The 57,671-nt window shown below is 63.3% G+C and carries 51 protein-coding genes (2 of these 51 running past the window's edge); 42 read left to right on the top strand and 9 right to left on the bottom strand.

The genetic code is table 11. The features are described 5' to 3' along the window. The 5 genes in view from ACP7D4_RS12595 to ACP7D4_RS12575 are tightly spaced (at most 10 nt apart) and all read right to left on the bottom strand, a layout consistent with a single transcriptional unit that may run on beyond the window. Positions 1–700, bottom strand: partial view of a sulfite reductase subunit alpha gene (locus ACP7D4_RS12595; protein ID WP_426209385.1) — the 5' portion only. The gene continues 638 nt to the left of window position 1, outside the view; the window shows 700 of its 1,338 coding nt (coding positions 1–700); its start codon is at positions 698–700; the stop codon falls past the left edge of the window. Further along, a complete protein-coding gene (locus ACP7D4_RS12590; protein ID WP_426209383.1) occupies positions 697–1,713 on the bottom strand; it encodes an FAD:protein FMN transferase in 1,017 nt (338 codons plus the stop codon). Before ACP7D4_RS12590 ends, ACP7D4_RS12595 begins: the two co-directional genes overlap by 4 nt. An 8-nt stretch (positions 1,714–1,721) precedes the next feature. Further along, positions 1,722–2,555, bottom strand: a complete 834-nt coding sequence (locus ACP7D4_RS12585) for a DUF4198 domain-containing protein (protein ID WP_426209381.1) — start codon at positions 2,553–2,555, stop codon at positions 1,722–1,724. A 10-nt stretch (positions 2,556–2,565) separates the two neighbouring features. Beyond that, positions 2,566–3,081, bottom strand: a complete 516-nt coding sequence (locus tag ACP7D4_RS12580; RefSeq protein WP_426209379.1) for a DUF2271 domain-containing protein — start codon at positions 3,079–3,081, stop codon at positions 2,566–2,568. 8 nt (positions 3,082–3,089) lie between these two features. Further along, the gene (locus ACP7D4_RS12575; protein WP_426209377.1) at positions 3,090–3,704 is read right to left on the bottom strand and encodes a PepSY-associated TM helix domain-containing protein; all 615 of its coding nucleotides are present in this window, start codon (positions 3,702–3,704) and stop codon (positions 3,090–3,092) included. A 203-nt stretch (positions 3,705–3,907) separates the two neighbouring features. Here ACP7D4_RS12575 and ACP7D4_RS12570 point away from each other — a divergent pair, with 203 nt between their 5' ends. The 8 genes from ACP7D4_RS12570 (at position 3,908) to ACP7D4_RS12535 (ending at position 16,807) form a co-directional block, all read left to right on the top strand. Beyond that, positions 3,908–6,226 (top strand): catecholate siderophore receptor Fiu, encoded by a 2,319-nt coding sequence (locus ACP7D4_RS12570; protein WP_426209376.1) that lies wholly within the window; start codon positions 3,908–3,910, stop codon positions 6,224–6,226. 132 nt (positions 6,227–6,358) lie between these two features. After that, positions 6,359–8,614: a TonB-dependent receptor domain-containing protein gene (locus tag ACP7D4_RS12565; RefSeq protein ID WP_426209375.1), complete on the top strand. Its 2,256-nt coding sequence runs from the start codon at positions 6,359–6,361 to the stop codon at positions 8,612–8,614. A 276-nt stretch (positions 8,615–8,890) separates the two neighbouring features. After that, positions 8,891–11,746 (top strand): 2-oxoglutarate dehydrogenase E1 component, encoded by a 2,856-nt coding sequence (locus ACP7D4_RS12560; protein ID WP_426102440.1) that lies wholly within the window; start codon positions 8,891–8,893, stop codon positions 11,744–11,746. Positions 11,747–11,807: 61 nt separating this feature from the next. Further along, positions 11,808–13,061 carry a 2-oxoglutarate dehydrogenase complex dihydrolipoyllysine-residue succinyltransferase gene (gene odhB / locus ACP7D4_RS12555; protein WP_426209373.1) on the top strand — a complete coding sequence of 418 codons (1,254 nt, stop codon included), beginning with the start codon at positions 11,808–11,810 and terminating at the stop codon, positions 13,059–13,061. A 58-nt stretch (positions 13,062–13,119) separates the two neighbouring features. Continuing rightward, positions 13,120–13,449 (top strand): PspC domain-containing protein, encoded by a 330-nt coding sequence (locus tag ACP7D4_RS12550; protein WP_426102444.1) that lies wholly within the window; start codon positions 13,120–13,122, stop codon positions 13,447–13,449. 13 nt (positions 13,450–13,462) lie between these two features. Beyond that, positions 13,463–14,896, top strand: coding sequence for a dihydrolipoyl dehydrogenase (gene lpdA / locus ACP7D4_RS12545; RefSeq protein WP_426209372.1), 1,434 nt, complete (start codon positions 13,463–13,465; stop codon positions 14,894–14,896). Between the two features lie 141 nt (positions 14,897–15,037). Next, positions 15,038–16,135, top strand: a complete 1,098-nt coding sequence (zapE, locus tag ACP7D4_RS12540) for a cell division protein ZapE (protein ID WP_426102448.1) — start codon at positions 15,038–15,040, stop codon at positions 16,133–16,135. A 27-nt stretch (positions 16,136–16,162) separates the two neighbouring features. Then, complete coding sequence (locus ACP7D4_RS12535) at positions 16,163–16,807, top strand: hypothetical protein (protein ID WP_426209370.1); 645 nt, start codon at positions 16,163–16,165, stop codon at positions 16,805–16,807. A 223-nt stretch (positions 16,808–17,030) separates the two neighbouring features. Here the strand turns inward: ACP7D4_RS12535 and ACP7D4_RS12530 are convergent, their stop codons facing one another. Further along, positions 17,031–17,837, bottom strand: a complete 807-nt coding sequence (locus ACP7D4_RS12530; protein ID WP_426102452.1) for a PP2C family protein-serine/threonine phosphatase — start codon at positions 17,835–17,837, stop codon at positions 17,031–17,033. Between the two features lie 222 nt (positions 17,838–18,059). Here ACP7D4_RS12530 and ACP7D4_RS12525 point away from each other — a divergent pair, with 222 nt between their 5' ends. The 3 genes from ACP7D4_RS12525 to ACP7D4_RS12515 are packed head-to-tail and all read left to right on the top strand — an operon-like array spanning position 18,060 to position 22,170. After that, the gene (locus ACP7D4_RS12525; protein ID WP_073212909.1) at positions 18,060–18,260 is read left to right on the top strand and encodes a YdcH family protein; all 201 of its coding nucleotides are present in this window, start codon (positions 18,060–18,062) and stop codon (positions 18,258–18,260) included. Between the two features lie 29 nt (positions 18,261–18,289). After that, a complete protein-coding gene (locus ACP7D4_RS12520) occupies positions 18,290–20,356 on the top strand; it encodes an ATP-dependent DNA helicase (RefSeq protein ID WP_426209368.1) in 2,067 nt (688 codons plus the stop codon). A gap of 2 nt (positions 20,357–20,358) precedes the next feature. Beyond that, positions 20,359–22,170: a DUF885 domain-containing protein gene (locus ACP7D4_RS12515; protein ID WP_426209367.1), complete on the top strand. Its 1,812-nt coding sequence runs from the start codon at positions 20,359–20,361 to the stop codon at positions 22,168–22,170. Between the two features lie 120 nt (positions 22,171–22,290). Here the strand turns inward: ACP7D4_RS12515 and ACP7D4_RS12510 are convergent, their stop codons facing one another. Then, the gene (locus tag ACP7D4_RS12510; protein WP_426209365.1) at positions 22,291–23,271 is read right to left on the bottom strand and encodes an NADPH:quinone oxidoreductase family protein; all 981 of its coding nucleotides are present in this window, start codon (positions 23,269–23,271) and stop codon (positions 22,291–22,293) included. Positions 23,272–23,460: 189 nt separating this feature from the next. Here ACP7D4_RS12510 and ACP7D4_RS12505 point away from each other — a divergent pair, with 189 nt between their 5' ends. The 14 genes from ACP7D4_RS12505 (at position 23,461) to ACP7D4_RS12440 (ending at position 36,004) form a co-directional block, all read left to right on the top strand. Next, a complete protein-coding gene (locus ACP7D4_RS12505) occupies positions 23,461–24,069 on the top strand; it encodes a toll/interleukin-1 receptor domain-containing protein (RefSeq protein ID WP_426102458.1) in 609 nt (202 codons plus the stop codon). Positions 24,070–24,082: 13 nt separating this feature from the next. Further along, positions 24,083–26,515: a tetratricopeptide repeat protein gene (locus ACP7D4_RS12500; RefSeq protein ID WP_426209364.1), complete on the top strand. Its 2,433-nt coding sequence runs from the start codon at positions 24,083–24,085 to the stop codon at positions 26,513–26,515. A gap of 80 nt (positions 26,516–26,595) precedes the next feature. Further along, positions 26,596–27,333 (top strand): 5'/3'-nucleotidase SurE, encoded by a 738-nt coding sequence (surE, locus tag ACP7D4_RS12495; protein WP_426102462.1) that lies wholly within the window; start codon positions 26,596–26,598, stop codon positions 27,331–27,333. After that, a complete protein-coding gene (locus ACP7D4_RS12490) occupies positions 27,330–28,217 on the top strand; it encodes a protein-L-isoaspartate(D-aspartate) O-methyltransferase (protein WP_426102464.1) in 888 nt (295 codons plus the stop codon). The genes surE and ACP7D4_RS12490 overlap by 4 nt, the downstream gene beginning before the upstream one ends. 36 nt (positions 28,218–28,253) lie before the next feature. Next, positions 28,254–29,192 (top strand): peptidoglycan DD-metalloendopeptidase family protein, encoded by a 939-nt coding sequence (locus ACP7D4_RS12485; RefSeq protein WP_426209362.1) that lies wholly within the window; start codon positions 28,254–28,256, stop codon positions 29,190–29,192. Between the two features lie 40 nt (positions 29,193–29,232). Then, positions 29,233–30,246 (top strand): RNA polymerase sigma factor RpoS, encoded by a 1,014-nt coding sequence (gene rpoS / locus ACP7D4_RS12480; RefSeq protein ID WP_426102468.1) that lies wholly within the window; start codon positions 29,233–29,235, stop codon positions 30,244–30,246. An 89-nt stretch (positions 30,247–30,335) separates the two neighbouring features. Continuing rightward, positions 30,336–31,697 carry a 23S rRNA (uracil(1939)-C(5))-methyltransferase RlmD gene (gene rlmD / locus ACP7D4_RS12475; protein ID WP_426102470.1) on the top strand — a complete coding sequence of 454 codons (1,362 nt, stop codon included), beginning with the start codon at positions 30,336–30,338 and terminating at the stop codon, positions 31,695–31,697. 1 nt (position 31,698) lies between these two features. Continuing rightward, positions 31,699–32,493, top strand: coding sequence for a prolipoprotein diacylglyceryl transferase family protein (locus ACP7D4_RS12470; RefSeq protein ID WP_426209360.1), 795 nt, complete (start codon positions 31,699–31,701; stop codon positions 32,491–32,493). Positions 32,494–32,648: 155 nt separating this feature from the next. Continuing rightward, complete coding sequence (locus tag ACP7D4_RS12465) at positions 32,649–33,068, top strand: DoxX family protein (protein WP_426102474.1); 420 nt, start codon at positions 32,649–32,651, stop codon at positions 33,066–33,068. Positions 33,069–33,110: 42 nt separating this feature from the next. Next, positions 33,111–33,635 carry a GNAT family N-acetyltransferase gene (locus ACP7D4_RS12460; RefSeq protein ID WP_426102476.1) on the top strand — a complete coding sequence of 175 codons (525 nt, stop codon included), beginning with the start codon at positions 33,111–33,113 and terminating at the stop codon, positions 33,633–33,635. Further along, positions 33,635–34,660, top strand: a complete 1,026-nt coding sequence (locus ACP7D4_RS12455; protein ID WP_426209358.1) for a M28 family peptidase — start codon at positions 33,635–33,637, stop codon at positions 34,658–34,660. The genes ACP7D4_RS12460 and ACP7D4_RS12455 overlap by 1 nt, the downstream gene beginning before the upstream one ends. Positions 34,661–34,684: 24 nt before the next feature. Beyond that, positions 34,685–35,050, top strand: coding sequence for a hypothetical protein (locus tag ACP7D4_RS12450; protein WP_426102480.1), 366 nt, complete (start codon positions 34,685–34,687; stop codon positions 35,048–35,050). Positions 35,051–35,073: 23 nt separating this feature from the next. After that, positions 35,074–35,667 carry a DUF6151 family protein gene (locus ACP7D4_RS12445; protein ID WP_426209356.1) on the top strand — a complete coding sequence of 198 codons (594 nt, stop codon included), beginning with the start codon at positions 35,074–35,076 and terminating at the stop codon, positions 35,665–35,667. A 112-nt stretch (positions 35,668–35,779) separates the two neighbouring features. Then, complete coding sequence (locus ACP7D4_RS12440) at positions 35,780–36,004, top strand: hypothetical protein (protein ID WP_426209354.1); 225 nt, start codon at positions 35,780–35,782, stop codon at positions 36,002–36,004. Positions 36,005–36,103: 99 nt separating this feature from the next. Here the strand turns inward: ACP7D4_RS12440 and ACP7D4_RS12435 are convergent, their stop codons facing one another. Beyond that, on the bottom strand, positions 36,104–36,787 hold the full coding sequence (locus tag ACP7D4_RS12435; RefSeq protein WP_426209352.1) for a Bax inhibitor-1 family protein: 684 nt from the start codon (positions 36,785–36,787) through the stop codon (positions 36,104–36,106). A gap of 227 nt (positions 36,788–37,014) precedes the next feature. On the opposite strand from ACP7D4_RS12435, the gene ndk reads away from it, so the two are divergent. The 16 genes from ndk to ACP7D4_RS12355 all read left to right on the top strand — a co-directional run bounded on the left by ndk (position 37,015) and on the right by ACP7D4_RS12355 (position 53,554). Beyond that, positions 37,015–37,428 carry a nucleoside-diphosphate kinase gene (gene ndk / locus ACP7D4_RS12430; RefSeq protein WP_426102488.1) on the top strand — a complete coding sequence of 138 codons (414 nt, stop codon included), beginning with the start codon at positions 37,015–37,017 and terminating at the stop codon, positions 37,426–37,428. Positions 37,429–37,522: 94 nt separating this feature from the next. Continuing rightward, positions 37,523–38,692, top strand: a complete 1,170-nt coding sequence (gene rlmN / locus ACP7D4_RS12425) for a 23S rRNA (adenine(2503)-C(2))-methyltransferase RlmN (protein ID WP_426209350.1) — start codon at positions 37,523–37,525, stop codon at positions 38,690–38,692. Next, on the top strand, positions 38,689–39,507 hold the full coding sequence (pilW, locus tag ACP7D4_RS12420; protein WP_426209349.1) for a type IV pilus biogenesis/stability protein PilW: 819 nt from the start codon (positions 38,689–38,691) through the stop codon (positions 39,505–39,507). Before rlmN ends, pilW begins: the two co-directional genes overlap by 4 nt. A gap of 13 nt (positions 39,508–39,520) precedes the next feature. Beyond that, entirely contained in the window at positions 39,521–40,510 is a 990-nt protein-coding gene (locus ACP7D4_RS12415; RefSeq protein ID WP_426209347.1) for a RodZ domain-containing protein, read from the top strand. 13 nt (positions 40,511–40,523) lie between these two features. Continuing rightward, complete coding sequence (gene ispG / locus ACP7D4_RS12410) at positions 40,524–41,816, top strand: flavodoxin-dependent (E)-4-hydroxy-3-methylbut-2-enyl-diphosphate synthase (protein ID WP_426102495.1); 1,293 nt, start codon at positions 40,524–40,526, stop codon at positions 41,814–41,816. A gap of 110 nt (positions 41,817–41,926) precedes the next feature. Further along, the gene (gene hisS / locus ACP7D4_RS12405) at positions 41,927–43,273 is read left to right on the top strand and encodes a histidine--tRNA ligase (protein WP_426209345.1); all 1,347 of its coding nucleotides are present in this window, start codon (positions 41,927–41,929) and stop codon (positions 43,271–43,273) included. A 49-nt stretch (positions 43,274–43,322) separates the two neighbouring features. Beyond that, complete coding sequence (locus ACP7D4_RS12400; protein WP_426102497.1) at positions 43,323–43,991, top strand: YfgM family protein; 669 nt, start codon at positions 43,323–43,325, stop codon at positions 43,989–43,991. A gap of 67 nt (positions 43,992–44,058) precedes the next feature. Next, a complete protein-coding gene (gene bamB, locus ACP7D4_RS12395; RefSeq protein ID WP_426102499.1) occupies positions 44,059–45,213 on the top strand; it encodes an outer membrane protein assembly factor BamB in 1,155 nt (384 codons plus the stop codon). A 4-nt stretch (positions 45,214–45,217) separates the two neighbouring features. Continuing rightward, positions 45,218–46,561: a ribosome biogenesis GTPase Der gene (gene der, locus ACP7D4_RS12390; protein ID WP_426102501.1), complete on the top strand. Its 1,344-nt coding sequence runs from the start codon at positions 45,218–45,220 to the stop codon at positions 46,559–46,561. A 177-nt stretch (positions 46,562–46,738) separates the two neighbouring features. Further along, positions 46,739–46,975, top strand: a complete 237-nt coding sequence (gene hfq / locus ACP7D4_RS12385; protein ID WP_106756584.1) for an RNA chaperone Hfq — start codon at positions 46,739–46,741, stop codon at positions 46,973–46,975. A gap of 33 nt (positions 46,976–47,008) precedes the next feature. Beyond that, a complete protein-coding gene (hflX, locus tag ACP7D4_RS12380; protein ID WP_426209343.1) occupies positions 47,009–48,184 on the top strand; it encodes a GTPase HflX in 1,176 nt (391 codons plus the stop codon). After that, a complete protein-coding gene (gene hflK / locus ACP7D4_RS12375; protein WP_426102506.1) occupies positions 48,185–49,432 on the top strand; it encodes an FtsH protease activity modulator HflK in 1,248 nt (415 codons plus the stop codon). After that, positions 49,432–50,328, top strand: a complete 897-nt coding sequence (gene hflC / locus ACP7D4_RS12370) for a protease modulator HflC (protein ID WP_426102508.1) — start codon at positions 49,432–49,434, stop codon at positions 50,326–50,328. Before hflK ends, hflC begins: the two co-directional genes overlap by 1 nt. A 203-nt stretch (positions 50,329–50,531) precedes the next feature. Continuing rightward, entirely contained in the window at positions 50,532–51,686 is a 1,155-nt protein-coding gene (locus ACP7D4_RS12365; RefSeq protein ID WP_426102510.1) for an ATP phosphoribosyltransferase regulatory subunit, read from the top strand. Between the two features lie 5 nt (positions 51,687–51,691). Then, positions 51,692–53,005: an adenylosuccinate synthase gene (locus ACP7D4_RS12360; protein WP_426209342.1), complete on the top strand. Its 1,314-nt coding sequence runs from the start codon at positions 51,692–51,694 to the stop codon at positions 53,003–53,005. A gap of 9 nt (positions 53,006–53,014) precedes the next feature. Then, positions 53,015–53,554 carry a phosphoribosyltransferase gene (locus tag ACP7D4_RS12355; RefSeq protein ID WP_426209341.1) on the top strand — a complete coding sequence of 180 codons (540 nt, stop codon included), beginning with the start codon at positions 53,015–53,017 and terminating at the stop codon, positions 53,552–53,554. A gap of 302 nt (positions 53,555–53,856) precedes the next feature. On the opposite strand, the gene ACP7D4_RS12350 is transcribed toward ACP7D4_RS12355, so the two are convergent. Further along, the gene (locus ACP7D4_RS12350) at positions 53,857–56,961 is read right to left on the bottom strand and encodes a diguanylate cyclase domain-containing protein (protein WP_426209340.1); all 3,105 of its coding nucleotides are present in this window, start codon (positions 56,959–56,961) and stop codon (positions 53,857–53,859) included. A gap of 268 nt (positions 56,962–57,229) precedes the next feature. On the opposite strand from ACP7D4_RS12350, the gene ACP7D4_RS12345 reads away from it, so the two are divergent. Beyond that, positions 57,230–57,671 carry the 5' portion of a MarC family protein gene (locus ACP7D4_RS12345; protein ID WP_426102518.1) on the top strand. It continues 161 nt past the right edge of the window, so 442 of the gene's 603 nt are visible here — the first part of the coding sequence; the start codon lies at positions 57,230–57,232; its stop codon lies beyond the right edge, outside the window.

The raw sequence follows: 57,671 nt of genomic DNA, 5'->3' as shown, positions 1-57,671 counted from the left end.
CGCCCGCCTGCCAGGCCGGCAGCGCACCGTCCAGCGCTTGCAGCGACAGCAAGTACGCGGGTGCGCCCGCGCTGCCTGCGTTGAGCACCCGCCGCGCGGCGATGCGCCACTGTCCGTATTGCGGCGCGCTCCAGTCGGGCGCGTCGCTGGTGCCTGCCAGGTGGCTCAGGTGATGCTGCCAGGCTTGCAGCGCGGCCGGCGCCACGCGGTCCGCTTCGATCCGCGCGAACAGCGACCGGGCGCCGCGTGCGCCCAGCGCCGCGTCCATGCTACGGCCAAAGCCGCAGAAGTGCGCATAGCTGGTGTCGCCCAATGCCAGTACGCCGTAGTGCAGCCGCGACAAGTCTGCGGTGCTGCTTGCGAGCATGCGGGCAAAGCGCGCGCCGCTGTCGGGCGCATCGCCCTCGCCGTAGGTGCTGACGATGAACAGGATGCGTGGCGCGGCCAGCAGTTCGGTCTCGCCGATGTCGTCCATGCTCGCCACTTGCACGGTCAGGCCGCCAGTGGCCAGCGTGGCGCGCGTGCGCTCGGCCAAAAATTCGCAGGTGCCGGTCTGGCTTGCGTGCACCACCAGCCAGTCGGCCTGGCCTGCGGGGGCAGCGGCGCGTCGTTTTCCGCGCAAGGTCGCCACGCAGACACCCGCGTAGGCAAACAGCATGGCGCCAGCCAGGGCCCAGCGCGCCGGATCAATGTTGATCATTGCAGCATCGCCTTGAAGGCGGTGGTGCTCACTTCTTCCAGTCCGCTTGGTCCGCGCAGCAGGAAGCGTGCCGCCAGCCGGTGCTGTTCGGCGAAATGCATGCGGGCTTCCACGCCGAGCGCGGACAAAGCGGTGGACAAGGCGTCGGCCGCCATACAGGACTGGTGCAGCACGGTGACCGATGCGATGTTGTTCTCAATAGGGTAGCCGGTGCGCGGGTCGAGCGTGTGCGAGGCGCGGGCGCCGCGATGCTGGTAGTGGCGCCGGTAGTCGCCGGAAGTGGCCACCGCGAGCCCGTGCAAGGCGACCACGGTCGACGCCTGTTCGCCCGCGTCGGGCACGCCTTCGAGCGTGACCCACCACGGCTGGCCGTCCGGCTTCACGCCAGCGCCGCGCAGTTCGCCGCCCACTTCCACCAGATAGTGGTGCACGCCGCGCAGCTCGAGGCTGGCGGCCAGCTGGTCGACCGCATATCCTTTGGCTACCGATGACAGGTCGATCTGGACGCCGCCCGGCTGCAGCACGCGGCGCGCCGCAGCTTCAACTGCAAGGCGCGAACGGTCCTGGCGCGCCATGATGGCCGTGATTTCACTGTCGGACGGCGGGTGAAAATCGGGTTCGTCGTAGCGCCCGTGCGCGCCAAAGCCCCAGCAATTGACCAGCGCGCCGCTGCACGGATCGTAAGCGCCGCCGCTGGCGTCGGCCACCTCCAGCGCATAGCTGAGCACTTCGTAAAATGCGCACGGCAACTGGTGCCAGGAGCCGGCAGGCGCGCTGTTGAAGCGGCTCAGGTCCGAGTCGCTCTCCCAGTGGCTCATTTGCGCGACCACGATGTCGAGCTGGCGCTGCAGTTGTGCGGCGAGGGCGCCGACGTTGGCCGCCTGCTCGCCCGGCGCGAGCACGGCGCGCGCGCTCCACGAGGTGCCCATGGTGCTGCCGGCCGCGCCATACACGGCGCTGCCCAGCGCCATCTGGCCGGGCGAGAGCGATGTGGGAACGAGGACGCGGCGCACGGTGCTCTTTACTCCGGCAGGATTTCGAGCGTGGCAGCGTAGCTGAAGCGGCGCGTGTCGGCCGGTCCCGTCTCTGGCATGCCTTTTTCCATGGCCGGCGGGTAAGCGGCGTGCAGCCAGTACATGCCGGCCGCCGGCAGCTTGATCGAGCTCTCGCCCTTGGCATCGGTGACTAGGCGCTGCTCGCCGAGCACGCCGCGATAGCGCACGCCGCCTGGCGTGAAGCTGAAGGCAAAGTTGGGCAGCGGTTTGCCATCGAGCTGGAAGCGCCAGGTCGCCTTTTCGCCGCTGCGCATCTCGGTCGGGTGCGTGACGGGCACCATTTCCAGTCCCACGCCGGACGGCTTGAGCGCGCCGCTGCTGGCGCGGTTGGCGGTGACGAAAGTCTCCAGCCGGTTGTGCGAGCGCATCGTGCGCACTTCAGTTGCGCCAGCCGGAATGGCCTTGGCCAGTTCCGCTTCGGCGCCGCGGAAACGCTTGGTCTCCGTGCCGCCGGCTTCCTTGTAGCTGGCCATGACGGCACTCGTTACCAGGCTCACTTTATAGGTGCCGTTCTTGGTCAGCTTGAGGTCGAAGCTGCTGCGCTGCTTGCCCATCAGCGGCGTGGGAACGGGGGTTGCGGCGCCATCCGGATCGGTGACCATGGCCGCGTCGAGCTTGAGGGCCTGGTGGTCGATGTCGAACAAGCCTTCGGACACGGCGCCGTCAATCGTCACCCATGGCTCCTTGCCTTCGGCGTTGGTCTGCTGTGGCAGCAGCCATGGACGGTGCGCGCTGGCCTGCAGCGACAGTGTGGCCAGCGCGAGCGCCAGCAGGGTCTTGCCGAGGTATCGAATGGTCATGGCTGAGGCCTTAAGGGTTGATCTGAAGTGTGACAGCGCCCAGTTCTTCCTGGCCGCGCGCGGTGAGCGTTTGCTTGCCGGACAGCGGCAGCTTGAACGGCACGCGCACCAGTTCGCGCCCGCCCGCTTCGCGCGCCGCCTCGATGACCAGTTGGTAGTCGCCGGCGGGCAGCTTGTCGATCTGGTTGAGGGCAGGGCCAAAGCTCATTTTTTGCTCCCCCGTGGCGCGCGTGGCGCCGCTCACGCCGTCCATCGGCAGCGTCATGTCGCGCCCGCTCTTGCGCCAGAAGGTGCGCAAGTCCTTGACCCATTTGGCGCCGCCGTTTTCCTTCTTTTTAACGTCGTACAGCACGGCCAGGTTGGTCACGGCCGGCTTGCCGGCGCTTTCCAGCCACATGGCGACATACGGGCGGTGGTACTCGGCCACGTTCAGTTGCGGGATCTCGAACTTGACTGCCAGCTCGGCGCCGACGGCCCAGCTGCTTAGCATCGGAAGGCCCAAGGCCAGCGTGTGGTGTAGTTTCATAGGTCAGCTTAATGAGTAAATAGGAGGGCGAGCAGCACTGGCACCAGGATGCCAAGGCCGATCACAGGCCAGGTGGAGGGCCGGTTGGCCGCATGCAGTTTCATGATCAAAAATCCGGTGATGGCAAACACCAGGCAGGCAATGGCGAAGATGTCGATGAACCAGCTCCAGACGGCGCCGGTATTGCGCCCCTTGTGCAGGTCGTTCAGCCATGAGATGGCGCCGCGGTCGGTCTTTTCGTATTCGGCGGCGCCGTCGGCGGCGATGCGCAGCCAGGCGTCGCCGCCGGGACGCGGCAGCGGCACGTAGGCTTCGCCATCTTCCCATTCCGCAGGCACGCCGGCCACGTCGATGTTGAAGCTTTTCCTGGCCCATGCCGCCACGTCCGGGGGCAGCGCTTGTTTGGCCGCGCCGCCAGCCAACTGGGCAAGCAGCGTGGCGGGCAGGGCCGCCTTGCGATTGACAACCTGCGGCTTGGCCTCGATTTGCGAGGCGTGATTGAGCGTAAAGCCGGTGACGGCGAACATCAACAGTCCGAGCAGGCACAGCGCTGCACTAATCCAATGCCAGCGGTGCAGGTTCTTGAGCCAAACCGCGCGGCTGGCGCTGGGGACGGACGACATCGTGGCCTTTGAATCATGAGTGGATGCAAATGATAACTATTATCATTTGATGAGTCAACATGAAAGAATGTAAATTTCTGTTGCCAAATAGCGCTTGCCATCAGTAATAAGAATGATTATCATTCGCGTTCAATGATTTTTAGCCAGCCAAGCCGCGCAGCCCAGCCAGCCAGTTCCATCATCCGATTCGCTGGGAGAACACCTTGTCTTATATCCGCAACCGCAAGCACCTATCCGCACGCCCCTCGCTCGCCCCCTCGTCCTTGGCCTACTCCTTCATTGCGCTCGCCGCGCTTGGTGCTCCGCTGCTCGCCCAGGCCCAGGTCCATGCTCAAAGCGCCGGCGCCGAAACGCGGATGCCGGAAACCACCGTCACCGCCACTGCCGACGTACCTTACAAGGCTAACAAGGTATCCTCACCCAAGTTGACCCAGCCACTGCTCGACACGACCCAGACCATTTCGGTCATCAAGAAGGAACTGATTGCCGAGCAGGGCGCTTCGTCAATTGTCGATGCCTTGCGCAACACGCCCGGCATTACGCTGCAAATGGGCGAAAACGGCAACACCAGCGCCGGCGACACCTTCCAGATGCGCGGGTTTGCCACCCAGTCGTCGATTTTCGTCGACGGCGTGCGCGACCTCGGCGCCGTCACGCGCGACGCCTTCAATATTGAACAGATCGAAGTATCCAAAGGCCCCGCCGGAGCCGACATTGGCCGCGGCGCCGCGTCCGGCTATATCAACCTGGCCTCCAAGAACGCCCAGACGGACGACTTCAACACGGGTACCGCCAGCATCAACAGCGCCAGCAACAAGCGCATCACGGCCGATGTCAATCGGTCCCTCGGCGCGACCAGCGCACTGCGCTTGAACGTGATGGCGCAAGATGGCGGCGTCACGGGGCGCGACCATCTCAAGAACTCCGAGCTCGGCATTGCGCCTTCGCTGGCGCTGGGTCTGGGCACGCCCACCCGCGTGTCGCTGCAATCGCAGCACATCCGCCAGGACAAGCTGCCCGACGGCGGCATTCCCAGTATCGGCCTGAAGGGCTTTTATAACGGGGACGCAGCGGTACGCGCCGGCGCGCGCGTCGACTCGCACAATTTTTACGGCATTGACAGCGATTTTGAAAAGGTGCATGCCGATATGCTGACCGTGAAGGTTGAGCACGACCTGGCCGGTGGCAGCAAACTGTCGAACGTTTCCCGCTACGGCAAGTCCAACATTGATCGCATTCTGACCGGCATGAATGCCATTACCGCCACCGCCGGCAGCGCGCCGTCCACCTGGACCATCGCGCGAACGCGCCAGTCGGTACTGCAAGATAACGAGATCCTTGCCAATCAGACCAACCTGGTGACTGAATTCACGCTAGGCGGCGTGGCGCATACCGTTTCGAGCGGCCTTGAATTCATGTCGGAAAAGCAGAATGCGTTTGGGCGCAGCGGCCTTGGCATCGTCAACGGCAACAATACTGCCAATTTGTACAAGCCGGGCGTCAACGATGCCGTCACCGCGCTTGCGCCCGTACTCAATGGCGTCTACACGCGCGGCGCGACGACCACTGCGGCAGCGTACGCGTTCGACACCGTCAAGCTGAGCGAGAAGTTCCACCTCAACGGCGGCCTGCGGGTGGAGCACTACAACACCGAGGCCAATTCGGCCTCCCTGTCCACGGCCACCAGCCACCCGAGCCTGCCGGTGGGGACCGTCGTCGCTGCGCCTTATCTGAAAGATTCGGGCAAGCTGGTCAGCTGGAAGGCCGGCGCGCTGTACAAACCGGTGCCCGAAGGCAGCATCTATGCAGCGTTCGCCACGTCAAAAACACCGCCTGGCAGCAGCAACTTTGCGCTTAGTGCAAGCGCCGGCAATGTCAACGCGCCGAACATGGTTCCGCAAACCACGCGCAACGTTGAAATCGGCACCAAGTGGGACGTGTTGGGCAAGACGTTGGCCAAGACGCTGGCACTGACGGCGGCTGTCTATCGCACGGAAAACCTGAATGAAATCAGCTTGCTCGATGCGCCGACAAATACCTATTCGCAGCTGGGCAAGCGCCGCGTGCAGGGCCTGGAACTGGGCATGGTCGGGCAGTTCACCCGCAATTGGCAGGTCACGGCGGGCGTGGCGACAATGAAGAACAAGATCGTCGAAGGCACCACCGGCGCCAATGCAGCCGGCGCGCAGGTGCGCTGGTCGCCGGACGTCACCGCCACCGTCTGGTCGAGCTACAAGGTCAACGACAAGCTCACTGTCGGCGGTGGCGCCCGCTACGTGTCGGAGCAAAAGCGCTTGATCGACCCAACCCTGAATGCCGCGACGCAAAACGTGCCGCAGGTGGACGGTTACGCGGTGGCCGACGCGGTGCTGTCGTACAAGGTGAGCAAGCATGTCAGCTTGCAGCTCAATGTCTACAACCTGTTCGACAAGTTCTATGTCAATTCACTGAACAATGGCGGTTCGCGCTTCACGCTCGGCCCGAAGCGATTTTCACAATTGTCTGCCAGCATCGCATTCTGATAAGCTTGTGGTAGCGAGGGATTGGCTGCACCAATCCTTCCTTCATGCGACAGCGCCGTTTCCTTCAAAAATGGAGGCCCGGCGCTTTTTTTGGTTGCCGCCGTACGTACATTTTCTGCAAACTACGCTCTGATGAATCCAGCAATTCGCACCCCACTGATTTTTGCGGCGTTCGCCGCGCTGAGCGCCGGCACGGTGGCCAACGCGCAAACGCCGGCAGTGACCACGCCTGCGGCCAAGCCCGCCAAGCCAGCGGTGGCGCCCGTCGTCACGGTCGAGGGCGAGCGCCCGACCAATCGCATCGACCGCCAGGTCTACGACGTCAAGTCCGATGCCGCCACGACCAATAATTCTGCCGCCGATGCCTTGAGCAACGTGCCGTCCGTCACGGTGGACCCGGACGGCACGGTCAGCCTGCGCGGCAGCACCAATGTGCAGATTTTGGTCGATGGCAAGCCATCGGCCATGCTCCAGGGCGACAGCCGTGGCGCGGCCCTGAATGCCATGCCGTCGCAGGATATCGAATCGATCGAAGTGATCAACAATCCCGGCGCGCAATTTGGCAACGAAGGCGGCGGTGGGCCGATCCTTAACCTGGTCATGCGGCGCAACCGCACGCCGGGCGGCCTGGGCGTGCTCAACGCCAACGTTGGTCCTGACGGGCGCGCCAACACGGCGCTGTCGGGCAGCTATCAGCAAGGCAAGCTGGGCTTCCAGGGCGGCTTGCACTTTCGCCGCGACGGGCGCAATAGCGAGGGGGAATCGACGCGCGAGCGGACCGATCCGCGCAGCGGCCTGCTGACGTCCAGCAGCCAGCGATCAGAGTCGACCGGGCTGAATAATTCTGCCGGTTTCAATGCGGGCTTGACCTACAACCTGGACGCCAAGACCGTGCTGGGCGCGCAAGCGAGTCTGATGCGCCGGGACAACGACCAGCGCACCATGGATCACTACACCAGCACCTCAAACGGGCTCGCACCCCCACTCGACTACCAGCGCAGCGCTCAGCGCGGCGGCGACAGTGCAAACGCCAGCTGGGGCGTGCGACTGGAACGCAAGGGCAGTGTGCCCGGCGAAACTTTCAAAATGGATTTGCGCGTCTCCTCGTCGGACAACAGTGCCGACAGCGCGTTTCGCAATACCTACGCAACGAGCAGCCTGCCCGAGCGGCGCAGCCGCCAGAACAATGTTACCGGCAGCAAGGTCGCCGATTTCACGGGCGACTACGAGCGCCCGGTCGACAAGGGCATTGTCAAGCTGGGCTACAAACTGTCGGACATGCAGAACAGCTTTGGCACGCTGTATGCCGAAACCGACCCGGCGAGCGGCATGGAACGTTTCGTGGCCGCGCGCAGCAATGAATTCCGGGTCGACGAGACCAATCTGGCGCTGTACGGTTCGTACCAGCGGCGCCTGAACGAGCGCTGGGGCGTGCTCGGCGGCTTGCGCGTGGAGCATACGGCGGTCGACGTGCATCAGCTGACCAGCGCAATCGAGGCGAGCAACAGCTACACCAACTATATTCCCAGCATGTACGTGAGTTACAAGGCATCTGAGGATGGCAACTTGCGGCTGAGCTATTCGCACCGCATCCGCCGGCCCAACGGCAATGACTTGAACCCCTACGTGGTCTACCGGGACGAACTCAATGTGTCGGCCGGTAACCCTATGCTGCGTCCGTCGCAGTCCGATTCGCTGGAACTCGGCTACGAAACGCGCTTCGGCATTGTCGAAACCAGCCTGCGCGGCTACCTGCGCAAGGAGCGCGATTCCATCTCCGAGCGCAGCTACTTCATCAGCGACACCGTGCTGCTGACCACGCGCGACAATGCGGGCGAGAGCCGCGCCGGCGGCGTCGAGTTTTCATTGAGCGGCAAACTCAGTCCGACGCTGTCGTTCAATACCAGCGGCAACCTGGCGCGCGCCGAACAGCGCAGCTTCGACAGCACCGGCGCGGCGCTGGTGCGCCAGAGCAGCTCGCTGAGCGGGCGCGCACGGGTCAGTTATCAGCCCACACCCAAGGACCAGCTGCAGTTCAGCGTGAACGCGCAGGGCAAGACGCTGACCGGGCAGGGCTTTCGCGAGCCGTCCGCCACGGCCAACCTGAGCCTGCGCCACGCACTCACGCCGCGCCTGAACCTGGTCATGAACGTGACCGACCTGTTTGACTCGAACAAAATCTCGACCGTCATCGACACGCCGCTGCTGCGGGAAATCAGCGAGCGTCGCGTGGATGGCCGCTTGCTGTATGTGGGCTTGTCGTACCGTTTTGGCGGGGTGACGGGCGGCGCTGACCGCCAGCCGGGCGCGCGCCGCGAGGGCCGCCCGCGGCCTCCTGGCGCCGGCGAGGGGCGCGGCGAGCGCGGGCCGGAGCAGGGCGGCGAGTAGCACCTGCCCAGTCAACATTGGCAGTGCGATCACGAATGCTTGGTGATCGCCAACATGTGATCGCACGCGAGGAAAACATGATCGCTGACTTTTTTCACGATTGCTGATGTTGCGTTACAATGTCGTGCGCTATTCTCATGTGCTTTTCAAAGAATCTCGCAAGCAACAAAAGTCCTTCCCCACAACTTGATGTGCAATCCGCTAACCGGTCAGGCCGTGTCGCGGAAGGTTAGATTAACCCGCCAAACTCGCGAAGCGCGAAGAAAGGTGAGCAAGATGATGCAACAATACACTGCCAACTCCTATTTGTTCGGCGGTAATGCGCCCTACGTTGAAGAGTTGTATGAAGCCTACCTGGACAATCCAGGATCTGTGCCCGACAACTGGCGCGCGTACTTCGACTCCATGCAGAATGTCCCCGCTGTCGACGGCTCGAACAAGCCCGACGTCGTGCATTCGTCCGTCATTGCATCGTTCGCCGAGCGCGCCAAGGCCGGCCCGATCCGCGTCGTCACCGCCTCGACCGACCCGGACATGGGCCGCAAGCGCGTCGCCGTCACCCAGCTGATCGCCGCCTACCGCTACCTCGGTTCCCAGTGGGCCAACCTGGACCCGCTGCAGCGCCAGGAGCGCCCCACGATTCCTGAACTCGATCCATCGTTCTACGGCTTCAATGACGCCGACATGGACATCGTGTTCAACATCAGCAACACCTATTTCGGCCCCGAGACGTGCTCGCTGCGCGACCTGCTCAACATGCTGCGCGATACCTACTGCCGTTCGATCGGCGCCGAATTCATGTACATCGGCGACCCGGCAGAAAAACGCTGGCTGCAGGAAAAGCTCGAGTCGATCCGCTCCACGCCAAGTTTTACCGCTGAAAAGAAAACCCACATCCTCGACCGCCTGACCGCGGCCGAAGGCCTCGAGCGCTACCTGCACACCAAGTACGTGGGCGCCAAGCGCTTCTCGCTCGAAGGCTCCGAGTCGTTCATCGCCTCGATCGACGAAACCATCCAGCGCGCTGGCGAAAAAGGCGTGCAGGAGATCGTCATCGGCATGGCCCACCGCGGCCGCCTGAACGTATTGGTCAACACCCTGGGCAAGTCGCCGCAGGAACTGTTCGAAGAATTCGAAGGCAAGCACGGCGACGACCTGCCGTCGGGCGACGTCAAGTATCACCAAGGTTTTTCGTCCGATATCTCGACCGTCGGCGGTCCGGTTCACCTGTCGCTCGCGTTCAACCCGTCCCACCTCGAGATCGTCAACCCGGTGGTTGAAGGCTCGGTCAAGGCGCGCATGGAACGCCGCGGCGACAAGGAAGGCGCGCAAGTACTGCCGATCCTGGTCCACGGCGACGCTGCTTTCGCCGGCCAGGGCGTGGTCATGGAAACGCTGAACCTTGCGCAAACCCGCGGCTACGGCACGGGCGGCACGATGCACATCGTGATCAACAACCAGATCGGCTTTACCACGTCGGACCCGCGCGACGCGCGCTCCACGCTGTACTGCTCGGACGTGGTCAAGATGATCGAAGCGCCCGTGCTGCACGTGAACGGCGACGATCCTGAAGCGGTGGTACTGGCTACGCAAATTGCGCTCGACTACCGCATGCAGTTCAAGAAGGATGTTGTGGTCGACATCATCTGCTACCGCAAGCTCGGTCACAACGAGCAGGACACCCCGGCGCTGACGCAGCCGCTGATGTACAAGAAAATCGCCCAGCATCCGGGCACCCGCAAGCTGTATGCGGACAAGCTGGGCGCGCAGGGCACGCTGCCGCTGGACGCGGGCGACAAGATGGTGGCGGCCTTTCGCGACGCCATGGACGCCGGCAAGCACACGGTCGACCCGGTCATTTCCAATTTCAAGAACAAGTACGCGGTCGACTGGCTGCCGTTCCTGAACCGCAAGTGGACCGACTCGGCCGACACCGCCGTGCCGATGACGGAACTCAAACGCCTGGCCACCCGCATCACCACCGTGCCGGACGACTTTAAGGTCCACTCGCTGGTCGAAAAAGTGCTGGCTGACCGCGCCTCGATGGGCCGCGGCGAATTGAACCTGGACTGGGGCATGGGCGAGCACCTCGCCTACGCGTCGCTGGTGTCGTCCGGCTACGCGATCCGCCTGTCGGGCCAGGATGCCGGGCGCGGAACGTTCACCCACCGCCACGCCGTACTGCACGACCAGAACCGCGAGCGCTGGGATTCGGGCACCTATGTCCCGCTGTGCAATGTGTCGGAGTCGCAGGCGCCGTTCACGGTCATCGATTCGGTCCTGTCCGAAGAAGCCGTGCTGGCCTTTGAGTACGGCTACTCGACCGCCGAGCCAAACACGCTGACCATCTGGGAAGCGCAGTTCGGCGACTTTGCCAACGGCGCGCAAGTGGTCATCGACCAGTTCATCGCGTCGGGCGAAGTGAAATGGGGCCGCGCCTCGGGCCTGGTGATGATGCTGCCGCACGGTTACGAAGGCCAGGGTCCCGAGCACTCCTCCGCGCGTCCCGAGCGTTTCTTGCAGCTGTGCGCAGACAACAACATGCAAGTGGTGCAGCCGACCACGGGCGCACAGATCTTCCACCTGCTGCGCCGCCAGATGGTGCGCCAGTTCCGCAAGCCTTTGGTGATTTTGACGCCGAAGTCGCTGTTGCGTAACAAGGATGCCAGTTCGCCGCTGCAGGAATTGGCCAAGGGCGCGTTCCAGACCGTGATTGGCGAGATGGACGAGAAAATCGACGCCAAGAAGGTCAAGCGCGTGATCGCTTGCTCGGGCAAGGTCTATTACGACCTGGTCAACAGCCGCAAGACGCGTGGCGTTAGCGACGTTGCCATCATCCGTATCGAACAGTTGTATCCGTTCCCGCACAAGTCGTTCGCGGCAGAACTGAAGAAGTTCCCGAACTTCACCGAACTGGTATGGACGCAGGATGAACCGCAAAATCAGGGACCTTGGTTCCAGATCCAGCACAACATCTTTGAAAGTTTGGAATCGGGCCAGCGCCTGGCGTATGCGGGCCGTCCGGCTTCTGCGTCGCCTGCCGTCGGCTACGGCGACAAGCACAACGCGCAGCAGAAGGAATTGCTGGACACCGCGTTTTCGAAGCTCAAGGGTTTCATCCTCACCAAATAACTGATGCGCTCGCGCCTCGCCAGGAGCGGGGCGCCGCTAATAACAAGATACGGAGTTTTACATGGCACAAATCGAAGTCAAGGTCCCAGTGTTGTCTGAGTCGGTCGCTGAAGCGACCCTGCTTTCATGGCATAAAAAAGTCGGCGAGCCGGTCGCGCGCGACGAAAACCTGATCGACATCGAAACCGACAAGGTGGTCCTGGAACTGCCGGCGCCAAACGCCGGCGTGATCATCCAGATCCTCAAGACCGACGGCAGCACCGTCATGGCCGGCGAAGTGATCGCCATCATCGACACCGAAGGCACCGCCAAGGTCAGCCCGCTGGAAGTGTCGAGCGCGCCGGTGCAGGTGGAAGCGCCCGCCGCTGCCGCTGCAGCCCCGGCCGCAGGGACCAAGGGCGATATCGCCATGCCTGCCGCCGCCAAAATCCTGGCCGACAACAACATGACGACGTCGAACGTGACCGGCACCGGCAAAGACGGCCGCGTGACCAAGGGCGACGTGCTGGGCGCAGTGGCGGCTGGCGTGAAGCCTGCAGCGCCGGCGCCACTGGCCCCGGCCGCCGCCAAGCCTGCGCTGCAGCAGGTGGCCGCCCCAGCGATCAACTTTGGCGAGCGTCCGGAAGAGCGCGTGCCGATGAGCCGCCTGCGCGCCCGCATTGCCGAGCGCCTGGTAATGTCGCAGTCGACCAACGCGATTCTGACCACGTTCAATGAAGTGAACATGCAGCCGGTGATCGACCTGCGCAACAAGTACAAGGACAAGTTCGAGAAAGAGCACGGCGTCAAGCTGGGTTTCATGTCGTTCTTCGTCAAGGCCGCCGTCGCCGCGCTCAAGAAGTACCCGATCATCAATGCCTCGGTCGACGGCAACGACATTGTTTACCACGGCTACTTCGACATCGGTATCGCGGTTGGTTCGCCGCGCGGCCTGGTGGTGCCTATCTTGCGCAATGCCGACCAGATGTCGATCGCCGAAATCGAAAAGAAGATCGGTGAATTCGGCAACAAGGCCAAGGAAGGCAAGCTGACGCTGGAAGACCTGACCGGCGGCACGTTCTCGATCTCGAACGGCGGCACTTTCGGCTCCATGCTCTCGACGCCGATCATTAACCCGCCGCAGTCGGCCATCCTGGGCGTGCACGCGACCAAGGACCGCGCCGTGGTCGAAAACGGCCTGGTCGTGGTGCGTCCGATGAACTACCTGGCGATGTCGTACGACCACCGCATCATCGACGGGCGCGAAGCGGTCCTCGGCCTGGTGGCGATGAAGGAAACGCTGGAAGACCCGGCGCGTCTGCTGCTGGATCTGTAACCGGGAGGCGCGCTGCCTGCGGCGTGCCCTTGCTGATTTATGTGAATGAGGTGGCACCATGAATATCTCGGATGAAATCAAGCGTTTGCACGATCTGCACCAGGCCGGCGCGCTCAGCGCAGCCGAATACGAACAGGCCAAGGCCAAAGTACTGGCCTCCCAGGTCAACCTGGCCAAGCCATCGGCGGGCGACGACTTCGTCAGCGAAATAGCGCGCCTGCGCCGTTCGCGCAGCGACCGCACGCTTGGCGGCGTGTGCGGTGGCCTGGCGCGCGTCTCGGGCGTCGAGTCCTGGGTCTGGCGCCTGGTATTCGCGCTGTGCGTCATCTTTGCCGGTTTCGGCATCTTTATCTATCTGCTGATGTGGATATTCGTACCAGAAGAATAAAAGGAATACGTTCATGAGCACTCCAAAACAATTCGACGTCGTTGTCATCGGCGCCGGTCCGGGCGGTTATATCGCCGCCATTCGCGCAGCGCAGCTGGGCTTTTCGGTTGCCTGCATCGACGAATGGGCCAACGCCAAGGGCGGCCCTGCACCGGGCGGCACCTGCACCAACGTCGGTTGCATTCCATCGAAGGCGCTGCTGCAGTCGTCCGAGCATTTTGAGCATGCCGGCCATGCGTTCAAGGACCACGGCATCGACGTGGCCGGCTTGTCGCTGAACCTGCCGCAAATGTTGAAGCGCAAGGACGTGGTCGTCAAACAGAACAACGACGGTATCCTGTTCCTGCTCAAGAAAAACAAGGTCGCGTTTTTCCATGGTCGCGGCGCTTTCGGCGCGGCAGTGGAAGGCGGCTATACCATCAACGTTAGCGGTCCTACGACCGACACGCTGCAGACCAAGCACGTGATCGTGGCCACCGGCTCGAACGCGCGCGAATTGCCGGGCGCTCCGTTTGACGAAAAACTGATCCTGTCGAACACCGGCGCGCTGACGATCGAAGGCGTGCCGGCAAAGCTGGGCGTGATCGGCGCCGGCGTCATCGGCCTGGAAATGGGCAGTGTATGGCGCCGCCTGGGGGCGGAAGTGACGGTGCTCGAAGGGCTGCCTACGTTCCTGGGCGCGGTCGACGAGCAGATCGCCAAGGAAGCGTTCAAGCTGTTCACCAAGCAGGGCCTGGGCATCAACCTGGGCGTCAAGATCGGCAAGGTCACGCCCGGCAAGAAGGACGTTACCGTGGAATACACGGACGCCAAGGGCGAAGCCGTCAAAGCCGTTTTCGACAAGCTGATCATCTCGATCGGGCGCACGCCCAACACCAATGGCCTGAACGCCGAAGCCGTCGGGCTCAAGCTGGATGAGCGCGGCTTTATCGCCGTCGACGACGACTGCAAGACCAGCCTGGCGAACGTGTGGGCGGTGGGCGACGTGGTGCGCGGCCCGATGCTGGCGCACAAGGCCGAGGAAGAGGGCGTTGCCGTGGCCGAGCGTATCGCCGGCCAACATGGCCACACCAATTTCAATACCATTCCGTGGGTGATCTACACCTCGCCGGAAATCGCGTGGGTTGGCCAGACCGAGCAGCAGTTGAAGGCGTCCAGCGTGTCGTACAAGTCGGGCACCTTCCCGTTCATGGCGAACGGGCGCGCGCGGGCGCTGGGCGATACGTCCGGCATGGTCAAGTTTTTGGCCGATGCGACGACCGACGAAATTTTGGGCGTGCACATCATCGGGCCAATGGCTTCCGAGCTGATTTCGGAAGCGGTAGTGGCGATGGAGTTCCGCGCCTCGGCTGAAGATATCGCACGCATCTGCCACGCACACCCATCGTTGTCGGAAGCGACCAAGGAAGCGGCGCTGGCGATCGACAAGCGTTCGCTCAATTTCTAAGCGAAATACTTAGCACTACAATAGCAATTACATCGTCCTCGCGCAGGCGGGGACCCAAGGAACGGTTGGTCTGAGCAACCGTCCCCAGGGTCCCCGCGTGCGCGAGGACGAAGTTTTTGAGCCAACCGAGCCAGCAAGCAAATGAACGTCCAAGAGTTCTATCAACACGCGCTTTCCGAACGCGGTTTCACATCCGACGAAGCGCAGCAGCGCGCCGTCGACCGCCTGCAGCGCGCGTATGAAGAGTGGGTCCACTTCCGCGCGCAGCGCTCGTCCACCTTCAAGCGCCTGATCAACCGCCCGGACGTGCCGCGCGGGGTCTACCTGTGGGGCGGCGTCGGGCGCGGCAAGTCGTTTTTGATGGACAGCTTTTACTCCGTGGTACCGCTGGTGCGCAAAACACGCGTGCACTTCCACGAATTCATGCGCGACGTCCACCGCCAGCTCGACCATATGAAAGGCGTGGCCGATCCGCTCGACGATGTAGCCAAGAACATCGCCAAGAAATACCGCCTGATCTGCTTTGACGAGTTTCACGTCTCCGACATCGCCGACGCCATGATCCTGTACAACCTGCTCTCGGCGCTGTTCAGCCATGGCGTCTCGTTCATCATGACGTCCAACTACGATCCGGACCTGCTGTACCCGGAAGGGCTGCACCGCGACCGCATGCTGCCGACCATCGCGCTGCTCAAGGAAAAGCTCGACGTGATGAATGTCGACGCCGGCATCGACTACCGCAAGCGCGCGCTGGAACAGGTCGACAGCTACTACACGCCGCTTGGCGCTGCCGCCGATGCGGCCCTGCGCGCGGCGTACGCGAAAATCGCCGAGATTCATGACGAAAATCCGCTCTTGAAAATCGAAGGGCGCGAAATCCGCTGCCTGCGCCGCGCCGGCGGCATCATCTGGTTTGACTTCGCCACGCTGTGCGGTGGCCCGCGCTCGCAAAACGATTACCTGGAAATTGCGAGCCGCTTCCACACGGTGGTGCTCTCGGCGATACCGGCGATGTCGGCTGCGCAGTCGTCCGAGGCGCGCCGCTTTACGTGGCTGATCGACGTGTTCTACGACCACAAGGTCAAGCTCCTGATGTCGGCCCAGGTGCCGCCGGAAGCGCTGTACACCGAAGGTACGCTGTCGAACGAGTTTCACCGGACCGTCTCGCGTATCATTGAAATGCAGTCGCGCGAGTATATGGACGCGGAGCGCCGGGGCGCGGCCGAGGCGCTGGCCTGACCAGCAGACAAGCAAGAGGACACTATCATGATCACCGCATTTATCCGGCGCCTGGCGCTGCTTGCCGCCTTGGCCAGCCTTGGCGCCTGCACCACGGCACTGTTGCCCCCTGCCGTCGCACCGCTGGTAGCGCCTTCGGCGTCGGTGGCGCAGGCATCGCGCCGGCTCGACGAGGTGGCGCGCGAGCGCGCCGCCGCGGAGTCGGTGTTCGCGGCCAGCGAGCAGCTGTGCTATGCCAAGTTTTTTGTGAATAATTGCCTCGATGCGGTCAAGGAAAAGCGCCGCAGCCGGCTGGCGGTGCTGAGGGCCATTGAAGTCGAGGCCGAGCGCTACAAGCGCCAGGCTGCGGTCGATCAGCGCGACCGCGATGTGGCGCAGTCGGTCAAGGAGTTCGAGCAGGGCGAAGCGCGCATGGCGGCCCAGCCGGCGAGCGCGCCCCGCGTTGCTCCCGAGCGGACGGCGCCGGTGCCCAGGGCGATGCTCAAGGACCGCAGCGCCGAGCATGCGGCAAAGCAGGCCGAGCGCGTCGCGCAGCAACAGGCCGAAGCGCCGCAGCGCGCGGCGAACGCGAGGGCATTCGAGGAGCGGCGGTTAAAGGCGGAGCAGCGCAAGCGGGAGATTGAGGCGAAGCTTGCAGAGAAGGCGGCGAAAGCGGCAGCTGCGGCGAAATAGAACGCGGCAAAAAAGAATCAATGCAATGTACGCGATTCCCCGGCTGCACGAACATCGCGCTATGGCGTAACCGGAACCCCCAACATCATCGTCCTCGCGCACGCGGGGACCCATGGAACGCTCGCTCAGTTGAACCGTTCCATGGGTCCCCGCCTTTGCGAGGACGATGTGGCTCTGATGTGCTGTTGCACCTTGTGCGCCAGGCTCGCACGCGGGAATTCACTCAGACTGCGCGCCCCAGCTTTTGGACAGTGTAGTTTTTCACTTCCTTGGGCGGCTTGACGAACTTGACGATCGCCATTGTGCAATTGTCGCCCTTGCCCTGGGCCCGCTCGGTAGCCTTGTTGATCAACATTTCCGACGCCTGCCGCGGCGTGGTCTTGGTGGTGACCGCGCCCAGTTCGGTATCGGTGAAAAAATGCCACAAACCGTCGCTGCACAGCAAGAACGTGTCGCCGGCGACGATGTGTTCATGAAAACCAATCGTCGCGAAGGGTTCCTTGCGGCTGTTGCCCAGCACATTGACCAGCAATTTGGAGTGGCGGTGGTTCTTGGCTGCATCGGCCGGCAGCTTTTCGCTGCTGACCAGGTAGTCGATATAGTCGGCGTCGTTGGTGCGTACCAGGCACTGGCCCTTGACGAAACGGTACAGCCGCGAATCGCCCACATGCGCCCACACGGCGCGCCCGTCCGGCGTGATGATCAAACCCACGAAACTGCAATGCGACTCGACCTTGGTGGTAAACGCATTCATCTTGATGATCAAGTGCGTTTCGTGCACGATCTGGCGCAGCAGCTCGGCCAGCCGTTCAAGGGTGGGCGCGTCGCCCGGCTTGAATTCGTCAAACAACTGTTTGGCAGTGTGCAATACCTGTTCGGAGGCTGCCGATCCGCCCAGCACGCCGTCCGAGAGCACGGCCAGCACGTAGCCGGGCGCGCGCGCGCCGGTGAACAGGGCGGTGCGGTCGTTCTGCTGTGGGCGTCCGCCAATGTGCTGGGCGGTGCCGGCTTCTAACTTGTATTGGTTCATATCCGTAAGATGTGTCCTGGCTGCGTTACCATGTTGCTTTGTGGACTGGAGTTCAATCTATATTGGCTGCAACGTCGCCGTATATTAAACTATGCACCGGGCAGACTAAATGTTGCAAGCGGAAATCATTTTCCCGTGCACACTTTTTGTCACAAATTGTAATGCGCTTCCGGCTCCGCATCCATGCCGTCATCGAAATAAAACCGTACGGAATACCTTACCATGACAGATGTCCAAGAAATCCAGCGCCGCCTGATCGAACTCGACGTGGAACATCGCGACCTGGATGCTGTCATAGACATGCTGATTCTCGACGGGCACCACGACCAGTTGCAACTGCGCCGCCTCAAAAAGCGCAAGCTGCAGCTGAAAGACCATATCACCTTGTTGAAAATGCAATTGGTGCCGGATGTTCCGGCCTGACTCGTCTTCGCTTCACTACAAACGCCACCTTGACCGATCCTACTCCTGCGCCGGGCGCGCCGCCCTTGCCTGACGCCCCTGACGCCCCCGATGCCGCTGCCGACGCCGCCTTGCCGGCGCCGCCGGCCGGCAAATACGATGCCGACATCGACCGCCTGTTCAGCGCCGGCGGCCCGCTCGCGCCCGCCGTGGGCAGCTTTACGCCGCGCCGCTCGCAAACCGAAATGGCAAAAGCCATTGCCCAAGCCATCGCCGACCAGAAAACCCTGATCGCCGAAGCGGGCACCGGCACCGGCAAGACCTTCGCTTACCTGGTACCGGCACTGCTGTGGGGCGGCAAGACCATCGTCTCGACCGGCACCAAGAATTTGCAGGATCAGTTGTTTCTGCGCGACATACCGACCGTGCGCGCGGCGCTCAAGGCCCCGGTGTCGGTGGCGCTGCTCAAGGGCCGCTCCAACTACGTGTGCCATTACCATCTGGAACGCACGCTGCAAAACGGCCGCATGACCTCGCGCGAAGACGTGGGCAACCTGCGTGAAATTTCGCGCTTTATCAAGATGACCAATTCGGGCGACAAGGCCGAGCTGTCCAAGGTGCCCGAAAACGCGCTGATCTGGAACCTGGTCACGTCCACCCGCGACACCTGCATGGGCACCGAGTGCCAGTACTACCAGGATTGCTTCGTCATGAAGGCGCGCCGCGAAGCGCAGCAGGCCGACGTCGTGGTCGTCAACCACCACCTGTTTTTTGCCGACGTGGCGCTCAAGGATACCGGTGTGGCCGAGCTGCTGCCGTCGGCCAACACCATCATTTTCGACGAAGCGCACCAGTTGCCCGACACCGCCACGCTGTTCTTCGGCCAGACCGTGTCGACTTCGCAGATCCTGGAATTGTGCCGCGACGTGCTGGCCGAAGGCTTGGCGCATGCGCGCGGCGGGCCGGACTGGGCCAAGGTCGTCACCGTGCTCGAGAAAGCGGCGCGCGACCTGCGCTTGACCTTCCCGCAAGACATCATGCGCTTGTCGCTGGCCCAGATCATGCCGTCATCGGATTTTTTTCCGGCCCTGCAAACGCTTAAGGACAAGCTGGCCGAGATGATCGACGTGCTCGAAGAAAACGCGGCGCGCGCCGAAACCATCGAGCAGGTGCGGGTACGGGCGGTGGAACTGGCCGCCAGCCTGGACGGCTGGAAGCAGAGCGGCAAGGGCAAGCTGGTCGAGAACGACGAGGCCGTGCTGTGGGTGGAAGCGTTTTCGTCGTCGCTGCATTTGCACAAGACGCCGCTGTCGATCGCGCCCATCTTCACCAACCAGCGCGAAGGCACGCCGCGCAGCTGGATCTTTACCTCGGCCACGCTGGCGGTCAAAAACGACTTCAAGCATTTTTCCAACCAGATGGGGCTGGCCGGCGAGCCGGCGCAGACCTGGCCAAGTCCGTTCAACTATGAAGAGCAGGGTTTGCTGTACGTGCCCACCGGCCTGCCGGACCCGAACGCCTTCGGCTACACCGACGCCGTGGTCGACGCGGCGCTGCCGTGCATTGAAGCTGCCGGCGGGCGCACTTTTTTCCTGTGCACCACGATCCGCGCGGTCAAGCATGTGGCCGAGCGACTGCGCGATGAATTTTCCAAGCGGGGGCTTGATTATCCCTTGTTCGTACAAGGCGAGCGCGGGCGCACCGAGCTGCTCGACTCGTTCCGCAGGGCGGGCAACGCCGTGCTGGTGGGCAGCCAGAGTTTTTGGGAAGGCGTGGACGTGCGCGGCGACGCGCTCTCGCTCGTCATCATCGACAAGCTGCCGTTCGCGCCGCCCGACGACCCGGTGCTCGCCGCCCGCATCGAGGTAATGGAAAAGCAGGGCATGAACGGCTTCATGCACCACACCTTGCCCGAGACCATCATCAACCTGAAGCAGGGCGCCGGGCGCCTGATCCGCGACGAGACCGACCGCGGCGTGCTGATGATTTGCGACCCGCGCCTGATCACCAAGTCGTACGGCAAGCGGGTCTGGCAAAGCCTGCCCTCGTTCAAACGCACCCGCCTGGAAGCGGACGTGCTCGCGTTTTTCAAACCAGAAACCACGGCAGAGGATTGATCATGGCAGTGTTGAACAAATTGGTGCTGGCGGTGGCGCTCGGCGGCGCCTTCGCCGCTGCGGTTTCCCAAGCCGCATCCGGCGCCGAAATGGTCGCCGTCAAGGCGCAGCCCACGGCGGCCCAACGCCTGGCCGCGCTGGCCGTGCGCTATTACGACGAGATGGCGCGCTTCGAGCCGCTCAACGCCACCTTCTCGGGCGACAACCGCTTCGACGACCAGCTGCCGATGACGATCGACGCCGGCGTGCGTGCGCGCCAGTACGCGCTGCTGCACGATGTGCGCGACCAGCTCATGCGGATCGACCGCAGCAAGCTGTCGGCGCAAGACATGACGAGCTTCGACATGCTCGCTTTCACGGTCAATGAAGCGCTGCGCTTCGAGCCGTTCAAGGATCATCTGCTGCCGATGAACCAGATGGACAGCCTGCCGGTGATGCTGGCGAACCTTGGCGGTGGCGAAGGTTCGCAGCCCTTGACGAGCGTGGCGCAGTACCAGGCTTACCACAAGCGCATCGCCGCGCTGCCGCAGTGGATCGACACGGCCATTGCCAACATGCGCGAAGGGATGCAGGAAAATATCGTGCTGCCGCGCGCGCTGGTGCTGCCCATGCTCGCGCAGATCAAGGCGCTCGCCGGCGCCACGCCGGCCGCCAGCGACTTCAACGCGGCGCGCCGCCTGCCCGACACCTTTGACGCCGGTGAGAAAGCCGGCCTGAAGGGCGTTTTTCTCAATACCGTTTCCGGCCAGGTGCTGCCGTCGCTGCGCAAGCTGGCCAGGTTTCTGGAACACGACTACCTGCCGGCAGCGCGCAGCAGCGCCGGCTGGGGCGCGCTGCCCGGTGGCGCGCAATGGTATGGCGCCTACGTGGCGGCCCACACCACGACCACGCTCGGACCCGATGAAATCCACCGTATCGGCGTCGCCGAAGTGGCGCGCATCACGGCCGAACTGGCCCGGCTGGCGCCCAAGGTTGGCTACACGGGCGCGCCTGGCGCGTTGCCGCGCTGGATGGCCAGCCAGCCGCGCTACCGGCCCTTCAAGACCGATGAGCAAGTACTGCAAGCTTACCGCGACCTGCGCGCGCGTATCGAGCCCAAGCTGGGGCAGCTGTTCGCCACGCTGCCCAAGGCCCCGCTCGAAATCCGGCCCGAGCCGGCCCTGTCGCGCGAGAGCGCGTCCGATCACTACACCATGGCGGCAATGGATGGCGCGCGACCTGGCATTTTCTGGGCGGTGATTCCCGACCCGGCCCAGTATGGCAGCACCAAGATGACGGCCTTGTTCCTGCATGAAAGCCTGCCGGGCCACCACTTCCAGCTATCGAAGCAGCAAGAATTGGCGGTGCCGACGTTTCGCAAGGTGGCAAGCATCAATGCCTACGCCGAAGGCTGGGGCTTGTACGCCGAAACGCTGGGCCGCGAGATGGGCCTGTATGACGAGCCGAATGCCTATGCCGGCTTTCTCAGTATGGAATTGCGGCGCGCGGCGCGCCTGGTGGTTGATACCGGCTTGCACGCCAAGGGCTGGACGCGCGAGCAAACCATTCGCTACCTGGTTGATGAAGCGGGCGACACCGAGGACGATGCGCGCAATGCGACCGAGCGCTACATGGCCTGGCCGGGGCAGGCGCTGGGGTACAAGATTGGGGCGCTCAAGATCATGGAACTGCGCCAGCGCGCGGCGGCCAAGCTGGGCGCCAAATTCAGCCTGGCCAAGTTTCACGACGCCGTGCTGGCCGAGGGCAGCCTGCCGCTGGACTTGCTGGAAACCAAGATCGACGCGTGGATTGCCACGCAGGGCGGCGCGAAATAGCCGGCTCTGCTCTCCCATCTGCCCCGCAAAATCTCACCTGCGGCCACATCATCCTCGCGTTTGGAGGACGATGTCGCTGAGGTAGCGTCTGCCCCTGCCGCCATGCTTGGAGTAAACGCGTCACTTCCCGGGCTGGATAACCACCTTGCCCGTCACTTTGCGCGCGGCCATGTCATTTAACGCTGCCGCCGTGTCGGCCAGCGCATAGCGCCCCGAAATGCGCGGCTTGATCTTTCCAGCCGCAAGCCACCCCATCAGTTCGCGCATCGCCGCCAGGTTCGCCTTCGGCTCGCGCTTGGCAAACTCGCCCCAGAACACGCCCATCAAGGACGCGCCCTTGAGCAGCGTCAGGTTCAGCGGCAGCTTGGGAATGTCGCCATTGGCAAACCCCACCACCAGGTAGCGCCCGCGCCAGCCGATCGAGCGAAATGCCGGTTCGGCGTAAATGCCGCCCACCGGATCATAGATCACGTCCGGCCCCTTGCCGCCGGTGGCGGTCTTGATCGCTTCGCGCAAATCCTCGGTGGTGTAATTGATGGTGGCGTCGGCCCCATGCTCGCGGCACACCGCCAGTTTCTCGTCGCTGGACGCGGCGGCAATCACGCGCGCGCCGAGCGCCTTGCCGATCTCGATCGCCGCCAGACCCACGCCGCCGGCCGCGCCCAGCACCAGCATGGTTTCGCCCGCCTTGAGGGCCGCGCGGTCCACCACCGCGTGGTGCGAGGTGCCGTAGGTGAGGGTGATGGCGGCGGCGGTGTCGAAGTCTATTCCCGGCGGCATCGGCATGCAGGCTTGGGCGTTCACCACGATCTGCTGGGCAAACGCGCCCTGGGCGGTAAACGCGATCACCTTGTCGCCCACCTTGAGCTGCTCGACGCCTTCGCCCACGGCGCGCACCACGCCGGACAGCTCGCTGCCCGGCGTGAAGGGCAGCTCGGGCTTGAACTGGTATTTCCCTTGAATAATCAGCACGTCGGGAAAATTCACACCGGCAGCCATCACGTCGAGCGCGACCTGGCCCGGGCCGGGCACAGGATCGGGTAACTCTTGCACCACCAGGGTGTCGGGCAATCCCCATGCATTGCAAACCACGGCTTTCATTGGCGTCTCCAGAAGATGAATTTTTTAAAATAGTACGACCGTTTGATTTTTGATTATGCCTGATTTTTCCACCCGGCGGCAAACCCGGCCGGCCGGGTCGGTTTGTGCCAGCGCAAGGCCATAAATGACGAGCTTGTTAAAGTCGAAGATGCGAGCGCGCCAGTGAGCATTTTGCAAAGGGAGTACGAAATGGCAATCCGTTATGGCTGTTTCTTCAGTTATGCGCACGCCCGTTATGGACTGATGAACAAGTTCAAGGCGGCCTTGGCGGACGCCATCCGCTGCTACCTGGAACCGCATTTTGACAACGAGGACGAGTTGTTCATCGACACCGAACAGCTCGGCGGCGGCGACGATCTTGACCGCAAGATTGCGCGCGCCATGTGCGAAAGCGCCGCCATGATTTTAATTTACACCCCCAAGTACGAAGCGCATGGCTATACCCGGCGCGAGTACCTGGCCATGCAAATGATCGAGCAGGAGCGCGGCCAGTGGTACCCGATGCCGAGCCACCTGACCATCCCCGTCATCATGACGATGCACCCCGGTAAATTGCCGCCGCAAATTACCGATTCAAGCTTGTACGTGGATTTTTCCCGCTTCACCCTGGCCACGCGCGACCTGAAGTCGAATCCGGACTTTATTCCGGACATTAAAAAGATCGTGGAGCGCATTGTGATCCATTATCAGTGCCAAAAAAAATACACGCCGGTGGGCCATGATTGCAACCAATTCGTGCTCCCCGATGTCCCACCTGAGTGGCGTGATTTGCCAGATCTTGCTTTTCCCAAAAAATAAAACAGGAGCACTAATGGAACCCAAACGCATTACATTGCCGCCGATAAGCGCTCCCGGCGACGTGACCACGTTCTACGCTTTCGAGAGCGGAACGGCGCGCAACATCGCGCTGTCGAACACAGCCGTACTGCTGGCGGGGCGCAACAATGCCACCGTCCCCGTGCTGATGATCGATTGGGACACCGAAGCGCCCGGCTTGCATCATCAATTCGGACGGCACGACGAACGCCCCGGCCTGGTCGAGTATTTCGAGGCTTGCCGCGCCCAGCTGGCCGCGCTGGGCAACGCCAGCGATGGCGGCGACGACACGGCGCTGGCGCGCCAGGTGCTGCAAGCGGTCGACTGGGAGCAGTACGTGGAACGGGTCGATGAAAGCCGTCCGCTGTATCTGATGCGCGCCGGCCGCTTTGACGACACTTACGGCGAGCGCGCCGACGGCATGGACTGGGACAGCCTGTTTGCGGCCTGCCCGGCGCTGTTTCGCTGCTTTGGCGCCCACCTCACGCAGCGCTTCCGGCACGTGCTGGTCAACGCGCGCAGCGGGCGCTCCGGCGCCGTCAGCATCTGCACCACGCTGCTGCCCGACAAGCTGGTCGGCCTGTTTTCGCCCAGCCAACTCAGTCTTGACGGGCTGGCCGGCGCCGTCACGCGCGCCATCAACTACCGCTGCAGCCATGAAGAAGAGCAACGTCCGCTGCTGATTTACCCCTTGCCGTCAGCTATCGACAGCACCGACTGCGAGCGCCGCATCCAGTGGCGCCGCGGCAACCCGGCAAACGGTGTTCCCGGCTACCAGCCCGTGCTTGAGAAACTGCTGCGCCAGTGTTACCGCTTGTCCCGCTTGTCGCTGGAGAGCTATTTTAATGAAGTGCAGTTGCAACAAACCCATGCCACGGTCGGCGGCGACACCTTTCCCGGCATCAGCGCGCGCGACGCCGACCGTTTTTCGCTCGCGCGCACCTTCAATGCGCTGCTCGAGTGGCTGGCCGACGGCAACTTTCCCTGGCAATCGATAGCGGAAGTGCACCTGGCCGCAGCCGTGGGCAGCAGTCGCGCCCTGGCGGCCGACGGCGGCGCCGACGTCACGCTGCCGCTGGCGCGCGACCTGAACCGCCTGGGTGAACTGTATCGGGAGCAGGGCAGGAGCGATCAAGCCATCGCCTGCTTCCAAGAAAGCATGGACTTGCGCCAGCGCGTGCTGGGCGATACGCACCGCGATACCCGGGTGAGCCGCGCAAACCTGGCCGCGCTGCTGCGCGACTGCGGCCGCTTGCCCGACGCTAGCTTTCTGCACGAAAAGCTGTACGAAGATTGCCACCGCCTGCTCGGCGCCGACCATCCCGACACGCTGTCCACGCGCGGCGCCCTGGCCATCACCCTCGCTTCGCTGGGCGAATACGAACGCGCGCTGGCGCTGCACGAACAGGTCAACGACGCCTGTGAAAAACAGTTCGGCCCCACCAGCACCATGACGCTTGACAGCCTGGCCGGCCAGGCCCGCACCTATGCCATGCAGGGTAATTTTTCGCGCGCGCGCATGGTCTACGAGCGGGTCCTGGAAGGGCGCCAACGGCTGCTGGGCGACGAGCATCATGACACCTTGCAGTGCGCCGAGCAACACGCCGCCATGTTGCTCGACCGCGGTCACCTGAGCCATGCGTGCAAGCTGCAGCAATACGTGCTGGCCGCACGCGAGCGGCACCTGGGCGACGACCATCCGCACACGCTGGCCGCGCGCGCCCAATTGGCCGAAATTCTCGCCGCCCAGGGCGATATCCACGGCGTGCGGCGCGTGGTCGAGGCGCTGGTCGCCGGGCGCGAGCGCAGCCTGGGCGACGAGCATCCCGACACGCTGTCAAGCCAGAGCAGGCTGGCCGCCATGCTCAGCCAACAGGGCGACCTGGACGATGCGTGCCGACTCCAGCAGCACGTCGTCAACATGACAGAACGGGTGCATGGTTCCGACGACGAGCGTACGCTTGACAGCAAAAAGGCGCTGGCAGTGACGCTGTCGCTCCAGGGTCACAGTCTGGATGCGCGCAAGCTTGAGGAAACGGTGCTGCAGGGCAGTGCGCGCCGGCTCAATCAGCGCGCCTTGCCGTCCGGCCAGCACGAGCCGCATGCCGGCGTCATCGGCTTGCGCGCGGGATTTTTCGACGAGCGTGACGCGCGCGACCGGGTCGGCGGGTGCGAAACGCTGGGCCACGCGCTTGCCCAGCTCCAGCAACTGATCGACAACCGCAGCGAGCGCGAGGCGCGCGAATTGGCCGACAGCTTGCGCAAATCGGTGTTGCGCCCAGGCGCCACCACCGAACTGCGGCGCAAGGGCGTGGCGCTGATCAAGCAGGTGTACAACAATGACAAGGATGCCTTGCTGTCGTTTACACAAGACGAAGTATCATCTTTGCAAGAAGAATTGAAGGAGGCGACGGCGGGCGGCCAGTGAGCACGCATGAGCAAAGTGCTTGAAGAAAATCTTATGCTGGGGACGAGCGATGCTACCGTTGCTTCAGGTAAAATCGTCACATGAGAATTCTTATCAGTAATGACGACGGCTATCTGGCCCCGGGACTGGCGGCCTTGGCCGACGCACTGGCATCGATTGCCGACATCGTCGTCGTAGCGCCCGACAGCAACCGTTCGGGCGCGTCCAATTCCCTGTCGCTGGACCGGCCGCTGTCGGTCCAGCAAGCGGCCAACGGTTTTTATTTCGTCAACGGCACGCCGACCGATTGCGTGCACGTCGCGCTCACCGGCATGCTCGACTACCGGCCCGACATGGTGGTGTCGGGCATTAACAACGGTCAGAACATGGGTGACGACACGCTCTATTCAGGCACGGTCGCCGCCGCCACCGAGGCGTATCTGTTTGGTATCCCTGCGATTGCATTCTCGCAAGTGGCGCACGGCTGGGAACATGTGGACGCCGCCGCCCGCCTGGCGCGCGACATCGTGCTGCGCCGTTTCGACGAATTGCCGTCGCCCTATCTGCTCAACGTAAACATTCCCAACTTGCCTTACGAAGCGCTGGGCAAGCTGCGCGCCACGCGCCTGGGACGGCGCCACCAGGCAGAACCGGTGATCCGCGCGCAAGACCCGCGCGGGCGCGACATCTTTTGGATCGGCCCGCCCGGCGCTTGCCTCGACGCCGGCGAAGGCACCGACTTCCACGCCACCGCCAAGGGCGAAGTGTCGATCACCCCGCTGCAGATCGACCTGACCCACAAGACGCAGCTCACGCTGTTGGAGCGGGGCTTGCAATGAAGGACAAGCGCAGCACGTTTCCGCTTCCGCTCTCGTCGGTGACGGGCGGCGCGACCGGCAAGGCAGGGCAGGCCAGCGCGTATGCGCCGACCAGGGTAGCCACGCCGCAGACGGCAACGCGCAACGCGGCCCTTCCCGGCGCCGCAAAAACCTATGTCTCGCCGGTCCAGCACGCCTCGCACTCCAAGTCGCACGCCGAGTTGCTGGCGCGCCACCAGCCGGTGCCGATGCAGGCGCCACGCGCCGACATGATGGTGTCGGACGCGATCCGGCGCGCCATGGTGCAGCGCGTGGCCAAGCAGGGCGTGCAGGACCAGATGGTGCTCGGCGCGCTCGAAGCGGTGCTGCGCCACCGCTTCATCGACGAGGCGCTCTCGGCCCAGGCTTATATTGACGCCTCGCTGCCGATCGGGCATAGCCAGACGATCTCGCAGCCTTATATCGTCGCCCGCATGATCGAAGTGATGCGCAACGGCGCCAAGCTCCACCGCGTGCTCGAGATCGGCACCGGCTGCGGCTACCAGGCCGCGGTGCTCTCGTGCCTGGCGCAGGACGTATATTCAATCGAGCGCATCAAGCCACTGCACGAGCTGGCCAAGACCAATTTGCGGCCCATGCGCATCCCCAATCTGCGCTTGCACTACGGAGATGGTATGCTTGGCCTTCCGCAAGCCGCCCCCTTTGATGGCATTATCCTGGCTGCGGCCGGTCTCGAGGTGCCCCAGGCGCTGCTGGAACAGCTCTCCATTGGTGGCCGGCTGGTCGCCCCGGTTGGCGCGCGTGTCCAGCATCTGCAGCTGATTGTGCGCACCGGCAAGTCCGAATGGACGAGCGAAACGCTGGAGGGCTGCCACTTCGTCCCCCTGTGTGCCGGCACCGCGTAAAGTCGCGCCAGGATTGTCGACCTACATACAATGAGAATGAAACGAACAAGCCAAGTCACCCTGCTGCTGATCACTAGCCTGCTGGGCGCCTGTACCAGCAACCTGCGCCAAGCCCCCGTCGTCGAACGCCCGCTCAAGCTGCGCCCGGTCGTCCCGGTCGCCACCGAACAACCCAAGGACGAGCGCGGCTTTTATACCGTCAAGCGCGGCGACACGCTGCTGCGCATTGCCCTCGACTATGGGCAACATTACCGCGACCTGGTCACCTGGAACAAGCTGGCCGACCCGAACGATATCAAGGTCGACCAGGTGCTGCGCGTGGCGCCCCCCGACAACGTGGCGGGCGTGCAGACCATGCCCGTGACCGCGCCGCCGCCGTCCGAGCCTCGCACGGTGCAGCCGCCAGTGCCCAGAAAGACCAGCCCCAAAGGGGACAAGCGGGCCTACTCCGACGCCGCGCTGGCCGAGCTGCGCGGCGATGGACCTGCGCGCCTCGAGCCAAAAACAGCCGACGCCAAAGATGCGCCGGACGTCCCGGCGCGCGTGCCGGTGGCCGTGCCGAGCACCGGCGTGGCGCCGGGCAGCGTGGTCAGCGCCACCGAGGACGACAAGCTGAGCTGGATGTGGCCGTCCGACGGCAAAGTCGTCGCCACCTTCGACGAAGGAAAAAACAAGGGCATCGACATTGCCGGGCGCGCTGGACAGCAAGTGCTGGCGGCGGGCACGGGAAAAGTCATGTACGCGGGCAGTGGCATCCGCGGTTATGGTAATCTGGTGATCGTAAAGCACAGCAATAGCCTGTTGTCGGCGTATGCCCACAACCGCAGCATCGTGGTCAAGGAAGGCCAGAATGTCAGCCGGGGCCAGGTGATCGCGGAAATGGGCGATTCGGACGCCGACTCGGTTAAACTGCACTTTGAAATACGCCAGCAGGGCAAACCCGTCGATCCGTCGAGGTTTTTGCCGAAACGCTAGATCAGCCGGGTTGCAGTTCGCCCGGCGCACGGGGTTGCCCATGACACAGTCGCACCAGCTCGATGACGAGACCGCTTCGGAAGACTTTCCCGACGAGCCGATGGACGACGCGGTGATCGAAGCGGACGCGCCCGATGGCGCCACTGACGCCGCCGACGCCACTGTCCACCCGGTGCTCGCCAGCGTCGACGAGCTGAAAAAAGTGCTGGCCGCAGAACTGTCGACCGACACCACCCAGCATTACCTGAACCAGATCGGCACCCGCGCGCTGCTGACCGCGCCCCAGGAAGTGCACTTTGCCACACTGGCCAAAAACGGGGACTTTTCCGCGCGCCAGACCATGATCGAGCATAACCTGCGCCTGGTGGTGTCGATTGCGAAACACTACATCAACCGCGGCGTGGTTCTGCTGGACATGATCGAGGAGGGCAACATTGGCCTGATGCGGGCGATCGACAAGTTCGAGCCGGAACGCGGCTTTCGCTTTTCCACCTACGCCACCTGGTGGATTCGCCAGAGCATCGAGCGCGCCATCATGAACCAGGCGCGAACGGTGCGCCTGCCGGTGCACATGGTGCGCGAACTGAACCAGATCCTGCGCGCCAAATACCATCTGGAAGCGCAGCACCATGACGGCAAGGATGCCTGCGCCGAAGACATCGCGCACCTGGTCGGGCGCCCGGTCGAAGAAGTGCAGGATATTCTGGCGCTGTCCGAACACGCGACCTCGCTCGACGCGCCGCTCGACAACGACCCGCAGTCGAGCCTGATGGACATGCTGCCGGGCGACAGCGAGGACGGCCCCGATGCGCGCGCCGAACACCACGAAATGACGCTCCTGGTGCGCGACTGGCTCACCAAGCTGCCCGACAAGCAACGCGTGGTCGTCATGCGCCGCTTCGGACTCGACAACGACGACCCGGCCACCCTTGAAACCCTGGCCGAAGAAATGGGCGTCACGCGCGAGCGGGTGCGCCAGATCCAGCAGGAAGCGCTCGTCAAGCTCAAGCGGGCCATGGCTGCCCGTGGCGTCGGCAGGGATTCGCTGTTATGATTCGCGCGGGCTAAAACGCTGCGCGGCTCCTCTTCTTTCCCTTTTTTGACCCTGTTCACACGCTTCGCGCGTGTTTTTGGCACGACACCATGCTCGACATCAAACCGCCCGACATCACGTCGCTCGACATCAAATCGCTTGATATGGACGCCCGCGGCGTCGGCCACCTCGCCAATGAGGACGGCTCGCCGGGCAAGGTGATCTTCGTCGAAGGCGCCTTGCCGGGCGAAAAAGTCTCCTACCTCACATTCAAGAAAAAGAAAAACTGGGAAGCGGCGCGCATGACGGTGCTGCACAAGGCTTCGCCCATGCGCGTGACGCCTTACTGCCAGCATTTCGACTACTGCGGCGGCTGCTCCATGCAGCACCTGGAGCCGGGCGCGCAGGTGGCGATGAAGCAGCGGGTGCTGGAAGACAATCTGTGGCACATCAGCCGTGTCAAGGCGGAAAACATCATGCGCCCCATGTACGGGCCGACCTGGGGCTACCGCTACCGCGCGCGCCTGTCGGTGCGGCACGTGGTCAAGAAAGGCACCGTGCTCGTCGGCTTTCACGAGAAGCGTTCGGCCTTTGTTGCCGACATTACCGACTGCAAGATCTTGCCGCCGCACGTGGCCGCGATGCTGGTGCCGCTGCGCGGCTTGATCGGCGCGCTGAGCATCTACGACCAGATGCCGCAGATTGAAGTGGCGATCGGCGAAGAAGTCACCGCCATGGTGCTGCGCATCATGGCGCCGTTGACGGCGGCCGACGAAACGCTGTTGAAAGCCTTTGCCGACCAGTGGAACATTCAGTGGTGGCTGCAGACCAAGGGCCCGGAAACGGCCGCGCCGTTCTATCCGCTGGACAAGGAGCTGTACTACACGCTGCCCGAGTTCAACGTCAAGATGCCGTTCAAGCCGGTCGATTTTACCCAGGTCAACCACATGATCAACCGGGTGCTGGTGCACAAGGCGCTCAATTTGCTCGACGTGCAGCCGCAAGAGCGCGTGGCCGACCTGTTCTGCGGCCTGGGCAACTTCACCTTGCCGCTGGCAACCCTGTGCCGCGAAGTGGTCGGCATCGAAGGCAGCACCACGCTGACCGAACGCGCCTTGTCGAACGCCAAGGCCAACGGCTTGTCGGACAAGACCACCTTTTCGACCCGCAACCTGTTTGACGTCACAACCGATGACCTGGTCGCGCTCGGTGCCTTTGACCGCATGCTGATCGACCCGCCGCGCGACGGCGCCATGGCTTTGTCGCAGGCGCTGGCCGGCCTGCGCGCCAGCCACCCGGACATGCTGCCCAAGCGCATCGTGTATGTCTCGTGCAGCCCGTCCACGCTGGCGCGCGACGCCGGCATCCTGACGCACGACGCTGGTTATGTGCTAAAAAAGGCGGGCGTCGTCAATATGTTCCCGCACACATCGCACGTGGAATCGATGGCGGTGTTCGACCTGGCCCTCTGAGATGACGCTCGGCCCGTTCTCGTTTTCGGCAGGCTTGCTCGCAAGTTTTGTTGCCATCCTGGCGGTCCTGCTGGTCGGCAACCGGGTGGCGCGTGCGCGGGCCCTGGATGTCGACAATGCGCTGTGGCTCGTCATCGCCGTCGCGCTGCTTGCCGCCAGGCTGGTCTTCGTCGCGCGCCATGCAACGCTGTACGCGGCGGCGCCCCTTGGCATTCTGGACATTCGCGATGGCGGTTTCACGCTGCTGGCCGGGGTCTGTGCAGGCTTCGCGACAGCCGCATTGCTCGGCTGGCGGCAACGGCAACAACGCCTGCCGTTGCTGTCTGGCGCTGGCGCGGGCGGCGCTGTTTTTGCGCTCGCCGCACTGCTTGCACTGGCCGCGCCCGGCGCACCGGTGCAACTGCCGGCGATGCATCTGGCGCGCCTTGAAGGCGGCACGTTGTCGCTGCCGGCGCTGGCCGGCAGACCGGTTGTGCTCAACCTGTGGGCCAGCTGGTGCGGGCCATGCCGGCGCGAAATGCCAGTCTTGCGCCAGGCCCAGCTCGCGCATCCGGAAGTGACCTTCATCTTCGTCAACCAGGGCGAAACGCCCTCTGCGATTACCGCCTACCTGAACGGGCAGGGCATCGCGCTCCAGAACGTCGTGCTCGACGCGCGCCCTGGCCTGGGGCGCGTGCTCGATGCCAGGGCGCTTCCGACGACCTTTTTTTTCGATAGCAAGGGTTTGCTGATTGAGCGCCGCGTTGGCGAATTGTCGGCCGCCACGCTCAACGAGCGCCTGCAGGTACAGAGGTAAGCCAAAGCGGTAAGCTAAAGCGCGGCCGGCGATCCGATATTTTGTGTCCTGGGTCGTGCCGCTTGTGCGATACTTGCAAATTATGCAACTTATGCAACTTACGCAACTTACGCAACTTACGCAACTTAGGCAACTTGCGCAACAGGAGATCGCCAATGCTCAAACAACTGTACAGTGCGCGTCCGACAAACACCGTGCACGGTATCGATATCGTGCGTATCGGTGTTGCCCTGATCATTCTGATGCATCCCCTGCACGGTTTTCTTCACCCTGCCGATATACCGGCTTTTGGCGGCTTTCTCGAGTCCCTTGGGTACCCTTTCGGCACGCCGCTGGCGTGGTCGGTGCTGATCATCCAGACCCTGTGCAGCCTTGCGCTGATCTGCAAGCGCTTTGTCGTTCCCGCGTGCATCGGCCACAGCATCGTGGTGACCTTCGGCCTGATCCATTTCCACGCCCCCAACGGCTGGTTCGTCGTCGGCGGCGGCACCGGCGGCATGGAGTGGCCTGTCATCCTGTTGTTTAGCCTGATCGGCGTGCTGTGGTCGTACTGGCCAAGGACGCAGGCTGCGTGAGCGAGCATCCGCTGCGAGATTTCACTTCCTGACAGGACCATTTTGACAACCGACATCCACATCCGGCGCTGCACCAGCGCCGACGCCGCAGCGCTGGCCCTGGTCGGCCAGTGCACCTTCCTGGACACCTACGCCGACGTTTTGCCGGGCTCCGCCATCATTGCCCACTGCAGCAAGGCGCACTCGCTCGAGCTCTATAAGGAGTGGCTGGCCAATCCGGCTTTCCAGCATTGGCTGGCTGAAGTGCCCGGCGGGGCGCCGGTCGGCTTCATGGTGGTCGCGCCGCCCGACTTGCCGCTGCCCGGCGTATCGAACCGGGATGCGGAAATCAAGCGCGTCTACGTGCTGAGCAAATTTCAGGGTGGCGGCGTGGGCAAGCGTTTCATCGAGGAAGCCGTCCGCCATGCGGCTGAACGGGAGGCGAATCGGCTGCTGCTGGGCGTCTACGCCCACAACCTGGCCGCCATCGGTTTTTATGAGCGCAGCGGTTTTTCCAAGGTCGGCACCCGCACCTTCCACGTAGGCGGCAAGGACTTCGACGACTTCATCATGGGCAGGCAGCTCTGATGCGCCCCGGCCGCGCCGTCCTGGTGACGGTTGCCATCATCTGGGCCGGTGGCATCGCATGCCTGGCCTTGGTCGCGCAGCCGCTGGTCACGCCAATTGCCTTGCCAACTGCCCTGGCAAGTGCGCAGGTGGCGCCAGCCAGGCTCGAAGAGCACGTCAAGAAGCTATCGGTCGATTTTTACCCGCGCAGCGCCGATCAGTTCGAGAAGCTGGAACAGGCCGCGCATTACATTTCGGCGCAACTTGCAGCCTCGGGCGCGAAGGTCTTGGTTCAGGAAGTAACGGTCCAGGAAACGAAGTACAAGAACATCATTGCCCGTTTTGGCCCGGAGCAGGGGCCTTTGCTGGTCGTTGGCGCCCACTACGACAGCCATGGCGAGGCCAGCGCCGGGGCCGTCACCCTTGCCACCCATACGCCCGGCGCGGACGACAATGCCAGCGGCGTTGCCGGCCTGATTGAACTGGCGCATTTGCTGGGCCGCAGCCGGCAGTCGCGCCGCATCGAGCTGCTTGCCTATACCACGGAAGAGCCGCCGCACTACCGCAGCGAGCACATGGGCAGCGTGTGGCATGCCCGCTCGCTGGCAGCGGCCAAGGTGGACGTGCAACTGATGCTATCGCTGGAAATGATCGGCTACTTCAGCGATGCGCCGGCGAGCCAGTCTTATTTTATTCCGGCGATGAAACACCTGTACTCCGACCGCGGTGACTTTATCGCTGTCGTGGGCAAGTTTGGCGGCTTTGGCGCCACGCGCAAGGTCAAGGCATTGATGGCTGGCGCGAGTGACTTGCCGGTATTGTCGATCAACGCGCCGCGCGCGCTGCAAGGCGTCGATTTTTCGGACCACCGCAGTTACTGGAATGCGGGCATGCCGGCGCTGATGGTGACCGATACGGCCTTCCTGCGCAACCCCAACTACCACGGCGCGGGCGACACCTATGAAAAACTCGACTACAAGCGCATGGCCAAGGTGGTCCAGGGTGTGTATGCGGTCACCCAACGTTATTCATCCCCATCTTATTGACCCACATTGCGAAGGGCAGTGACCATGTTACAGTGTGCAGCCATATTGCTCGCCGCCCTCGCACTGGCGCATTCTTACCTGGGCGAGCGTTACTTGTTGATGCGCTTGTTCCGGCGCAGCGAGCACTTGCCGCCATTGCTGGGCGGGACGGATTTTACGAAAAACACGCTGCGTTTCGTGTGGCACCTGGTCACCGTCCTGGCGCTCGGTTTCGCGCTGGTGCTGGTGCACATCGCCGACCACCGGGATGGTCCGGCCATCGCGCGGCTGATCGGGGTGTTGCTGCTCGTCTCAGGAGCGCTGCCGCTGGTCATTACCCGCGCGCGCCATTTGTCCTGGGTGGTCCTGTTTGCCGCCGGCGCACTGTGCCTGGCCTGGGCCGCTCTCTGACGTACATGCCAATGGAGTCAACGATGAATCATGCAATCAAGTGCAAGTGCGGCAAGTTCAGCGCGCAATTGGGACATGCCGAAAAAAGTACGCACATCACCTGCTACTGCAAGGATTGCCGCGCATTTGCCCACTACCTGGGCCGGGCGGACGACATGCTCGACGCGCAGGGCGGATCAAGCATCATCGTCACCCATCCGCGCGAGATTACGCTGACCGGCGGCGCGCAGGAAATTGCCTGCATGTCCTTGTCGCAGGCGGGCATGCTGCGCTGGTACGCGCGTTGCTGCAATACGCCCATTGGCAATACCTCGCGCAATCACAAGCTCGCCTATGTCGGCCTGTCGGCGGCCTGTCTGGCGGACCCGGGCGGCATCGAGCGTGACTTCGGTCCCGTACGCATGCGTTCGGTTACCGAGAGCGCCAAGGGCCCGGTTGCCCCGTCCGGCATCAAGGCGCTGCCGGTTCTGTTCGGCTTTGCCGCCGCGCTGCTTGGCGCCCGCCTGAGCGGCAGCTATGCACGCAATCCTTTCTTCAAACCTGGCACGGGCGAGCCGCTGACCGCGCCCACAGTGCTGGACAAAGAGGCGCGCGAACGCCTCAGTGCGCTCGACTGACCGGGCTGGAAAAAACCAGCCAATTTGCCTATCTGTCCAAGGCTTGATGCTTGTCATTAGGAAATATCCGCGCTGCCATAAACTTTTGAGAATCTTACTCAGAGGAAAAACTATGGTACCGCTTGACAAGCATTTGGCGCCCCCAGCCATCCCCCAGCCTGAAGAAACTGCGCCGCAACGCAGTCCATGGCCTTTCGTCGTCATGGCCATGCTCGTGTTCTGCTGCCTGATGTGCGTGCTGTTCCTGGACATCCGCATCGCCTCGCTGCTGTGCATGGCCGGCTGCGCCGTAGTCCGCTATCTGGGCGCGAGCGCGGAAGACGATGGCGACATGTGATTGCGGGGCAGAATGCCGAAACCGCCGCGCCCATGAAAAAGCCGACCCGCAGGTCGGCTTTTTGTTTCTCCGGCAACGACTAGTTGCGCTGAACCCCGCTTAGTTGCGCGAGCCGCCCAGGCCGAGCAAGCTCAGCAAGTGCGAAAAGATCAGGTAGACGTCCAAATACAGGGCAGTGGCGGCACTGATGTAATTGGTTTCGCCGCCCGTGACGATTTTTTGCACGTCATACAGGATGTAGGCCGAGAAGATGAGCACTGCGAGCGCCGAGATCACGATCATCAACAGCGGCATCTGGAAGATCATGCCGACGAAGGAAGTGATGATCAGGCCGATCACGCCGGCGAACAGCCACGTGCCCATGCCCGAAAAGTCACGCTTGCTGACGGTGGCGATGGTGGCCATCACGGTCAGGATGGTGGCGGTGCCGCCGAAGGCGAGCATGATCAGCGTGCCGCCATTGGAAAAGCCCAGCGTGCGCGTGAGCAGCGGCGTGAGCCAGATGCCCATGAAGAACGTAAAGCCGAGCATGACGAACACGCCGGCTGCCGATTCCTTGGTTTTTTCAATCGCGTACATGAAGCCCCAGGCCACGGCCAGGAACACGACAAAGCCGAAAATCCCGCGCGGAACCGGAATATGGAACGATACGCCGAGTACGGCGCCGAGCACCGTTGGAATCATGGACAGCGCCAGCAGCCAATAGGTATTGCGCAGCACGCGCTGGCGGGTGTCGTCGGCCGGGATCGCCGGGACGTACTGTTTATCGAAACTGACTGACATAATGTGCCTCCGTAAGTGAAAAACGATGATGCTATGGTAAAGAATAGCACAGCGGCGAAAAAGAGCGCAGAATTGCTGATGACGCCAACGCTTTGCTGGCGCCACTCTATCACTTCCCCCGGCGGCCCGTGCAATATCCGTCAGATGGGGTGTTATATGGTAAAATCAAAGGTTGATTGAGTCTTACACTCGACATTAAACCTTTCTTTTTATTGGAGTTTTTACAAATGGCAATCGAACGCACCCTGTCGATCATCAAACCAGACGCAGTTGCAAAAAACGTCATCGGCCAAATTTACAGCCGCTTCGAAGGCGCTGGCCTGAAAGTCGTCGCCGCCCGCATGACCCAACTGTCGCGCGAACAGGCTGAAGGCTTCTACGCCGCCCACAAAGAGCGCGGTTTCTTCAAGGATCTGGTTGACTTCATGGTCTCCGGCCCCGTCATGATCCAGGCCCTGGAAGGCGAAAACGCGGTCCTGGCCCACCGTGACCTGATGGGTGCAACCGATCCGAAGAAGGCAGAAAAAGGCACCATCCGCGCCGACTTCGCCGATTCCATCGATGCCAACGCCGTGCACGGATCGGACGCTGTCGACGCTGCAAAGGCAGAAATCGCTTACTTCTTCCCAGAGATGAAGTAATCAGCAACAAGGTGAGGGCGCTTGACTTTGGCGCCCCTCACTGCCGCCGTTGCCTGCGCTATCGCGCCGGAACGGCTTTTTTGGAATACTGAATATGACCACGCTCACCAACCTGCTGGACTTCGATCCCGCGCAACTCGTCGCTTATTGCGCCGACTTGGGTGAGAAGCCTTTCCGCGCCAAACAATTGCAGCGCTGGATCCACCAGTTCGGCGCCAGCGACTTCGATTCCATGACCGACCTGGCCAAGTCGCTGCGCGACAAGCTGGCCACGCGCGCCGAAGTGCGCGCCCCGGCCATTGTCAGCGACAATACCTCGCTTGACGGCACGCGCAAGTGGCTGGTCGACGTGGGCAACGGCAACGCCGTCGAAACCGTGTTCATCCCGGAAGAAAACCGCGGCACGCTGTGCATTTCCACCCAGGCCGGCTGCGCCGTCAACTGCCGCTTTTGCTCGACCGGCAAGCAGGGCTTCAACCGCAACCTGTCGGTGTCTGAAATCATCGGGCAGCTGTGGATGGCCGAATTCGAACTGCGCCGCACCAAGGGCATCGAACCCGGCCCCAAGGGCGAGCGCCAGATCACCAACGTCGTCATGATGGGCATGGGCGAGCCGCTGCTCAATTTCGAGCCGACCGTCACCGCCCTCAAGCTCATGCTCGACGACAACGCTTACGGCTTGTCGCGCCGCCGCGTCACGCTCTCGACCTCGGGCGTGGTGCCCATGATCGACAAGCTGTCCCAGGAAGTGCCGGTCGCGCTGGCGGTCTCGCTGCACGCCTCGAACGACGCGCTGCGCGACTCCCTGGTGCCGCTGAATAAAAAATACCCGCTGCGCGAACTGATGGCAGCCTGCAAGCGCTACCTTGAATTCGCCCCGCGCGACTTCATCACGTTTGAATACTGCATGCTCGACGGCGTCAACGACAGCGACGACAATGCGCGCGAACTGGTGGCGCTGGTGCTCGACCGCCAGGTGGGCGTCTCGTGCAAGTTCAACCTGATTCCATTCAATCCGTTTCCGGAGTCTGGCCTGTTGCGTTCCAAGAATCCGCGCATCAAGGCTTTTGCCCAGATCCTGATGGACGCCGGCATCGTCACGACCATTCGCAAGACCAGGGGCGACGATATCGACGCCGCATGCGGCCAGCTGGCCGGTGAAGTACAAGACCGCACTCGGGTGCAGGAGCGTATGGAAAAAATGGCCGAATACCAGAAAAAATTTGGCGCCGACTTCGGGCGCATCGTGGAGATTCCTTCTTGAACCGCGCCGGAGTAGTTGATGGCATGCCACGCCTGGCGCTGTTCGTGCTGGCGGTGGCGCTGGCTGGCTGCGCTTCCAAGTCGGGCTCGAGCGGCAGCACGGCCGAGCTCAAGACGGCGTCCGACCTGACCTCGACCGACAAGCGCGCCAATATCCGCCTGCAACTGGCCGTCGGTTACTACCAGGGCGGCAATTACGAAGTCGCGCTCGACGAAATCAAGCAGGCGCTGATGGCTGACCCGGAACTGTCCGACGCCTACAGCGTGCGCGCTCTGATTTACACGGCGATGGGCGAAACAGCCCTGGCCGAAGAAAACTACCAGCGCGCAATGCGCCTGGCGCCAGGCAACGCCGACCTGAACAACAACTATGGCTCCTTTTTGTGCCAGACCGGGCGCTTTGCGCCGGCCATGGCGCAATTCGATATCGCGCTCAAGAATCCCAAGTATGCCTCGCCCGTCAAGGCGATGGCCAATGCCGGCGGCTGCGCCCTGAAAATGAAGCAGTACGACGTGGCCGAGCGCTATTTCACCAGCGCGCTGCGGCTGGACCCTGATTTTCCCACCGTCCAGGCAGGCCTGGCGCGGGTGGCCTACCAGCGGCGCGACTATGCGCGCGCCGGATTTTATTTGAACATGCTCAAGGCGCAGACCAAGCCTGAGGCAATGAGCGCCGACGTGCTGTGGCTGGCGATCCGGATCGAGCGCAAGCTCGGCGAAGCAGACAATGTGACGAGCCTGGGAACGCAATTGCGGCGCCGTCACGCCAGCTCGCCCGAGTTCGCCGCCTTCCAGCGTGGTGCCTTTGATGAGTGAGACAGGGAACATGATGAGTGCAGAACGGGTCGATCCGCCGGTGCCGGATAACGGTGGCATTCCAGGCAAAACCCTTGCAGCGCAGCGCGAAGCGATGGGCTGGACGGTGGAGCAGGTAGCAGATCAGTTAAAACTGGCGGTGCGCCAGGTGCAGGCGCTCGAGCAGGGCGACTACGCCAATTTGCCTCCGCCAGCCGTGGTGCGCGGCTTCGTGCGCGCCTATGCCAAGGTCGTCAAGCTTGACCCCGTCCCGCTGGTGGCGCAGATCGCGCAGGCCAGCCCGGCGCCGGACACCTCGCCGTCCGTCATCCGGCGCGACAAGCCGGCCTCGTTTTCGCAGACGCGCTTTCCCAGCAATGGCAAGCGCACCAGCAAGTTGCCACTCGGCCTGATCGGCGGCGCTGTGCTGGTGATTGCCGCCGCCGCTGCCGCGTGGCAATTTGGCTTGGTGCCCGGCAGCCTGTTCGGCGCCGCCGCGCCGGGCGCGGCGAGCAACACCACGCCGGCCGACGCCACCGTGACGGTGCTGCCGTCGCCCGCCTCGGGCCAGGCTCTGCCCAGCGGCGCCGACGCGCCAACCGACGCCAAACCCGTTGACGCTCATCCTCCGGTGATCAACAATGCCGTCCCGCTCATCTCGGTGCCTCCGGTCACCACGCCGGGCGCGGCGAGCGTGACGGCCAATACCCCGGCCGGCGTGGCGCCGCCTGTCGCCGCCACCACTGCCGGCGCGGCGCCCGCTGCGGCAGGTGCACCAGGTTCGCCCAATGCGCTGATCTTGAGCGTGCGCGAAGATTCATGGGTCGAAGTGCGGCCCCTGAAAAAAGGCCCGGTCCTGTTTTCGCGCATGGTCAAGGGCGGCACCATTGAAACCGTCACCGTGGGCGAGCCGGCCATGCTTATTGTTGGCAAACCGAGCGCGGTCGATGCCACCTTGCGCGGCGTCGCCGTACCCCTGCCGGCAACGCCGGGCGGGCGCGTTGCGCGCGTCAAACTCCAGTAACAGGTTCTTGCTTATGGTATCCGTGTCTTCTTTAAATATGGCCATTCCTGCCGGTCCGCTGGCGCGCCGCGCCAGCCGCAGCGTGCTGGTTGCGCACGGCGAGCGCAAGGTGTGGGTGGGCGGCGACGCCCCGATTGTGATCCAGTCGATGACCAATACCGACACGGCCGACGTGATCGGCACCGCGATCCAGGTCAAGGAGCTGGCCCGGGCCGGCTCCGAGATGGTGCGCATCACGGTTGACCGTCCGGAAGCGGCGCAAGCCGTGCCGCTGATCCGCGAACAGCTCGATAAGATGGAAATCGACGTGCCGCTGGTGGGCGACTTCCATTACAACGGCCACACGCTGCTGCGCGACTATCCCGAGTGCGCGCGCGCGCTGTCGAAGTACCGCATCAATCCAGGCAACGTGGGGCAGGGCGCCAAGCGCGACACCCAGTTTGCGCAAATGATCGAACTGGCCGCGCAGTACGACAAGCCGGTGCGCATTGGCGTGAACTGGGGCAGCCTGGACCAGTCGCTGCTGGCGCGCATCATGGATGAAAACGCCGGCCGCGCGCAGCCATGGAGTGCGCAGGCGGTGATGTACGAAGCCTTGATCACGTCCGCCATCGAGAATGCCGTGCGCGCCGAAGAAATTGGCCTGGCGCGCGACAAGATCATTTTGTCGTGCAAAGTGTCGGGCGTACAAGACCTGATCGCCGTGTACCGCGAACTGGCGCGCCGCTGCGACTACCCATTGCACCTTGGTCTGACCGAGGCCGGCATGGGCAGCAAGGGCATTGTCGCCTCGACGGCGGCGCTGTCGGTGCTGCTGCAAGAAGGCATTGGCGACACGATCCGCATTTCGCTCACGCCGGAACCGGGGGGCGACCGCACGCGCGAAGTGATCGTCGGCCAGGAGATTTTGCAGACCATGGGTTTGCGCAAGTTCGCGCCCATGGTGATTGCCTGCCCGGGCTGCGGTCGCACCACGTCGACCACGTTCCAGGAATTGGCCGACAACATCCAGACCTATCTGCGCGAGCAGATGCCTGAATGGAAAAAGGCGTATCCGGGCGTGGAGGGGATGAATGTGGCCGTGATGGGTTGCATCGTCAACGGTCCGGGAGAGTCAAAACACGCCAACATCGGCATCAGTTTGCCGGGCACGGGCGAGTCGCCCGCGGCGCCCGTGTTTGTCGATGGCCAGAAGGTCGTCACGCTGCGCGGCGAGCGCATCGTGGAAGAATTCCAGGCGATCGTGCTGAAGTACGTGCAAACCAATTACGGTAAAGAAGAAGTTGCTGTTGCAGACTCGAGTTAGCCACAGCACATCGTCCTCGCGCACGCGGGGATCCATGGAACTTTGGCTCAGAGCAACGGTTCTCTGGGTCCCCGCGTTCGCGAGGACGATGTGTCTACACGAAGATAATGATGTCCGAAAATAAAAAACCTGAAAAGATCACCCACGTCAAAGGCATGAACGACATCCTGCCGGCCGAAGCGCCACTGTGGGAGTTGTTTGAAAACACCGTGCACTCGGTCTTGAAAAGCTACGGCTTCCAAAAGATCGTCACGCCGATCGTCGAAGACACGGCGCTGTTCAAGCGCGCCATCGGCGCGGTGACCGACATCGTCGAAAAGGAAATGTATTCCTTCACCGACGCCATGAACGGCGACGCCCTCACACTGCGCCCCGAAGGCACGGCCGGCGTGGTGCGCTCGGTCATCGAGCACAACCTGGCCTACGACGGCCCCAAGCGCGTCTGGTACAAGGGTCCGATGTTCCGCCACGAAAAGATGCAGGCGGGCCGCTACCGCCAGTTCTTCCAGGTGGGCGCCGAGGCGATCGGCTTTGCCGGTCCCGACATCGACGCCGAAATGATCATGCTGTGCCGCCGCCTGTGGGATGACCTGGGCCTGGAAAACATCCGCCTCGAACTGAACTCGATCGGCGACGCGCCCGAGCGCCACCGCCACCGCGCCGACCTGATCGCGTACTTCGAAGCGCACATCGACCAGCTCGACCTTGAGGCCAAGAATCGCTTGCACGCCAATCCGCTGCGCATCCTCGACACCAAGAACCCTGCCATGCAGGAGCTGGTGAACAATGCGCCCAAGCTGCTCGACTACCTCGAAGCCGAATCGATCGCCCACTTCGACGGCGTCAAGCGCATCCTCGACCATAACAACATTCCGTACACGGTCAACCCGCGCTTGGTGCGCGGGCTGGACTACTACAACCGCACCGTGTTCGAATGGGTTACCGACCAGCTGGGCGCGCAGGGCACGGTGTGCGCGGGCGGGCGCTACGATCCTTTGATCGAATCGTTCGGCGGCAAGAGTACGCCCGCGGTCGGTTTTGCCATGGGCATCGAGCGCCTGATCATGCTGATGAAAAGCGCCGGCGAGATGGCCGATCCGGGCGTATGCGACGTGTATATGGTGCACCAGGGCGAAGCGGCGCAGATGCAAGCCTTTGTGCTGGCCGAGAGAATTCGCGATGCCGGTCTCGATGTTGTGCTACATTGCGCGGCTGCGAGCGGTCCGGGAAGCTTCAAGAACCAGATGAAAAAGGCCGACGGCAGCGGCGCCGCCTTTGCCGTGATCCTGGGCGACGATGAAATCGCCAACGCCACCGCGGTGGTGAAAGCGATGCGCGAAGTTGACAAGGACAAGCAGCAAGCGAGCGTGCCGTTCGATGAAGTGGTCGACTACCTCGTGGACCAGATCGTCGGTGGCCACGACCATGATCACGACCACGTGCACTATCACCACTAAGCCAAGCTCGCTAAGCTTTGACCCACCCACTTAACTACACGACACGACCATGGCATACGATCTCGAAGAACAAGAACAACTCGCCTCCCTGCAGGCGTTCTGGAAAAAATTCGGCAACCTGATCACCTGGGGCTTGATCGCGGTGCTGGGCGCCTACGCGGCCTACAATTACTGGAACTACCACCAGCGCAACGAAGCGCTCGGCGCCTCGACCCTGTACAACAACCTGCAGACGGCGCTCGAAGCGAAAGACAATGTCCAGGTGCAGCGCGTGGCCGGCGACATCCAGGGCAAGTTCAAGGGCAGCAGTTACGCTCAGATGAGCGCGCTGGCCGCGGCCAAGAGCGCCTTTGACGCCGGCGACCTGAAAGCGGCCAAGGCCCAGTTGCAATGGGTCGCCGCCAACGGCAGCGACGAATACAAGGCGATCGCCAAGCTGCGCCTGTCCGGCGTGCTGCTCGACGAAAAAGCCTATGATGAAGCACTGGCGCTGCTGGCAACCCCGATCATGGCCCAATTTGCCGGCGCGGTAGCCGACCGCAAGGGCGACGTGCTGGTGGCCCAGAACAAGGTGAACGAAGCGCGCGCCGCCTACCTGGCCGCCCTTGGCGCGATGGACAAGAAAAATCCTGGCCGCCGCCTGGTCGAAATGAAGCTGGAAGCCATCGGCGGCGTGGTGCCGGCCGACGCTGCCGCTGCGCCCAAGGCTGCAGCGTAATCGCCAGCTTTTGCTGCGGCTGCATTTACTACCCGTCATAGACAGTCATAGAACAAGGTTAAACACTATGCGTATTACCCAGAAGCTTGTCGGCATCGGCATGTTGGCCATGATGGCCGGCTGCTCGACCTTAAGTTCGCTCAATCCGTTCGCCAGCAAGGGCAAGGGCAACCAGCCCGCCAAGCTGGTCGAACTCAAGGGCTCGATGGCCGTGCGCACCGCCTGGAAGCTCGACATGGGCAAGGCCGACAACTATGTCTTTACCCCAGCCATCGTGGGCAACACGGTGGTGCTGGCCGGCGCCGGCGGCGCCCTGGCGCGTGTGGAAGCGGCAAGCGGTCGCCAGATGTGGCGCATCAAGACCGACACCGGCCTGACTGCCGGTGTCGGCTCGGACGGCAGCCTGATCGCCGTTGGCGGCACCAAGGGCATGATCCTGACGTTCGACATGAACGGCAAGGCCTTGTGGAAGGCGCAGGCGTCCAGCGAAGTGCTGTCCTCGCCGGTGGTGGCCGAAGGCGTGGTCGTAGTGCGCTCGATCGACAACCGCATCGTCGCCTTCGACGTCGTCAGCGGCAAGCAGAAATGGGTCGTGCAGCGCGTGTCGCCACCGCTGACCTTGCGCGGCGCGCCCGGCATGGTCGTCGTCGGCAAGGAAATCATCATCGCCCAGCCCGGCGGCAAGCTGCTCGCGCTCAACCTGGCCACCGGCGCACCACGCTGGGAAACGGCTGTGGGCGAGCCGCGCGGCGCCACCGAACTGGAACGCATCACCGACATTGGCGGGGCGCCTGTGCTGTTTGACAGCGACGTGTGCGCCGCGTCCTACCAAGGCCGTGTAGGCTGCTTTGACGTGGCCACCGGCGCGCCGCGCTGGACCAAGGAACTGTCGTCCAACGTGGGCGTGGCGGTCGACCAGCGTTTCGTGTTCGCCGTCGACGACAAGGGCGCCGTGTCGGCCTTCAGCCGCGAAGGCGGCGCGTCGGTCTGGAAGAACGACAAGCTTGGTTTTCGCAGCGTCTCCACGCCGGTGTCGTACGGCCGCGCCATCGCGGTGGGCGACTACCAGGGTTTCATCCACTTCCTGTCACGGGAAGATGGCGCATTTTTAGCTCGCGCGGCAACTGACGGGAGCGCGATCACCTCGCAACCGCTGGTGGTCGGCTCGAATCTGATTTTTCAAACACAATCTGGGACAGTGACCGCCATCGCGGTCGAATAACACCATGAAGCCGGTAATAGCACTAGTTGGTCGCCCCAACGTCGGGAAATCGACCTTATTCAATCGCCTCACCCGCTCGCGCGATGCGCTCGTGGCCGATCAGCCAGGTCTCACGCGCGACCGCCACTACGGCGAAGGCCGCATCGGCGAACGTCCGTTCCTGGTCATCGACACGGGCGGTTTCGAGCCCGTGGCCAAAGAGGGCATCATGTTCCAGATGGCCTTGCAGACCAAGCAGGCTGTCGCTGAAGCGGACGTGGTCGTCTTCATCGTCGACGGCCGTCAGGGCTTGACGCCGCATGACAAGACCATCACCGATTTTCTGCGCAAGTCGGGCCGCAAGGTCATGCTGGTGGTGAACAAGGGCGAGGGCATGAAGTACACCGCCGTCGTGGCCGAGTTCTACGAGCTTGGCATGGGCGACCCGTACGTGATTTCCGCCGCCCACGGCGACGGCGTCGTCGACCTGGTCGAGGAAGCGCTCAATGAAGCGTTCGCCTCGCGCCCGGACGAACCGGAAGAACTCGAAAAAGCCGACCGCGGCATCAAGATTGCCATCGTCGGGCGCCCCAACGTGGGCAAGTCCACCTTGATCAATACGCTGGTGGGCGAAGAGCGCGTGATTGCCTTTGACATGCCGGGCACCACGCGCGACTCGATCGAAGTGCCGTTCGAGCGCGAAGGCAAAAAATATACGCTGATCGATACGGCCGGCATCCGCCGCCGCGGCAAGGTGTTTGAAGCGATCGAGAAGTTTTCGGTCGTCAAGACGCTGCAATCGATCTCGGAAGCGAACGTCGTCATTTTGCTGCTCGACGCCCAGCAGGACATCTCGGAGCAAGACGCTCACATTGCCGGCTTCATCCTGGAGTCCGGCCGCGCGCTGGTGGTGGCCGTCAACAAATGGGACGGCTTGCAGTCTGACCAGCGCGACGAGATCAAGATCGACCTCGACCGCAAACTCGATTTCCTGTCGTTCGCGAAAACCCATTTTATTTCTGCACTGAAGTCGCAGGGCATCGCGCCCATGATGAAGTCGGTGGACGCGGCCTACGCCGCCGCCACGGCCGACCTGTCGACGCCGCGCCTGACGCGCGCCTTGATCGAGGCGGTCGAAAAGCAGGAGCCGCGCCGCCACGGCTCGATCCGTCCTAAAATGCGTTATGCTCACCAGGGCGGGCAAAATCCACCGATCATCGTCATCCACGGCAATGCCTTGAATGCCATCGGCGAGCCCTACAAGCGTTACCTGGAAAAGCATTTCCGCGATACGTTCAACCTGGTCGGTACGCCGCTGCGTATCGAATTACGGATGGGTAAGAATCCATTCGCCAAGGGTGCGAAGTAAGGGGAAAGTAAGGGTGGAAAGTAAGGGTGGAAAGTAAGCCGCTCAAACGACAGGTTTTAGTAAAACAGGTTACAGTGGCTCAAAGACATCATTCACGATCTGAGAATGATGCCCCGGGCACTTGAAAACTCGCGAGTCGCCTCCAATTCTTAACTACAACAACATCACGGAGCTGTTATGAGCAACAAAGGGCAACTGTTACAAGACCCATTCCTTAATGCCTTGCGCAAGGAGCACGTACCCGTTTCGATCTACCTGGTCAACGGCATCAAACTGCAGGGACATATCGAATCTTTCGATCAATATGTCGTGTTGCTGCGTAACACCGTCACCCAGATGGTGTACAAGCATGCAATCTCGACCGTCGTACCGGCACGCGCTGTCAATCTCAATCTTGATCCAGAAGCTGAGTAAGCCCATGGGCGTCACTGCTCCGGCGGGAGGCCTATGCGCGCTGCACTAGTTGGCATCGATTTCGGCGCCGGCGACTTTAACGCAAGCGTGGAAGAACTGTCGCTGCTTGCGCAGTCGGCAGGCGCCATCCCCATCACCACCATTACCGCCAAGCGCGCCAGTCCTGACGCCGCCTACTTCGTAGGCAGCGGCAAGGCTGACGAAATTGGCCAGGCGTGCGTGGACCAGAACATTGAAATCGTCATCTTCAACCATGCGCTGTCGCCCGCCCAGCAGCGCAATCTTGAAAAACGCATCAATATCCGCGTGCTCGACCGTACCAGCCTGATCCTCGACATCTTCGCGCAGCGCGCCAAGAGCCACGAGGGCAAGCTGCAAGTCGAGCTGGCCCAGCTGCAGCACCTGGCCACGCGCCTGATCCGCGGCTGGACCCACCTTGAACGCCAAAAGGGCGGTATCGGCCTGCGCGGCCCTGGCGAAACCCAGCTCGAGACCGACCGCCGCCTGATCGGCGAACGCGTCAAGGCCTTGCGCGCGCGCCTGGCCAAGCTGCGCAAGCAGCACGAAACGCAGCGCCGCGCGCGCGGCAAGAGCCATACCTTTTCCGTGTCGCTGGTCGGCTACACCAATGCCGGCAAGTCGACGCTGTTCAATGCGCTCACCAAAGCTGGCGTGTATGTCGCCAACCAGCTCTTTGCCACGCTCGACACCACCAGCCGCCGCGTGTACCTGGGCGAAGACTGCGGCAACGTGGTCTTTTCCGACACCGTCGGTTTCGTGCGCGAACTGCCGCACCAGCTGGTGGCCGCTTTCCGCGCCACGCTCGAAGAAACCATCCACGCCGACCTGCTGCTGCATGTGGTCGACGCCGCCAGTCCCGTGCGCATGGAACAGATCGAGCAGGTCAACCTGGTGCTCAAGGAAATCGGCGCCGATCATATTCCCCAGATCCTGGTCTGGAACAAGATCGACGCGGCGGGCCTGGAGCCGGCCGTGGAACGCGCCGAAGACGGCAAGATCAGCCGCGTGTTCATCAGCGCCCATACCGGCGCCGGACTCGACCTGTTGCGCGAGTCGGTCGTCGAAATGGCGCGCGCGGCGCCTGGACAGAGTCACCTTTATCAAGAGCAGGACGAAGCCGAACCGGACTCTATGAACGATGCAGAGCCGGCCGAAACGCAAACCTCCACCAATGTCGGACCACGATAGATGCTTGCTTCACTACTTAATCGCCTCGGTTTGAAACCGTCGCCCAACCATCCCACGCAGCAGGACGGCAAAAAGCCGGGCGAAGGTCCGCCGGACCTGGACCAGTTGTGGCGCGACTTCAACGCCCGCCTGAACCGCCTGTTCAGCGCGCGCAATGACGGCAGCGGCCCCGGCCCCGGCGGCTACCGCCCCGACGCCAAGGGCGCCAGGGTCACCGCCGGCCTGATTGGCATTATTGCCGGCTTCATCTGGCTGGCCAGCGGCACCTTCATTGTCCAGGAAGGGCACGTGGGCGTGGTCACCACCTTTGGCGCCATCAGCCATACCGCCAGGTCCGGCCTGAACTGGCGCTGGCCGGCGCCGTTCCAGGCCCACGAGACGGTCAACGTGTCGCAGGTGCGCACCGAGGAAATCGGCTACCGGGGCACGTCGCGCCAGCGCACGCCGGCCGAAGCGCTGATGCTCACCGACGACGCCAACATCGTGGACGTGCAGTTCGCGGTGCAGTACACGCTCAAGGACCCGATCGAATGGCTGTACAACAACAAGGAGCGCGAAGAAACCGTGCGCCAGGTTGCCGAAAGCGCGATCCGCGAAGTGGTCGGCCAGAACAAGACCGACTTCGTGCTTTATGGCGGGCGCGACAAGATCGCCCTCGACACCAAGACCATCATGCAGTCGCTGGTCAATGAGTACAAGCTTGGCGTACTGGTCACCAACGTGACCATGCAGACCGTGCAGCCGCCCGAGCAGGTGCAAGGCGCTTTCGAGGACGTCAACAAGGCCAACCAGGACAAGGCAAAGGCCAAGAACGACGGCGAAGCCTATGCCAACGACGTGCTGCCCAAGGCAGAAGGCGCTGCGATCCGCCTGGTCAAGGATGCCGAAGCCTACCGCATCATGGTCACCGAGAACGCCACCGGTAACGCGGCGCGCTTTAGCCAGGTGTATGCCGAGTACCAGAAGGCGCCGGCCGTCACGCGCGACCGCATGTACCTCGACACCATGCAGCAGATTTTCACCAGCGCCAGCAAAGTGCTGGTGGACGCCAAGGCCAACAACAACATGCTGTATCTGCCGCTCGACAAGCTGATTGCGCAAACTGCAGCCAATGACAGCGCGGTGGGCGCCAAGTCCGGTCCGGTCTTGAGTGCGCCGCTGCCGTCCGAACTGGCGCAGCCGATCGACTCGGTGCGCCAGCGCGACAACCGTAGTCGCGAATCCACACGCGAACGGGAGATCCGCTAATGAACCGCATCCTTACCTTCATCGTCACGGGCATCATCGCGCTCATGATCCTGTCGTCGACCGTCTTCGTGGTCAACCAGAAGCAGTATGCGGTCACGTTCTCGTTTGGCAAAATGGGCGAAGTCATCGCCCAGCCCGGCCTGTACTTCAAGATGCCGCCACCGTTCCAGAACGTGGTCTACCTCGACAAGCGCACGCTCACGCTCGACACGCCCGACGCCGAGCGCTTCATCACGGCCGAAAAGCAGAACATCATGGTCGACGCATTCGTGAAGTGGCGCATCATCGACCCGAAGCTGTATTACATCAGCTTCAACGGCGACGAAGCGCGCGCCAACAATCGGCTGGCGCAGATCGTCAAGTCAGCGCTGAACGCTGAAATCACCAAGCGCACCGTGCACGACATGATTTCCGGCGAACGGGCCAAGGTCATGGATGCGATCCAGACCAAGGTCGTGGTCGACGCCAAGGAAGTGGGCATCGCCATTGTCGACGTGCGCCTCAAGCGGGTCGACTACGCCGAGGCGATCAATGCGTCGGTCTACGAGCGCATGAAGGCCGAGCGCGTGAAGGCCGCCAACGAGCAGCGTTCGACTGGTATTGCTGAATCTGAAGCGCTGCGCGCCGAAGCGGACCGCAAGCGCACCGAGATCATGGCCAAGGCCTTTGCCAACGCCGAGAAGATCAAGGGCGAGGGCGACGCCGAAGCATCCAGGATCTACGCCGACGCGTTTGGCAAGAGCCCGGAATTCTACAAATTCTACCGCTCGCTTGAAGCTTACCGGGCGACCTTCAAGAGCCATGGGGACGTCATGGTGCTGGACTCGAATTCGGAATTTTTCAAGTACTTCCGCAGTCCTGGCGGCGCTGCCGCCGCCGCGCCGGCGAAGAAGTAATCGCTTAACCCACATCGTCCTCGCGCACGCGAGGACGATGTGGTTGATGCGCGCGGTGCGGTGCTTATCCTGCCGCCCCCAAACGTCTAGACAACTTTTCTTGGATCCCCCCACCCATTTTCGGGTAAAATTGATGGTTCGGCGCACCGTTTATCGTGCGCCCCGTGCTTTCTATTGTCCGATTTTTAACTGCGTCCCAGCCCATGCCGAACTGGCTCCTGCCCGAACATATCGCCGATGTCTTGCCCTCCGAAGCGCGCAAGATCGAGGAGTTGCGCCGCCTGATGCTCGATAACTTCCGTCTGTACGGATACGAGCTGGTAATGCCGCCCCTGCTTGAATACCTTGAGTCGCTCCTGACCGGCGCCGGCAAGGACACGGACCTGCGCACCTTCAAGCTGGTCGACCAGATTTCGGGGCGCATGCTCGGCCTGCGCGCCGACATGACGACCCAGGTCGCGCGCATCGACGCCCACCTGCTCAACCGCGACTCCGTCACGCGCCTGTGCTATGCCGGCAGCGTCTTGCACACCCGCCCCAGCGGCCTGCACGCCACGCGCGAGCCGCTGCAGATCGGCGCCGAGATCTACGGCCACGCCGGCCTCGAAGCGGACGCCGAGATCCAGGAACTGGCGCTCGCTTCGCTGGCCATGGCAGGCTTTCCCGACGTGCGACTCGACCTGTCGCACGCGGGCCTGGTGCGCGCGCTGCTTGAACACGACGGCGCCGCCCGCAAGGACGAAGCGGCGCTGTATGCGCTGCTGCGCGCCAAGGACACGCCAGGGCTTGAAGCGCTGAGCGTCGGCTATGCGTCGGACACGCGCGCCGCGCTGCTCGCGCTGCCTAACCTGTACGGCGACATCGACGTGCTGTCCAAGGCACGCGCCGTGCTCCCCGCGCTGCCGGGCATCACGCGCGCGCTGGCCGAACTTGCCGCGCTCGCAGGTTCCGCCCTTGGCCGCGCCGAAGTGGCGATCGACCTGGCCGACCTGCGCGGCTATGCCTACGAGTCGGGCGCCATGTTCGCGCTGTACGTGCCGGGCCTGCCGAATGCGGTGGCGCGCGGCGGGCGATACGATCACGTCGGCGAAGCTTTTGGGCGGGCCCGTCCCGCCACCGGCTTCTCGCTCGACTTGCGCGAATTGGCGCGCCTGTTGCCGACGGCCGAACGCAAACATTCGATCCGCGCTCCGTGGGGCAATGCCCCCGAGCTGCGTGACGTCATCGCCGCTCTGCGCAAGAGCGGCGAAGTGGTGATCCAGAGTTTGCCGGGTCACGACAATGAGCAGGACGAGTTCGAGTGCGATCGCGTACTCGTCCTCGAAGAGAGTAACTGGATTCTTAAAAACTTAGGCTAAGTGTGATGTCAAAGAAAAACGTGGCAAAGAACGTCGTTGTCATCGGTACCCAATGGGGCGATGAGGGCAAAGGAAAAATCGTCGACTGGCTCACCGATCACGCCCAGGGCGTGGTGCGCTTCCAGGGCGGGCACAATGCTGGCCATACCCTGGTCATCAAGGGCCAGAAAACGGCGCTCCAGCTGATCCCGTCGGGCATCATGCGCGAAGGCGTGGCCTGCTACATCGGTAACGGTGTGGTGGTGTCGGTGCCGGACATCATGCGTGAAATCGACAAGCTGCAAGCGATCGGCGTGGAAGTCGCGTCGCGCCTGAAAATCTCCGAAGCGTGCCCCGCGATCCTGCCGTACCACGTCGCCATCGACGTGGCGCGTGAAATGGCGCGCGGCGTGAACAAGATCGGCACCACCGGCAAGGGCATCGGCCCGGCCTACGAAGACAAGGTGGCACGGCGCGCCATTCGCATCGCCGACATGCTCAATGAAGAGCGCTTCGCCGAAAAGCTGCGCGAAAACCTCGACTATCACAACTTCGTGCTGACCAATTACCTGAAGGCCGACGCGGTCGACTTCCAGAAAACGTTCGACGACGCGATGGCCCTGGTCCCGCGCCTCAAACCCATGGTCGGCGACGTTTCGTCCGCGCTGTACGCGGCGCACAAGGCCGGCGGCAACCTGCTGTTCGAAGGCGCGCAAGGCTCTTTGCTGGACGTTGACCACGGCACCTATCCGTTCGTGACCTCGTCGAACTGCGTGGCGGGCAATGCGTCGGCCGGCGCCGGCGTCGGTCCCGGCATGCTGCATTACATTTTGGGCATCACCAAGGCTTACACCACGCGCGTGGGCTCCGGTCCGTTCCCGTCCGAGCTGCCAACGGATGCCGGCGTCGGCCACCATTTGTCGTCGGTCGGCCACGAATTTGGCACCGTCACCGGCCGCGCGCGCCGCTGCGGCTGGTTTGACGCGGCACTGCTGCGCCGTTCGGTCCAGATCAATGGCGTCTCCGGCATGTGCTTGACCAAGCTCGACGTGCTCGATGGCGTGGAAACGCTCAAGCTGTGCACCGGCTACAAGCTCGATGGACGCGACGTCGACATTTTCCCGGTGGGCGCGGAAGACGCGGGCCGCTGCCAGCCTGTGTATGAAGAGATGCCGGGCTGGACGGAGAGCACCGTCGGCGCCAAGTCGCTGGCCGACCTGCCGGCGACCGCGCGCGCCTACATCAAGCGCATCGAAGAACTGGTTGGCGTGCCGATCGATATGGTCTCCACCGGTCCGGACCGGGTCGAGACGATCGTCCTGCGCCACCCATTCGAATAAGGAGCTGACATGACAACCCCACCATCGACCCAGAATGACCTGTGGGTCTCCTGGGACGAGTACAACCGGCTTGTCGAGCGCCTCGCGCTCAAGGTCTATGAATCGGGCTGGAAGTTCGACCAGGTGCTGTGCCTGGCGCGCGGCGGCGTGCGCCCGGGCGACGTGTTCTCGCGCATCTTCGATGTGCCGCTGGCGATTTTGTCGACCAGCTCCTACCGCGAAGAAGCAGGCACCGTGCGCGGCGACCTGGATATCGCCAAGTACATGACGATGACCAAGGGCCCGCTGGCCGGCAAAATTTTGCTGGTCGACGACCTGGCCGATTCGGGCGTCACGCTCGACAAGGTTACCCGTCACCTGGCCGACAATTTCGAAGGCGTGACCGAAGTCAAATCGGCCGTCATCTGGCTCAAGGGCTGTTCGTCGATCCGTCCGGATTATTTTCTGGAAGAGCTGCCGCACAATCCGTGGATTCACCAGCCGTTCGAAGACTACGACGGCCTGCGCCCGCACCAGCTGGCGGCATGGATGAAGAAATTCGAGCAGTAATAGCCAACAACGAGCCAACAACGAGCCAACAACGAGCCAACAACGAGCCAACAACGAGCCAACGACGGCGGACGATCAGACAGATCCTCCGCCGTTTTTTTGCAGTCACGTCCTCCTCGCGGACGAAGCTGTTGCAAAGGGTCGGTTGTCGCGTATGTCGCATTCCGAGAAGCGCCGCCGAGACGCATGGCGGAATGCGGGCCTTGCCCTTTTCTGCCCTACGAGGCGTTCACAGGACCATGTGACTTCGCTCTACCGTTGCCCCTTTTTGCGACAGCGTCGCTCTCGCGAAACCAGCCTGGCTACGAACCCGGCGCCCGGTACCAGCTCCACCCATTGCGTCCCCGATGCTTCGTTTCGTACAGCGCCACATCGGCCGCCTTGTACAGGGCGTCGAGGTCGCCCCCCACTTCGCCCGACGCCGCCGCGCCCACGCTGGCGCTGATCTGCATGCGCTGCTCGCCGAACATGATAGCTTCGGCCATGCTGGCCACGATCCGGTCGCAAATGACCGCCGCCGTGGCCGCGTCGCCCGTCTGCGGCAGTAGTACCGCGAATTCGTCGCCGCCCAGGCGCGCCAGCCGGTCGGACTCGCGCACCGCCAACTGCAGGCGCCTGGCCGCTTCCATCAGCAGCGCGTCGCCCGCGTCGTGGCCCAGCGTGTCGTTGATTTGCTTGAAGTGATCGAGGTCGATCAGCAGCAGCGTAAAACTGTGCTGCTCGCGCAGCGCGCGCGCGCCCATGTGGCGCAATTCGTCGTTGAAGCAGCGCCGGTTGGGCAGGCCGGTGAGCGGATCGGCGTAGGCAAAAATTTCCAACTGGCGCTGGCTGGCCTGCAGTTCGGCGGTGCGCTCGCCGATCTGTTTTTCCAGCTCGCGCTGGCGGCGCCGCAGCAGGGCAGTGCGCCCCTGCACCAGCGCCGCCAGCAATGCGGCCAGCAGCGCCGCGACAAGCAGCGCGAACAGCATGCGCACCGCGATGGTCTGGTGCCAGGCGGGCAGCGCGCGCACCGGCACTTCCAGCATGGGCGAAAAGGCGCCGTCGCGGTTCGACCCTTTCAGCTGCAGCGTGTAGTCGCCCGGCGGCAGGTTGTTATAGCTGATCCGGCGCGCGCCGGCGTCGGCGCTGATCCAGTTCGCGTCGAAACCGAGCAGCCGGTAGGCGTAGCGATTCTTTTCGGGCGCTGAATAATCGAGCGCCGCAAAGGCCAGCGCGAAGCCCCGTTCGCGCGCCTGCGGCGTGATCTCGATCACTCCCGCAGTGTGCCCGACTGCGCCCGGCGTCCCGTTGAAGCGTCCCTCCGGCAGCGGCCTGTCGTTCACCGAGACCTCCGTCACCACCAGCGGGGCCTGGTAAGTCCACGGCGCCACGCGCTCGGGCCGCACCACCGTCATGCCGGTCAGGCCGCCGAACAGCAGTTCGCCCTGGTCGGTCATGCTGCGCGAATTGGTCCAGTACGACAGGATGTGCACGCCCTGCGCGGCGCCGAAGGCAGCCACGGCGAAGGTGGCCGGGTCGATCCGGGCCAGGCCGTCATCGGTGCTGGCCCAGATCATGCCTGCGCGGTCTTCGAGCAGCGCATTGACGCCCATATAGGGCAATCCCTGGGCGCTGCCCAGGCGCCGGAACACGCGCCTGCCGTCAACGCCGGTTTTCTCGAGCACGGCCACGCCGCCGCCGAAAATGGCCACCCACAGGCGCTGCTGGCGGTCCAGCAGCAGCGACGACACATAGCCGGGCGGCAGGGTGTCGGCGCGCGTGGCGCTGGTGGGCAGCCGTTCGAGCTTGCCGCTGGCGCCGTCGATCCGCGCCAGGCCGGCTCTGGTGCCGATCCACAGCGCGCCGTCGGCCAGCGGCAGCAGCGCCGTGACGCGCGTGTCGCCCAGGCTGTTGGTGTCGTGGCGCAGCGCCTTGCCCGGCACGCCGCCTTCCATCGCAAATTGCCATAGCCCGTCCAAACCGCCTATCCACAGCGCACCGTTGTGAAAGGCGAGCGTCCAGACCGCGCCGTCGGCGCTGCGCGGCGCTAATTTGACGCGCACCGGCTTGTCGCCATTGGCGTCGGTGCGGTAGAGGCCTTGCTGGGTGCCCAGGTAGACTTCGCCGAACGGCCCGTTGGCCATGGCCAGCACGCGCCCGCTGGGCAAGCCCGAACCGGAAGGCACCGGGCCGGGCGCCAGGTAGCCGGTGCCCCCGCTGAGCGGATCGACCATGTGCACGCCCCCGCCCGACACGCCGAGCCACATGCGCCCGTCGGCCCGCATCAGCATGCTGGGGATGCTAAGCGCGCCGTCCAGCGGCGCGCCGGACTGGCGCAGCGTGACCATGGCTTTCGGATGCGGGTCGAACTGGCTCAGCGCGCTGGTGGTTGCGGCGAAGATGATGCCGCTGCGTTCGCGAAACAGCGCGTCCACTTCGTTGTCAGTGAGGCTGTCGGGCACGTCCGGCTGGTGGCGGATGCGGCGCGTGGCCCCGCTCTCCGGGTCGATCGCCATGATGCCCATGCCTTCGGTGCCGAGCCAGACCTGGTCGGGCGCCACCTCGACGATCGACAGCACGCGCTCGTGCTCGATGCTGGGCGTGGGGCCGCCTTCCCGGACCGGCTGTGCGACGCTGGCGCCTTCGGCGATGGTGAACGCGCCGGTGCTGCGGGTGCCGGCCCAGACCCGTCCGGCGCTGTCCTGGTACAGGGTGCTGATTGCCGCCGCCGCTCCCGTATCGGTGGCGCTCGGCAGCGCCACGGGCAGTAAGGCACTGTCCCCGGCGTTGCGACGCAACAGCCCGTGGCGTGTACCGATCCACAGATTGCCGCGCCGGTCGCGCAGCAGCGCCTCGATGCCGCCTTGCGGCAGGTCGGCGCCGGCAATGGTGGGCGCGCCGCTGCCGGCGCGTTGCAGCACGCCGTCGGCGCCCATGTGGTCCAGCAAGGCGCCAGTGCCGATCCACACGCCGCCGGCGCCGTCGCCCGCCAGCGCCGAGACGCGCGTGTCGCTCACGCCCTTGGGTCCGGCCGGGTAGCGTACAAAATTGTCGTGCTCGGCGTCGTAGCGGGCCAGGCCGCCGGCGCTGGTGCCGATCCAGAGGCGTCCGCGCGGGTCGATATGCAGGCTGAGAATGTAGCCGTCGGGCAGGGCGTGCGAGCGCTGGTTGTCGGCGCTGTAGCGCCGCATCGTGTAGCCATCCCAGCGCATCAGGCCAGCCTGGGTGCCCAGCCAAAGGAAACCGCTCAGATCCTGGACGATGACGTTGCTGCTGGCCCCGCCGGGTGCGGCGATGTGCCTGAAAGCGCTGTGAGTGAGCGTGGACCAGCGCTCCGGCTGGGAGTCCGCGGCGCGCACGGGCGCCGGGCCGGCGGACCATAGCGAGCACAGCATCAAGATGATTGCGAAGCGCGGTGCTGCCTGCATGTTGAGTAACTTAAATTGAGTAACAAAAAGGAGTTAACCGGTAATTATCGGTAACTATCGGTCACTACCGATAATCATACACAGCGGCGCGCCAGCGTAGTGCAATGCCCTTCTGCAACTGTGGGCAGCGTTGTATTGTTGGTAGCCCAGGCTCCGCGAATAGGTGTAAAAGTTTCCTCGTGATAATATGGTCGCCCTTTTTACCCGAGTGTGATCGTGCATCAGGTAGACAAACCTACCGTAGGCAAATCCCGCCCGCCACTTTCACATGACCCAAACCTTCATCCAGACCTTCATCCTGCTCATCCTGGTCACCGACCCGTTCGGCAACGTGCCCCTGTTTGTCAGCGCCCTGGCGCAGGTGCCCAAGGAAAGGCGCTGGAAGGTGGTGGTGCGCGAATGCCTGATCGCGTTCGTGGTGCTGTTGCTGTTTATGTTCTTTGGGCGCCACTTGCTCGCCGCCATGCAACTGTCGGAAATTTCGCTGCGCATCGGCGGCAGCGTGATCCTGTTTTTGATCGCGCTGCGCATGGTGTTTCCGCAGCCGGGCGGCCCGTTCGGCGTGAGCGAGGAGGGCGGCGCCGAGCCGTTCATCGTGCCGCTGGCCATTCCTGCGATCGCCGGACCCTCGGCGCTGGCCACCGTGCTGCTGTTCTCGTCGGAAACGGCTGCCGACATCGTGCTGCACGTGGGCGCCTTGACCGCCGTCG

Source organism: Massilia sp. TWP1-3-3, from assembly GCF_049897805.1.
GTDB lineage: Bacteria > Pseudomonadota > Gammaproteobacteria > Burkholderiales > Burkholderiaceae_D > Telluria_A.
Note: the sequence above shows the minus strand (reverse complement) of the source record. Positions and strands in the feature narration are given on the sequence as shown.

Coding starts and splice junctions, on each gene's coding strand:
- ACP7D4_RS12450 (WP_426102480.1), top strand. CDS start 34,685: ATGTTACAGTGTGCAGCCATATTGCTCGCCGCCCTCGCACTGGCGCAT.
- ACP7D4_RS12360 (WP_426209342.1), top strand. CDS start 51,692: ATGTCAAAGAAAAACGTGGCAAAGAACGTCGTTGTCATCGGTACCCAA.
- surE (WP_426102462.1), top strand. CDS start 26,596: ATGAGAATTCTTATCAGTAATGACGACGGCTATCTGGCCCCGGGACTG.
- ACP7D4_RS12510 (WP_426209365.1), bottom strand. CDS start 23,271: ATGAAAGCCGTGGTTTGCAATGCATGGGGATTGCCCGACACCCTGGTG.
- ACP7D4_RS12490 (WP_426102464.1), top strand. CDS start 27,330: ATGAAGGACAAGCGCAGCACGTTTCCGCTTCCGCTCTCGTCGGTGACG.
- ACP7D4_RS12585 (WP_426209381.1), bottom strand. CDS start 2,555: ATGACCATTCGATACCTCGGCAAGACCCTGCTGGCGCTCGCGCTGGCC.
- hfq (WP_106756584.1), top strand. CDS start 46,739: ATGAGCAACAAAGGGCAACTGTTACAAGACCCATTCCTTAATGCCTTG.
- hisS (WP_426209345.1), top strand. CDS start 41,927: ATGTCCGAAAATAAAAAACCTGAAAAGATCACCCACGTCAAAGGCATG.
- ACP7D4_RS12485 (WP_426209362.1), top strand. CDS start 28,254: ATGAAACGAACAAGCCAAGTCACCCTGCTGCTGATCACTAGCCTGCTG.
- ACP7D4_RS12565 (WP_426209375.1), top strand. CDS start 6,359: ATGAATCCAGCAATTCGCACCCCACTGATTTTTGCGGCGTTCGCCGCG.
- rlmN (WP_426209350.1), top strand. CDS start 37,523: ATGACCACGCTCACCAACCTGCTGGACTTCGATCCCGCGCAACTCGTC.
- ACP7D4_RS12455 (WP_426209358.1), top strand. CDS start 33,635: ATGCGCCCCGGCCGCGCCGTCCTGGTGACGGTTGCCATCATCTGGGCC.
- ACP7D4_RS12515 (WP_426209367.1), top strand. CDS start 20,359: ATGGCAGTGTTGAACAAATTGGTGCTGGCGGTGGCGCTCGGCGGCGCC.
- ndk (WP_426102488.1), top strand. CDS start 37,015: ATGGCAATCGAACGCACCCTGTCGATCATCAAACCAGACGCAGTTGCA.
- ACP7D4_RS12560 (WP_426102440.1), top strand. CDS start 8,891: ATGATGCAACAATACACTGCCAACTCCTATTTGTTCGGCGGTAATGCG.
- ACP7D4_RS12550 (WP_426102444.1), top strand. CDS start 13,120: ATGAATATCTCGGATGAAATCAAGCGTTTGCACGATCTGCACCAGGCC.
- rlmD (WP_426102470.1), top strand. CDS start 30,336: ATGCTCGACATCAAACCGCCCGACATCACGTCGCTCGACATCAAATCG.
- ispG (WP_426102495.1), top strand. CDS start 40,524: ATGGTATCCGTGTCTTCTTTAAATATGGCCATTCCTGCCGGTCCGCTG.
- ACP7D4_RS12400 (WP_426102497.1), top strand. CDS start 43,323: ATGGCATACGATCTCGAAGAACAAGAACAACTCGCCTCCCTGCAGGCG.
- ACP7D4_RS12530 (WP_426102452.1), bottom strand. CDS start 17,837: ATGAACCAATACAAGTTAGAAGCCGGCACCGCCCAGCACATTGGCGGA.
- ACP7D4_RS12575 (WP_426209377.1), bottom strand. CDS start 3,704: ATGTCGTCCGTCCCCAGCGCCAGCCGCGCGGTTTGGCTCAAGAACCTG.
- hflC (WP_426102508.1), top strand. CDS start 49,432: ATGAACCGCATCCTTACCTTCATCGTCACGGGCATCATCGCGCTCATG.
- ACP7D4_RS12435 (WP_426209352.1), bottom strand. CDS start 36,787: ATGTCAGTCAGTTTCGATAAACAGTACGTCCCGGCGATCCCGGCCGAC.
- der (WP_426102501.1), top strand. CDS start 45,218: ATGAAGCCGGTAATAGCACTAGTTGGTCGCCCCAACGTCGGGAAATCG.
- rpoS (WP_426102468.1), top strand. CDS start 29,233: ATGACACAGTCGCACCAGCTCGATGACGAGACCGCTTCGGAAGACTTT.
- ACP7D4_RS12580 (WP_426209379.1), bottom strand. CDS start 3,081: ATGAAACTACACCACACGCTGGCCTTGGGCCTTCCGATGCTAAGCAGC.
- ACP7D4_RS12355 (WP_426209341.1), top strand. CDS start 53,015: ATGACAACCCCACCATCGACCCAGAATGACCTGTGGGTCTCCTGGGAC.
- ACP7D4_RS12415 (WP_426209347.1), top strand. CDS start 39,521: ATGAGTGCAGAACGGGTCGATCCGCCGGTGCCGGATAACGGTGGCATT.
- zapE (WP_426102448.1), top strand. CDS start 15,038: ATGAACGTCCAAGAGTTCTATCAACACGCGCTTTCCGAACGCGGTTTC.
- odhB (WP_426209373.1), top strand. CDS start 11,808: ATGGCACAAATCGAAGTCAAGGTCCCAGTGTTGTCTGAGTCGGTCGCT.
- hflK (WP_426102506.1), top strand. CDS start 48,185: ATGCTTGCTTCACTACTTAATCGCCTCGGTTTGAAACCGTCGCCCAAC.
- lpdA (WP_426209372.1), top strand. CDS start 13,463: ATGAGCACTCCAAAACAATTCGACGTCGTTGTCATCGGCGCCGGTCCG.
- ACP7D4_RS12505 (WP_426102458.1), top strand. CDS start 23,461: ATGGCAATCCGTTATGGCTGTTTCTTCAGTTATGCGCACGCCCGTTAT.
- ACP7D4_RS12465 (WP_426102474.1), top strand. CDS start 32,649: ATGCTCAAACAACTGTACAGTGCGCGTCCGACAAACACCGTGCACGGT.
- ACP7D4_RS12535 (WP_426209370.1), top strand. CDS start 16,163: ATGATCACCGCATTTATCCGGCGCCTGGCGCTGCTTGCCGCCTTGGCC.
- ACP7D4_RS12470 (WP_426209360.1), top strand. CDS start 31,699: ATGACGCTCGGCCCGTTCTCGTTTTCGGCAGGCTTGCTCGCAAGTTTT.
- hflX (WP_426209343.1), top strand. CDS start 47,009: ATGCGCGCTGCACTAGTTGGCATCGATTTCGGCGCCGGCGACTTTAAC.
- ACP7D4_RS12440 (WP_426209354.1), top strand. CDS start 35,780: ATGGTACCGCTTGACAAGCATTTGGCGCCCCCAGCCATCCCCCAGCCT.
- ACP7D4_RS12365 (WP_426102510.1), top strand. CDS start 50,532: ATGCCGAACTGGCTCCTGCCCGAACATATCGCCGATGTCTTGCCCTCC.
- bamB (WP_426102499.1), top strand. CDS start 44,059: ATGCGTATTACCCAGAAGCTTGTCGGCATCGGCATGTTGGCCATGATG.
- ACP7D4_RS12350 (WP_426209340.1), bottom strand. CDS start 56,961: ATGCAGGCAGCACCGCGCTTCGCAATCATCTTGATGCTGTGCTCGCTA.
- ACP7D4_RS12525 (WP_073212909.1), top strand. CDS start 18,060: ATGACAGATGTCCAAGAAATCCAGCGCCGCCTGATCGAACTCGACGTG.
- ACP7D4_RS12500 (WP_426209364.1), top strand. CDS start 24,083: ATGGAACCCAAACGCATTACATTGCCGCCGATAAGCGCTCCCGGCGAC.
- ACP7D4_RS12445 (WP_426209356.1), top strand. CDS start 35,074: ATGAATCATGCAATCAAGTGCAAGTGCGGCAAGTTCAGCGCGCAATTG.